Annotated in this window: 47 protein-coding genes (1 of these 47 only partly in view); 13 read left to right on the top strand and 34 right to left on the bottom strand. The window is 72.8% G+C overall.

All coding sequences use genetic code 11. The features are described 5' to 3' along the window. Positions 1-15 precede the first annotated feature (15 nt). From ACF3NS_RS15220 to ACF3NS_RS15250, 7 genes are all read right to left on the bottom strand, one after another. On the bottom strand, positions 16-582 hold the full coding sequence (locus ACF3NS_RS15220; protein ID WP_392467110.1) for a hypothetical protein: 567 nt from the start codon (positions 580-582) through the stop codon (positions 16-18). Positions 583-756: 174 nt separating this feature from the next. After that, positions 757-1362, bottom strand: coding sequence for a hypothetical protein (locus ACF3NS_RS15225; RefSeq protein WP_392467112.1), 606 nt, complete (start codon positions 1360-1362; stop codon positions 757-759). A 290-nt stretch (positions 1363-1652) separates the two neighbouring features. Next, on the bottom strand, positions 1653-2504 hold the full coding sequence (locus tag ACF3NS_RS15230) for a hypothetical protein (protein ID WP_392467114.1): 852 nt from the start codon (positions 2502-2504) through the stop codon (positions 1653-1655). 16 nt (positions 2505-2520) lie between these two features. After that, positions 2521-2778, bottom strand: coding sequence for a hypothetical protein (locus ACF3NS_RS15235; RefSeq protein WP_392467115.1), 258 nt, complete (start codon positions 2776-2778; stop codon positions 2521-2523). A gap of 181 nt (positions 2779-2959) precedes the next feature. After that, positions 2960-3286 (bottom strand): hypothetical protein, encoded by a 327-nt coding sequence (locus ACF3NS_RS15240; RefSeq protein WP_392467117.1) that lies wholly within the window; start codon positions 3284-3286, stop codon positions 2960-2962. A 412-nt stretch (positions 3287-3698) separates the two neighbouring features. Next, positions 3699-5705 (bottom strand): AAA family ATPase, encoded by a 2007-nt coding sequence (locus tag ACF3NS_RS15245; RefSeq protein ID WP_392467119.1) that lies wholly within the window; start codon positions 5703-5705, stop codon positions 3699-3701. A 624-nt stretch (positions 5706-6329) separates the two neighbouring features. Next, positions 6330-6887, bottom strand: a complete 558-nt coding sequence (locus tag ACF3NS_RS15250; protein ID WP_392467121.1) for an ATPase, T2SS/T4P/T4SS family — start codon at positions 6885-6887, stop codon at positions 6330-6332. Between the two features lie 244 nt (positions 6888-7131). On the opposite strand from ACF3NS_RS15250, the gene ACF3NS_RS15255 reads away from it, so the two are divergent. From ACF3NS_RS15255 to ACF3NS_RS15265, 3 genes are read left to right on the top strand one after another with little or no spacing between them, the layout of a single operon-like run. Next, positions 7132-11325, top strand: a complete 4194-nt coding sequence (locus ACF3NS_RS15255; RefSeq protein ID WP_392467123.1) for an FtsK/SpoIIIE domain-containing protein — start codon at positions 7132-7134, stop codon at positions 11323-11325. Continuing rightward, entirely contained in the window at positions 11322-11867 is a 546-nt protein-coding gene (locus ACF3NS_RS15260) for a fluoride efflux transporter FluC (protein WP_392467125.1), read from the top strand. Before ACF3NS_RS15255 ends, ACF3NS_RS15260 begins: the two co-directional genes overlap by 4 nt. Further along, positions 11864-12244, top strand: coding sequence for a fluoride efflux transporter FluC (locus tag ACF3NS_RS15265; RefSeq protein WP_392467127.1), 381 nt, complete (start codon positions 11864-11866; stop codon positions 12242-12244). The genes ACF3NS_RS15260 and ACF3NS_RS15265 overlap by 4 nt, the downstream gene beginning before the upstream one ends. 43 nt (positions 12245-12287) lie before the next feature. Here ACF3NS_RS15265 and ACF3NS_RS15270 read toward each other — a convergent pair whose 3' ends face one another. Continuing rightward, complete coding sequence (locus ACF3NS_RS15270; protein WP_154594565.1) at positions 12288-12692, bottom strand: hypothetical protein; 405 nt, start codon at positions 12690-12692, stop codon at positions 12288-12290. 348 nt (positions 12693-13040) lie between these two features. Between ACF3NS_RS15270 and ACF3NS_RS15275 the strand changes: the two genes are divergently transcribed. After that, entirely contained in the window at positions 13041-13289 is a 249-nt protein-coding gene (locus ACF3NS_RS15275; protein WP_154594595.1) for a WhiB family transcriptional regulator, read from the top strand. Positions 13290-13373: 84 nt separating this feature from the next. On the opposite strand, the gene ACF3NS_RS15280 is transcribed toward ACF3NS_RS15275, so the two are convergent. Together ACF3NS_RS15280 and ACF3NS_RS15285 are read right to left on the bottom strand one after the other, a co-directional pair. Continuing rightward, a complete protein-coding gene (locus ACF3NS_RS15280; RefSeq protein ID WP_392467129.1) occupies positions 13374-14885 on the bottom strand; it encodes a sensor histidine kinase in 1512 nt (503 codons plus the stop codon). Between the two features lie 85 nt (positions 14886-14970). Beyond that, entirely contained in the window at positions 14971-19848 is a 4878-nt protein-coding gene (locus ACF3NS_RS15285; RefSeq protein WP_392467131.1) for an NAD-glutamate dehydrogenase, read from the bottom strand. 252 nt (positions 19849-20100) lie between these two features. Here ACF3NS_RS15285 and ACF3NS_RS15290 point away from each other — a divergent pair, with 252 nt between their 5' ends. Both ACF3NS_RS15290 and ACF3NS_RS15295 read left to right on the top strand, forming a co-directional pair. Further along, complete coding sequence (locus ACF3NS_RS15290; protein ID WP_154594563.1) at positions 20101-20310, top strand: hypothetical protein; 210 nt, start codon at positions 20101-20103, stop codon at positions 20308-20310. Further along, positions 20307-20645 carry a hypothetical protein gene (locus ACF3NS_RS15295; protein WP_154594562.1) on the top strand — a complete coding sequence of 113 codons (339 nt, stop codon included), beginning with the start codon at positions 20307-20309 and terminating at the stop codon, positions 20643-20645. The genes ACF3NS_RS15290 and ACF3NS_RS15295 overlap by 4 nt, the downstream gene beginning before the upstream one ends. 39 nt (positions 20646-20684) lie before the next feature. On the opposite strand, the gene ACF3NS_RS15300 is transcribed toward ACF3NS_RS15295, so the two are convergent. From ACF3NS_RS15300 to ACF3NS_RS15320, 5 genes are all read right to left on the bottom strand, one after another. Then, positions 20685-21101, bottom strand: coding sequence for a DUF6912 family protein (locus tag ACF3NS_RS15300; RefSeq protein WP_154594561.1), 417 nt, complete (start codon positions 21099-21101; stop codon positions 20685-20687). A gap of 55 nt (positions 21102-21156) precedes the next feature. Continuing rightward, positions 21157-22557 carry a wax ester/triacylglycerol synthase family O-acyltransferase gene (locus ACF3NS_RS15305; RefSeq protein ID WP_392467133.1) on the bottom strand — a complete coding sequence of 467 codons (1401 nt, stop codon included), beginning with the start codon at positions 22555-22557 and terminating at the stop codon, positions 21157-21159. 111 nt (positions 22558-22668) lie between these two features. Continuing rightward, positions 22669-24249: a sugar transferase gene (locus tag ACF3NS_RS15310; RefSeq protein ID WP_392467135.1), complete on the bottom strand. Its 1581-nt coding sequence runs from the start codon at positions 24247-24249 to the stop codon at positions 22669-22671. Between the two features lie 181 nt (positions 24250-24430). Continuing rightward, positions 24431-25636 (bottom strand): CpaE family protein, encoded by a 1206-nt coding sequence (locus tag ACF3NS_RS15315; protein WP_392467137.1) that lies wholly within the window; start codon positions 25634-25636, stop codon positions 24431-24433. Continuing rightward, entirely contained in the window at positions 25633-26319 is a 687-nt protein-coding gene (locus ACF3NS_RS15320; RefSeq protein WP_195849255.1) for an SAF domain-containing protein, read from the bottom strand. The genes ACF3NS_RS15315 and ACF3NS_RS15320 overlap by 4 nt, the downstream gene beginning before the upstream one ends. Positions 26320-26547: 228 nt before the next feature. Here ACF3NS_RS15320 and ACF3NS_RS15325 point away from each other — a divergent pair, with 228 nt between their 5' ends. Continuing rightward, positions 26548-26796, top strand: coding sequence for a helix-turn-helix domain-containing protein (locus tag ACF3NS_RS15325; RefSeq protein ID WP_154594558.1), 249 nt, complete (start codon positions 26548-26550; stop codon positions 26794-26796). On the opposite strand, the gene ACF3NS_RS15330 is transcribed toward ACF3NS_RS15325, so the two are convergent. Further along, a complete protein-coding gene (locus ACF3NS_RS15330; protein WP_288798339.1) occupies positions 26787-27329 on the bottom strand; it encodes a hypothetical protein in 543 nt (180 codons plus the stop codon). The genes ACF3NS_RS15325 and ACF3NS_RS15330 overlap by 10 nt on opposite strands. A gap of 158 nt (positions 27330-27487) precedes the next feature. On the opposite strand from ACF3NS_RS15330, the gene ACF3NS_RS15335 reads away from it, so the two are divergent. After that, complete coding sequence (locus ACF3NS_RS15335) at positions 27488-28318, top strand: LysM peptidoglycan-binding domain-containing protein (RefSeq protein WP_392467139.1); 831 nt, start codon at positions 27488-27490, stop codon at positions 28316-28318. Next, positions 28315-28830: an Rv3235 family protein gene (locus ACF3NS_RS15340; protein ID WP_154594555.1), complete on the top strand. Its 516-nt coding sequence runs from the start codon at positions 28315-28317 to the stop codon at positions 28828-28830. Before ACF3NS_RS15335 ends, ACF3NS_RS15340 begins: the two co-directional genes overlap by 4 nt. Positions 28831-28897: 67 nt before the next feature. Here the strand turns inward: ACF3NS_RS15340 and secA are convergent, their stop codons facing one another. The 13 genes from secA to ACF3NS_RS15405 form a co-directional block, all read right to left on the bottom strand. Next, positions 28898-31642 carry a preprotein translocase subunit SecA gene (secA, locus tag ACF3NS_RS15345; protein ID WP_288798336.1) on the bottom strand — a complete coding sequence of 915 codons (2745 nt, stop codon included), beginning with the start codon at positions 31640-31642 and terminating at the stop codon, positions 28898-28900. Between the two features lie 102 nt (positions 31643-31744). Beyond that, the gene (locus ACF3NS_RS15350; RefSeq protein ID WP_154594554.1) at positions 31745-33019 is read right to left on the bottom strand and encodes a winged helix-turn-helix domain-containing protein; all 1275 of its coding nucleotides are present in this window, start codon (positions 33017-33019) and stop codon (positions 31745-31747) included. After that, a complete protein-coding gene (locus ACF3NS_RS15355; protein ID WP_154594553.1) occupies positions 33016-33738 on the bottom strand; it encodes a response regulator transcription factor in 723 nt (240 codons plus the stop codon). The genes ACF3NS_RS15350 and ACF3NS_RS15355 overlap by 4 nt, the downstream gene beginning before the upstream one ends. A 118-nt stretch (positions 33739-33856) precedes the next feature. Further along, positions 33857-34531 (bottom strand): ribosome hibernation-promoting factor, HPF/YfiA family, encoded by a 675-nt coding sequence (gene hpf, locus ACF3NS_RS15360; protein WP_154594552.1) that lies wholly within the window; start codon positions 34529-34531, stop codon positions 33857-33859. Positions 34532-34654: 123 nt separating this feature from the next. Beyond that, the gene (locus ACF3NS_RS15365; protein WP_154594551.1) at positions 34655-35362 is read right to left on the bottom strand and encodes a phosphoribosyltransferase family protein; all 708 of its coding nucleotides are present in this window, start codon (positions 35360-35362) and stop codon (positions 34655-34657) included. A 156-nt stretch (positions 35363-35518) separates the two neighbouring features. Beyond that, on the bottom strand, positions 35519-37321 hold the full coding sequence (locus tag ACF3NS_RS15370; protein ID WP_154594550.1) for a GerMN domain-containing protein: 1803 nt from the start codon (positions 37319-37321) through the stop codon (positions 35519-35521). Next, a complete protein-coding gene (mtrB, locus tag ACF3NS_RS15375; RefSeq protein ID WP_283809828.1) occupies positions 37318-39111 on the bottom strand; it encodes an MtrAB system histidine kinase MtrB in 1794 nt (597 codons plus the stop codon). The genes ACF3NS_RS15370 and mtrB overlap by 4 nt, the downstream gene beginning before the upstream one ends. A gap of 3 nt (positions 39112-39114) precedes the next feature. Next, positions 39115-39795 (bottom strand): MtrAB system response regulator MtrA, encoded by a 681-nt coding sequence (gene mtrA / locus ACF3NS_RS15380; protein ID WP_288797664.1) that lies wholly within the window; start codon positions 39793-39795, stop codon positions 39115-39117. 206 nt (positions 39796-40001) lie between these two features. Continuing rightward, positions 40002-41474: an adenosylhomocysteinase gene (gene ahcY / locus ACF3NS_RS15385; protein WP_288797665.1), complete on the bottom strand. Its 1473-nt coding sequence runs from the start codon at positions 41472-41474 to the stop codon at positions 40002-40004. A gap of 107 nt (positions 41475-41581) precedes the next feature. Continuing rightward, entirely contained in the window at positions 41582-42760 is a 1179-nt protein-coding gene (locus tag ACF3NS_RS15390) for an SIS domain-containing protein (RefSeq protein ID WP_154594549.1), read from the bottom strand. 38 nt (positions 42761-42798) lie between these two features. Continuing rightward, positions 42799-42993 (bottom strand): Trm112 family protein, encoded by a 195-nt coding sequence (locus ACF3NS_RS15395; RefSeq protein WP_154594588.1) that lies wholly within the window; start codon positions 42991-42993, stop codon positions 42799-42801. A 5-nt stretch (positions 42994-42998) separates the two neighbouring features. Next, a complete protein-coding gene (locus ACF3NS_RS15400; RefSeq protein WP_288797666.1) occupies positions 42999-44447 on the bottom strand; it encodes a phosphomannomutase/phosphoglucomutase in 1449 nt (482 codons plus the stop codon). Positions 44448-44488: 41 nt separating this feature from the next. Beyond that, on the bottom strand, positions 44489-45019 hold the full coding sequence (locus ACF3NS_RS15405; RefSeq protein ID WP_288797667.1) for a DUF3499 domain-containing protein: 531 nt from the start codon (positions 45017-45019) through the stop codon (positions 44489-44491). A gap of 61 nt (positions 45020-45080) precedes the next feature. On the opposite strand from ACF3NS_RS15405, the gene ACF3NS_RS15410 reads away from it, so the two are divergent. After that, on the top strand, positions 45081-45539 hold the full coding sequence (locus ACF3NS_RS15410) for a metallopeptidase family protein (RefSeq protein ID WP_288797668.1): 459 nt from the start codon (positions 45081-45083) through the stop codon (positions 45537-45539). A gap of 18 nt (positions 45540-45557) precedes the next feature. Here the strand turns inward: ACF3NS_RS15410 and ACF3NS_RS15415 are convergent, their stop codons facing one another. The 3 genes from ACF3NS_RS15415 to ACF3NS_RS15425 form a co-directional block, all read right to left on the bottom strand. Further along, the gene (locus tag ACF3NS_RS15415; protein WP_154594546.1) at positions 45558-47057 is read right to left on the bottom strand and encodes a DUF5719 family protein; all 1500 of its coding nucleotides are present in this window, start codon (positions 47055-47057) and stop codon (positions 45558-45560) included. Further along, positions 47054-50437 (bottom strand): glycosyltransferase, encoded by a 3384-nt coding sequence (locus ACF3NS_RS15420; RefSeq protein ID WP_195849254.1) that lies wholly within the window; start codon positions 50435-50437, stop codon positions 47054-47056. Before ACF3NS_RS15420 ends, ACF3NS_RS15415 begins: the two co-directional genes overlap by 4 nt. A 137-nt stretch (positions 50438-50574) precedes the next feature. After that, the gene (locus tag ACF3NS_RS15425) at positions 50575-50841 is read right to left on the bottom strand and encodes a WhiB family transcriptional regulator (RefSeq protein WP_288797670.1); all 267 of its coding nucleotides are present in this window, start codon (positions 50839-50841) and stop codon (positions 50575-50577) included. A 333-nt stretch (positions 50842-51174) separates the two neighbouring features. On the opposite strand from ACF3NS_RS15425, the gene cofD reads away from it, so the two are divergent. Continuing rightward, complete coding sequence (cofD, locus tag ACF3NS_RS15430; protein WP_154594544.1) at positions 51175-52197, top strand: 2-phospho-L-lactate transferase; 1023 nt, start codon at positions 51175-51177, stop codon at positions 52195-52197. 50 nt (positions 52198-52247) lie between these two features. Next, positions 52248-53312: a coenzyme F420-0:L-glutamate ligase gene (locus ACF3NS_RS15435; protein WP_289032983.1), complete on the top strand. Its 1065-nt coding sequence runs from the start codon at positions 52248-52250 to the stop codon at positions 53310-53312. Between the two features lie 54 nt (positions 53313-53366). Here the strand turns inward: ACF3NS_RS15435 and ACF3NS_RS15440 are convergent, their stop codons facing one another. Then, positions 53367-54473: a hemolysin family protein gene (locus ACF3NS_RS15440; protein ID WP_288797672.1), complete on the bottom strand. Its 1107-nt coding sequence runs from the start codon at positions 54471-54473 to the stop codon at positions 53367-53369. Next, entirely contained in the window at positions 54470-55879 is a 1410-nt protein-coding gene (locus ACF3NS_RS15445) for a hemolysin family protein (protein WP_154594542.1), read from the bottom strand. Before ACF3NS_RS15445 ends, ACF3NS_RS15440 begins: the two co-directional genes overlap by 4 nt. 139 nt (positions 55880-56018) lie before the next feature. On the opposite strand from ACF3NS_RS15445, the gene ACF3NS_RS15450 reads away from it, so the two are divergent. Then, on the top strand, positions 56019-57671 hold the beginning of the coding sequence (locus ACF3NS_RS15450) for a multifunctional oxoglutarate decarboxylase/oxoglutarate dehydrogenase thiamine pyrophosphate-binding subunit/dihydrolipoyllysine-residue succinyltransferase subunit (protein WP_392467147.1). It continues 2268 nt past the right edge of the window; 1653 of the gene's 3921 nt are visible here — the first part of the coding sequence; the start codon lies at positions 56019-56021; its stop codon lies beyond the right edge, outside the window.

Here is a 57671-nt window from a genome sequence, read left to right on the forward strand (position 1 = left end):
CGTTCGCGGCAGGCGCTAGCCCACGGGGCGGGTGCTGGGGAGGTAGGCGTCCTCGTCGGCGGGGGCGAGCTTCCCATTGGGCCACCGCTCCCAGGTGCGGCCCTGGGCGTCCCGAAACACCACGGAAAACGCCGGAGGGGTGTCCTCGTGGCCGGTCCTGGGCTGCGGCCAGGGTTGTGCCCGATCCAGGACCGACGCGTGCTCGCCGGGGGAAATCCGCTCTATCGGCTCCCACCGCCAGGCCGTGGACCCAGACTGTGGGTGGGTGTTGCTCAGGCTCCAGGCACCGAGGCGGACGTTGTAGACCGGGTCCGGACTCAGGTTGTATGCCTCGACGTCAACGAGTCGCTTCTCTAGGTCCAACACGCCGGGGTACTTCTCGGGGTGGTGGACCCGCCGCTCGACGTGCACGTGGCTGGCCTGTCGCTCGCGGCGCTCCTTCTCCTGGACGTCGAGCGTCTCCCGCCCCACGTCGGCGGCGCGCTTAGCGTGCAGACCCGCCCATCCAGCGACAAGGCCGACCAACACTGCGACCCCGACCGCCGCCCACGCGGCCCACGCCGCCGACCACTCCGCACTCACTCCGAGCTCCTCTCCGGCAGCCCAGGGGCGGGCCGTCCAGCGGCTCCGACGAGTCGAACCTGTGTGCGGTTCCCTCTCCGTCCCTCTAAGAGGCGATCGCGCCGTGGCCGGGCGGCTACACCCGACACACCCCGAAAGTCCGGGAGAAGCGCAGAGAGAAGGCTCTCGGGCCTCCTACTCAGGCTGAGCAAGGTACTTGTGCTTGTCCTTGGACTCCAACCGGCCAGTTGACCACCTCACCCACGTCCTGCCAACAGCGTCGTTGAAGATGACCGAGATGGGTGGATGGGGCTGGGGGTCGCGTCCCTGCACGTGCCGAGAGGGCAGGAGCGCGAGCTCCGTCTTGGCGGGCACCCGAGTCGGTTTACAGGATGCTCGGTGGCCGTCCCCCTCGAAGTTGAACCCCCCGAAGGGCCAGGAGTCCAGCACGGCGTGGTAGACGGGGTCGTCGCTGCGGTTGTCGAGACACACCATGTAGCGGGTCTTCTCACCCGGCGCTAGGGGGCGCTGCCCGTCGTCGGACGACAGCACCTCAAGTCTGCTGATAACGACGTGCACGTGCGACGCCTGCTCCCGCTCGCGCTCGGTCTGTTGGGCCTTAAACGTCTCCCATGCCGCCGTGGCGGCCGACCGGGCCTCGATCAGCGCCAGGGATGCCACCACCACCGCAAGGCCCGTGGCGAGCGCCGACCACCAGTCAGCGTCGTGCCCGACCAGCCAGCCCCAGGCGCTTACGAAGCTTCCACACAGGGCCGACAGGAAGTCCCTGAGCCAGTCCATGAGCCCCCTCATCAGTCAGTCGTTCGGGACAGGATACGAGGGCGTCCCGCGCGCTCAAACCGGACGGTTTCCACCCCTGTTTCCGGGGGGTTTCTCGGGGGTTCCCTACGGGGTGGGCTCTGACGGCGGTTTCTCTGTCTACCTTTTGAGCTGGCACGGGGATAGCCAGCGAGCGCAGGGTGCCACTGGGTAACCTCCCCTGGGTCGGGTTGCGGTGCGGGACAGGGGTTTACGTGCCGCGACCCCGACCAGTAGCAGCCAGGTCGGGGTCGCGGTGGGGCGGGGTGGCGTCAGCGCGCGTAGGGCACGGTGCGGCGGGCGGTAGCGGCGGCGGTCTTGGCCTGCTGGCGGGCGGTATTGGCGGCCTGGTAGGTGGTCAGGGCCTCGCCGTAGGTCACGAGCCGCACGGTGTGGCCGTCGCGAGCCACGCGCGCCCAGTGCAGCAGGTTAGGCACCGTACCGTCCATGGTGGTGGGCAGGGGGTTGCCCTCGTCGGCCATCTCCCAGTGCGCCTCGGGCACCAGCCCCAGCCCAGGCATAGCGTGGCTGCTAGCGAACGGCGCGCCCTGCAGCCCGTAGGCCACCCGCACCAGCTCCCCCAGGTCGCCCCAGGCCTCAGCCATGTCCTCCACCTGGCGGTACCTCTCCTTGCCGAGGGCAGCCAGCGCAGCGCGGTCCGTGTCGGCCTCGGGCAGCGAGGGGGCCCACTCGGCGATCTGCGACCACATGTCGGCCAGCACAGGCGCCAGGTCCCCCACCACGCGCGCCTCGGCGGCGTGGGCGGCGGCGGCACCCGCCCGCACGACCCAGGCCTCGTAGGCGGTCTTGCCGCGGGAGTAGATGGTGTTGGCGGCCTCGGCGACGGTGCAGGCCTCCAGCGTGGGCAGCGCGGCCGGGTCCGTCAGGTCGGGGAAGGTGGTGCGGGCCTGCACCTGGTCCAGCCAGGCCACCCATCGGGCGTTCCCGTCCAGGAACGCCGCCACGGTGGGGTCAGCGGGCAGGTCCACCTGCAGCAGTTGCGGGTGCGTGAGCGCGGCGGACAGCTTGGTGGCGGCGGCGGACTCCCAGCTAGCCAGGTTCAGGGGCTTGTAGTGGCGCAGGTCGGGAGCGGCGGCGGGGGTGGGGGTCTTCTTGGTAGGCATAAGGATTCGTCCTTTGTCAGTCGTTGTCGGAGTAGTAGTTGCCAATGCCCTGCAGCAACTCGTGCAGGGCGCGGTTGGGGTTGCGGGGCGCGGCCACGGGGCGACCCTCGGACGGGACGTACAGTCCCGGTGGGGGCGGCGGCGCGGCGGGGTCGGGGGCGGTTACCGTGCCGCCGAACACCGCCCGCGCCAGCGACGCGTCGGCGGGCGGGGGTGCTACCTCTACGCGCTCGCCGTCCTGGGAGCCGAACACGCGCTGCGGCAAGCTGCTCATGGTCGGGCTCCTCGGGGAATGGAGGGGGTGGACCGCAGGCCCACTCGGCGGCGCGTGTCGGGGTTGGCCACGCACACAAAGCACAGCCGGTCGGCGTTGAGCGGGGGCTCGCACACTCGGACGCCGCAGCTAGCGCAGTGCGCGTCGCGGTTCACGGGCACGGACGGGCGGGTGCGGCGGCTCACGGCTGCACACCTACGGCGGCGGCGGTGCGCACCAGCCGGTCCAGGTCGTCGCCCACCAGGTCTGGTCCGCCGACCGGCACGCAGCGCCGCACGGTGGCCCGCGTCCACGCGCCCACCAGGTGCACCGGCCCCAGCGACACGTCGGGTCCTTGCACGTGGACGGGGCGGAACGGCGTCAGCCGGACGCGGGCGTCGCGCTGGGGAATGGCCACGGCGGGCACGTCGGACCCGTCGGTGGCGGAGTAGAAGCCCACCACGGCCTCGCGGAAGCGCCGCTGCACGCGGTAGGTGGAGGGGTCGTCCTCGCGCACCAGCACCACCACGGACTCGCACTCCAGTCCGGTAGGGCCAGGCGGCAGGTACGGGCCGCTTCTAATCGTCGGCCCGGGGCTCGTAATCGTCATGTGTCCTCGCTTTCTCTGCATGTGTGTCGCCCGTTAACAACAATGAGTATAGCGTTTCTACTAGACCGCGCTATACTGATGTTGCTCTCCTTCGAGAGGAGTGGCCCTGGGGTTGTAGCCGGGGCCGCTCCAAGCACAAGAAAGGCCCCACTCCTGCAGGGGGGGGCCTTTCTTGCGTCTAACGGGGCGATAGCCTTAGCGCCAGGGAGTCAACCCCTAATAGCCGGAAACTCCCTCGTAATTCCGCGACGAGGGAGTTTCCGGCTATTTTGAGGTACTTAGTGGGTGATTAGTGCACGGGGGCGAAGCCTGACCCAGGGCCACCGGGGCGCTAGATGAGGTCGTCGAAGTCGGCGGCGGCCTGGGCGGCGCGCTTCTTCCGCTCGGCCACGGCAAGCCTCACGTCCGACTGGGTGGGGAGTCGCTTGTCAGCCTTGGAGCAGAACTCCTTGATAGCCTCCCAGGACTTGTTGACCCCCGTCGTGGCGTCGGGCACGGCCTGCTCGAGGATGCTCAGTGCCGTCTCCACGTGACGCGTCGTGCGACCGCCCGCTTCGAATTGCAGCCGACCGTCCGCCGACGACTGCTTCACGGTGACCTGCTCGATGCCGCGTACGCGGACCTTCTGCGGCGCCAGCGTCAGGTCGCCTGAGGTCTTGTCGCGGGTCATCAGCAGCTCGATGTCGACGTCGTCGCGCTTGCTGCTGCTTCCGCGGGCGGACTTGCTGGTGTCCTTTCCGGTGTTGTCCGTGCGAATCACGGTGATGCCCTGGGCCTTCAGCCGCATAGCCGTGTGCCGGTAGAAGGCCCGCCAGGTGTCGGCGTCGTTCTCCGCACCAGCCACCACCCGCTGGGCCGAGTCCAGAACCACCAGGTCGCCCTTCTGCAGCCCGTAGCAGGCGCACGCCTGGAGCAGCTGCTCGCCACCGGCGGCGGTGTCTAGCGTGTCCATGTTCGGCATGGGGACGTAGGTCAAGTGGCCCAGGCCGGCACTCGACTCCACGCCCATGTCGGCCATGCGCTCGGCCACGTCGTCGTCAGTGTTCTCCATGTCGATGTAGAGGACGCGGCGCTGGCGGGGGACGGGGAGCGTGGCCCACGCGTCCTGCCCTCGGGCGACCGCCAGGCACAGGGACAGCAGCAGCAACGACTTGCCGGTGCCTGCCGGGGCGATGAGCGACACCGACGCGCCAGCGGGCACCAGCCCGTCCACCACCCAGTCCCGCTCCTGACGGTTCGGGCCGAGTAGCGCGTCCAGGTCCAGCGGCGGGAACAGCTCCCGAATCCGGTCTCTCGGTCCGTCTCCCGGCGTCTGCAGGGTGTCCCCGGCCGAGTCAGCCACCACAGGGCCGAAGTCCTCCGAGGGGGACGGAGAGGACGTTTCCGGCGGTGCTGGGCGGCCACCGTACCCCACTTTCCGCTCGGCACTCTCCCACTTGGCCCGGTGCTCGCGCACGCCCCAGGTCCCGTCTGCGGGTGCATGCTCCAGGAGGTCGTCCAGGGCCTGCTCGTGGGAGTATCCAGCCCACCCGGAGTTGGCGAATTCCAGTAGGTTGCAGGCCACTGCGAATGTGGTGTTGTCCCACTGAGCGTTCGGCTCCCAGGGGTACTTCAGCGAGTCCAGGCGGGCCAGCTCCTGCTGGATTGCCTTAGCCGCGTAGGGGTGCACGCCGAGGGCGGGGTCACGGTCCGGGCCGTCGTAGACGTAGCGTCCCGTCCGGACCTCTCCAGGAGGAAGATCCGCCAGGGTGGCCCCGTCCACCCGCAGCGCCTTCGACGGCGCGAGAGACCCGTCGAGGACGCGGAGGCCCGCCATGTAGGCGGCGCGATCCTGGGTGGCTGGCCACCACATGAACTGCTCGGGGTAGGCGCTGCGCCGGTCGAACAGATGCGCACCGCCCAGCCGGTCCATCAGCCCGGCGACGATGTCCCCGTACTCCACGCTCGGCACGGCTCGATCCAGGGGGAGGAGCACGCGGTAGCGGGGGGCGGCGGGAGTGTGGCGCCAGGTGGGGTGAAGGATGGCCGAGTAGCCGAGCCCGGCCACCCGGTCGGGGAAGCCCTCGTCGGCGTAGTCCACGTCCAGCGTTACGAGCCAACGGGACTCGACGTGCTCACGGTCGCGGACGTAGCCGCAGGCCTGGCAGTCCTTGTTTCCACGCCTGTCGCATGCAGGAGTGTGGCCCAGGGTCAGCGTGCCCCCGATGAAGCCGCCGCACTCCTTGCGCCCAGCGGGGTTCTTCGCCTTAGCGACGACCTGGTCCCAGGTGAAGGTCTCCGGAGTCCATAGACCGGCGTCGGCGCGCGGCGCGGTGTAGATGGTCTGCGCGGTAGTCATGCGGCACCTCCGTTCCGGCGGGGTGCCTTGTGTCCGTACTTGTCGTGGTGCGGGCGGCGGCGCTTGGCTGCCTTAGCCAGCTTGCGCTCCATGCGGCTCTGCTGACCCGGAGTCAGCCCGCCAGGGGGCCTCACTTGCGGCCGCCAGTCGACAGGAGAGCGGCAAGGCGCTCCCGGTCCGCCGGGAGCAACGGGGGCTCCCCCGCCAGCGTCTCCCGAATGGCGCGCTCCAGCTTGGCCGCAGCGAGGTCGCGGCGAGCCTGAGCCACCTGGGCCGGATCGCCGGAGCCGCCGCCACGGGCGCTACGCATTGCAACCCCCAGCCGGGCACGAGCGGCCAGCACGGGGTCGGTCTTTACTTGTGACATGTTGCACTCCGTCTTGTGACGAAGCGTCCTGGCCCGACCGGGGTTGCTGGGCCGTTGGTAAGTCGGCCCTGCAGTGCCACGGGATAACGCGCCCCCCGCAGGGGGCTGCTCCTTAGCGCATGGCCTCCTTGCGGAGACCTCGAATCAGCACGCTATGGGATAGGACGTGCTGAAGTATAGGTTGGTTCTGCCGGAATACCTAACCGACTCGTACACCCGTCGAGAAGTCGGTGGGGTAGGCTCAGCCAACGTACTTGTTACGTTGCGGCTTGCGTCCCCCCGCTCACCAGCACGTTGAGCCCGGAGGCGACCGCCGCGGAGAGGAACTCGGCGGCGTGGTCGGTCAGCGTGCCGAGCCGGACGAGATCGTCCAGGTGGGTCGCCTTGGCGACGAACCGACGGACGTTGACCTGCCAGTGCTCGCGCGACACGTCGGGGATCACGACGTGCAGGCGCGACCCGTCGGGCAGCGAGGCGTCGACGAAGGGCGAGGAGAGATCCACGCGGCGACCCGAGGTCTTGAGCATGCGCTCGACGAGGTCGCGGACGCCGTCGGCGGTGAGGATGGTCGGCGTCAGCTCGCTGACGCCGTCCCTGGCCACGAACACCTTGCCCGGTTCGTTGATCCAGATCTCCTCGACCAGGGGGTCGTCGAAGTAGGGCTGAAGCGGACCGAAGCCGGCCACCTCGTCGACGAGGCGCTTGGCGGTGACGTCGACGTCCTCCAGCGGCGGCAGACCGGCCGCGACCGCGCGCTCCTCGTAGTCGTCGATGGCCCGGTCCACTAGGGCACGGACGCGGGCACGGTCTGCCACGGGATCGACGCCGTCGCGTCTGATCGCCTCTCTGACCTCTGCCTCGAGGGCCGCGCTCATCTGCACCATCACTCCTTGCTCCGGGTCCCTCGAATGTAGGGAGATTCGGGCGGCCACCCGGGGTGTCCATCTGAATGGCTGTGGATGTCACGCAGCGTGTGCCCTTCAACCGCCGGGCCTGTGGATGACGGGGGCGGTCTGTCGGTGGCGGCCTGCACAGTGGTCCCGAGCTGAGGAGGTCGACGTGCGAGTGGAGCTGACGGTGGAGTCGGCCGGTGGCCGGTCGGTGGTGGCGGTCACGGCCCCGGCCGGCACACCCTGGTCCGTGGCGCGGCCCCTGGTCGAGCAGACCGTGGGCACGACGTCTCAGGCCGTATGGCGTCTCGGCCCCGCCGTCATCCCGGACGGCGCCACGCTGGGCCGACCACCCCTCGTCCGCGGCGCCCACATCCACGACGGCGGCGAGGCTGGGGACGCCGTCCCGCCCGACGGCCCGGCGTCGGCCCTGCACCTCGCGACCATCGGTGGACCGGACGCGGGGCGCGTGCTGCCGCTGCGCCCCGGTCGACATGTCGTCGGTCGTGATCCGGGGTGCGACATCGTCATACGAGATCCCGAGCTGTCGCGCCACCATGGCCTCCTGATGGTGGACGACGACGGAGTGGTGCTCGCCGACACCGGCTCGACCAACGGGACCCGTGCCGACGGCCACCCCGTCGAGGGACCGGCCCGCCTGGCCGTCGGCACCCGGGTCCGGCTGGGAGGCACCGTCGTGGCCGTCCGCCGCAGCGGGCGCCGGCAACGGGTCGACCCCGACGGCGAGGGGCACCTCGTGGTCCACCCGCACCCGGTCGGAGCCCCCCGTGCCGAGGACGTCCTGCTCGACCGACCGCGCGAGCCGACCCCACCCGACCCCAGAGCCTTCCCGTGGCTCACCCTGCTGCTGCCACTCCTGGCCTCGGCCGTGCTGGCCTGGGTGATGCACTCGCCCTACCTGCTGCTGTTCGGCCTCCTGGGACCGGTGATGGTGCTCGCCAGCCACCTGTCCGACCGCTCGGCCCGGGGGCGTCGTGCGAGGGAGGTCCACGCGTCCCACCTGGCCGCGGTGGCCGACGTCGACCGGCGCCTCGCGGAGGCCCTGGCAGACGAACGCGCCCGTCGGGAACGGGCCTCCCGGGACCCGGCGACCGTGCTGCAGGTCGCCCGGCTGGAGGAGCCTGGGCTGTGGTCGCGCGTCCCGGACCGGACGCGGCCCCTCACGGTGCGGCTCGGCCGGGCCCGACTCGCTGCTCGTGCCGGCGTCCGTGACCCGGACGGTGTCGTGCACCGGCCGCTCCTCGACGACGTGCCGGTCGACGTGGATCTGGCCGAGGCGCGACTCCTCGGACTCGCCGGTCCCGGCGCGACGGAGGTCGCACGGGCGGTCGTCGCTGCTCTCGCCGTCGAGTGCCCCCCGGGCGAGCTCACCGTCGACGTCATCGTGGGCTCGGCTCGGCAGGCCCGTGCCTGGGAGTGGACGCGGTGGCTGCCCCACCGGTCCCGGCCGGCTGCCTCGCCGCTGCCCGTGGCGGGGAGCGGTGCCGCGGCCCAGGTGATCGATGACCTCCGTGCGGACGGCGGCGGCCCGGCCGAGAGCCGGGCGAGGACCGACGGAGCGCACCCACCCTGGCGGCTGGCGGTGGTGGCGGGGCTGGACGCGCTCGGGGCGACCGAGCAGCTCGGCGGTCTGCTGTCGCACGGGGACCAGGGAACCGTCCTGGTCGTGACCGTCGCCGAGGAGCCCGACCGGGTGCCGGTGTCCGCCGGTGCCTGGCTGCGCATCGCCCCCGGGGGGCGAGCCACGGCCGGTATGCCGGAGGGCGAGCTGGTCACCGACGTCGTCCCCGACGCCGTGGGACCTGACGTCGCGGAGCAGGTGGCATGCGCGCTCGCACCGCTGCGTGCCCCTGCCGGGCAGGGGGTGGGCGTGACCCCCGACCTGGTCACCCTCGCCGACGTGAGTCCGGTCCACCTGGACAGCCCCGCCGACGTGGCCGCCGGGTGGGCACGACCGACGCGCGGTCCGTCGGCGCCCCTCGGGCTCTCAGCGGCCGGTCCCGTCACCGTGGACCTGGTCGCCGACGGACCGCACGTGCTGGTGGGAGGCACGACGGGCGCCGGCAAGTCCGAGCTGCTGCAGACCCTGGTCGCCGGGCTGGCGCTGGCGCTGCCGCCGGATGAGCTGACCTTCGTCCTCGTGGACTACAAGGGCGGGGCGGCGTTCGCGGAATGCGCCTCCCTGCCGCACTCCGCGGGAGTCGTCACCGACCTCGATCCCCACCTCGCACGGCGGGTCCTGAGGTCGCTGCGAGCAGAGCTGACGCGGCGCGAGCGAGCCCTGCGCACGGTGGGCGCCCCCGACCTGGACGCCTACGGCAGGCTGCGGCGCCCCGGTGACCCGCTGGTGCCGCGGCTGGTGATCGTCGTGGACGAGTTCCGCGTCCTGGCGCAGGAGCTCCCCGACTTCGTGCCGGGGCTGCTCACGGTGGCCACGATCGGTCGTTCCCTCGGCGTGCACCTGGTGCTGGCGACGCAGCGGCCCGCCGGGGTCGTCACGCCCGACATCCGCGCCAACGTCAACGCCCGTGTCGCGCTGCGCATGCGGGACCGCGCCGACTCCGAGGACGTCATCGAGGCACCCGACGCGGCCCGGATCAGCGACCGGCTCCCCGGTCGCGCGCTGTGGCGGACCGGCGAGGGCAACCTTCACTCCTTCCAGACCGCCTGGGCCGGCGCGCCGGCGCAGGTCACCCCCGGCGAGGTGACGGTGGAGCTCGCCGACGGTCGACGCGTGTCGTCGGCGCGGACGGGGCCGGACACCCAGCTCGCGTCTCTCGTCCGCGCCACGCGGGAGGCGGCTGCCGGTCGCCCCCTACCCGCCAGCCCCTGGCTCCCGCCCCTGCCGGACCTCCTGCGGCCCGCGGAGCTGGCAGACCCCGATCTGGCAGGCACCGAGCCGATGAGCACCGAGCTGCTCCTCGGCCTGGTCGACCTGCCGGATGCGCAGGTCCGGCTGCCCCTGCGCCACGACCTCGCCGCGGGACGGCACCTCGCTGTGGTGGGCACCCATCGGACCGGTCGCACGAGCGCGCTGCGTGCCCTTGCGGCCGCCGCTGCGGCCCGGCACGACCCCGACTCTCTGCACCTGCACGTCGTCGACGGCGACGGCGGGCTCGGCGACCTGGAGACCCTGCCGCACTGCGGCACCCGGGTCACCCGCGCCGACCCCGCACGTGTCCTGCGCCTCCTCGAGCTCCTCGCCGCGGGGACGGCTCATGCGCGGCCGACAGGGACGACGGGTCCGACAGTCCTCGTGCTCGTCGACCGGTGGGACGCGGTCGTCGCGGGCGCCGACCCCGTGACGGCCGCGGCCCTGCAGGACGCGCTCACCGGGCTCCTGCGCGACGGCCCTGGCGCCGGCCTCGTCATGGCCCTCGCCGGGGACCGCTCCCTGCTCACGTCGTCCATCGCGACGCACCTCGGCGAGCGCCTGCTGCTGCGCCTGGCCGACGCGACGGACCTGGCCCTGTGCGGCGTCCCCGCGTCGGCCCGCCCGGAGCACCAACCGGCCGGACGTGCACTGCGGGCCTCGGACCACGCCGAGATCCAGCTGGTCCTCGTCGAGCCCGAGGACGTCCTCCGTGTCGCCGACGACGCACCATCGGCACGACGGCGACCGCCGCTGACCCTGCGCCCCCTCCCGTCGTCCGTCACCAGCGACGCGGTCCGGCACGCGGACCCGCGCGCCTTCGGCGTCGGCGGCGATCAGGCCGGCCCGGTGTCGCTGGACCTCGCGGCCCGCCCCGTGGTGACGGTGTGCGGGCCGCCTGGCAGCGGACGCAGCACCGCCCTGGTCGCCCTCGCGCAGGCGTGCGGGCGCCCGGCCGACCGGGTGGTCGTGGTCGCGGCAGGCCCTTCGCCCGCGGCCGCGTGGGCCGACGCGCGCAGCAGGACGAGGATCGCGGCGCCGGGGCCCGTCGTGCCGGTGCTCGGCCCGACCGATGACGAGGCCCTGCGCTGGCACCTCGACGAGCACCCCGACGCCGTGGTCCTGGTCGACGACCTCGAACACCTGCTGGACAGCCCCGTCGAGCAGGTCCTCGTCGCGCTGGCCCGGCACGCCGTCACGCATCCCGGGGGTCCCGTCCTCGTGGCTTCCGGCACGACCCAGCACCTGGCGGCGACCTATCGAGGGCTCGCGACCGAGCTGCGCCGCGCCGCCACCGGCCTGGTCCTGCAGCCGCGGCACGCCTCGGAGGGCGACCTGCTCGGGGTCGCGCTCCCCCGGCTGCACGCACCCCCACCGGGCCGCGGCGTCCTCGTCGACCGTGGCCGCACCCTCGTCGTGCAGGTCGCCCTCCCCCGCGCACCAGCGGATCGGGGCACAATCGTCGGGTGACCTCGCCCCTCAGTCCCACCACGCGCTTCGCCGTGGTCGCCGTGGGAGGGATCGGCGGGGCTCTGCTGCGCGCCGGCATCAGCGAGCTCGTACCCTATGACGCGGGACACTTCCCCACCTCGCTCCTGCTGACCCAGGCGATCGGCTGCGGGCTGGCGGGCTTCCTCACGCCCTACCTCCTGCGCCGCGGCCCCCTGTGGTCCTTGGCCTTCCTCACCGGGGCGCTCGCCTCCTTCACCACCTTCGGCCTGTTCACCGGGCAGGTCGTCCTGCTGGCCCCGGGGCGGCTCGCCACCGCCGTGGTCTACCTGCTCGCCACCGTCCTGGTCGGCGTCGCCGCGGCCGTCGGCGGGCTGCACCTCGCGATGAGGCTCATCGAGCGCCCCGACCGTCCCGACCGCCCACGCGGTCCCGGCGGTCAGGACGGTCAACGGTCGGCCGTCCGCCGCCAGGCCTCGACCGGAGTCACCCCCGTCCAGTCCCGCGACCCGCGCGAGCACACCTCCCCCGTCCGCACGGCCCGGACCCGGTGGCGTCGATGAGGCTGGTCGACACCCTCTGCCTCGCGGTCGGCGCCGGGCTCGGCTCGATGGTCCGGTATGCCGTGGCGCTGCGGGCGCCCTCCCGCGAGGACCTCCCTCGGGGGGCCGTCGCGACGACCGCCGTCAACGTCACGGCCTCACTGCTGATCGGCATGATGCTGCACTGGTTCGTCACCGGAGGCCTCGCCCAGCCCCTCTATGCCCTCGTCGGGATGGGCTTCGCCGGGAGCCTCGGCAGCTGGTCACCGCTGGCCGTCGGGTGCGCCGAGCTGGTGCACCGCCGCCATTGGACGCTGCTGGCTACCTACCTCGGCGGCAACGTCCTCGGTGGCGTGCTCGCGGCGACTCTGGGCTGGGCCGTCGCCGGCGCGGCCTGAGCGCACTCCCGCCCCCGCCGACTGGTCAGATGCCGCCGACTGGTCAGACATCGCCGCCGGGGCCGTCAGGGCGAGAGAGCACGACGCCGGCGATAGCAACCGTCACGCCAAGCAGGACGAGGGCCGCTGGCACCAGCTCGCCGCTCTGCCACAGGCTCACGCCCACGGGGACCAGCAGAACGTGCCACAGCACCGTCGGGGTGCGCGGCCACTGGGCGCCGCGATGCAGCCCCCGGGCCAGCGCGACGAAGCCCGCCGCCGCGAGCAGGAAGAGCACAAGCTCCACCACGCTCCGCGCCACCTCGTCGGTGCGACCCGAGACGATCTGCACCAACCAGTAGCCCGCCGCCGCCACGGCCACGACGGTCTGCGCCACCAGGACCGCCACGGGCCAGAGCGCGCCCCGGGCAGGGGTCGACGATCCGCGGGCGCGCTTGTTGCTACTCAAGGTGATAGATCCTCATTTGTCGTGACCACCTGTCGGATCCCATCGCACGTTCGGCCCTGGTCGTGCCCAGCCTCTAGTCAAGCGGGACGCTTCTTACTAGGATGGTGACTTGGCGTGCGACGAGCTTTGCTCGATCAAACGGTACCCACAAGCGTAGGCAACGGCTCCTGACGCCCACCCCTTGTGCCGCGGAAGCGGCGGATGTGATGGTGGACCGGAGCGGTCCTCGGAACACGCTGGGCACGTCCGACGTTGGACCCAACATCTCCCACACCCCAACAAGGGTACGGAACCCTGGATGCCCTCACGCACCCAGGCCGCATCGTCTATGCAAGGAGCATGATCAAGATGGACTGGCGCGACAGCGCGGCCTGCCTTGAGGAGGACCCTGAGCTCTTCTTCCCGATCGGCAACACGGGCCCGGCAATCATGCAGATCGAGGAGGCCAAGGCCGTGTGCCGGCGCTGCCCGGTCATGGACACCTGCCTCAAGTGGGCCATCGAGTCCGGTCAGGATGCCGGCGTGTGGGGCGGCATGTCCGAGGACGAGCGACGCGCTCTCAAGCGCCGCAACGCCCGGGCCCGCCGCGCGAGCTGACTCCGCAGGCACGACGACACGAGCGACGGCGTCGCCACCTCGAGGGTGGCGACGCCGTCGGCGTGCCTCAGGAGCGCCCGGCGCTCAATCGTCGTCGTCACCGGTCGCGCCCACGGCGCGCAGCTTGGCGGTGAACGTCACGACGGTGCCGCGGGGCTCGCGACGTTCCCATCGGATGTGGCCCCGCAGGTCCTGCACCAGGCTCGACACGATCTGCGTACCCAGGCTGTCACCATGCGGCGTGAATCCTTCCGGCAGCCCGACCCCGTCGTCGGACACGGTCACCGTCAGCAGCTCCCCCGCCTCGCCCGTGGGGTCCTGGGGGTCCGGGCCGCGGCGAGCCTCGATCACGAGCTCCCCGCCGTTCGACGCCAGCCCGTGCTCGACGGCGTTGGAGACGAGCTCGGCCATGACCATCGACAGCGAGGTGGCGTCCTCGGCCCGCAGCCTGCCGAAGGACCCGACCAGCCGCGAGCGCACCGGCTCCTCGGTGCGAGCCACCTCGACGACCGCGCTGTTGGAGCGCTTGACGATGTCGTCGAAGTCCACCGTCTCGTCCAACGCCTGGCTGAGGGTCTGGTGCACGAGCGCGATCGTGCCCACACGCCGCACGGCCTCCTGCAGCGCGACGCGAGCGTCCTCGGACGGCATACGACGGGCCTGCAGGCGCAGCACCGCGGCCACAGTCTGCAGGTTGTTCTTGACCCGGTGGTGGATCTCGCGGATCGTCGCGTCCTTGGTCATGAGCTCACGCTCGCGACGGCGCAGCTCGCTGACGTCGCGCATGATGATGACCGCCCCCACCCGCTGCTCCCGCTCGACCAGGGGGATGGCGCGCATCGTCACGTGACCGGCGCGGGTCTCGACCTCGGTGCTCCAGGGCGCTCGCCCGGTCACGACCAGGGCGAGCGTCTCGTCGACCGGGGCGTGGTCGCGCAACACGCCGGTGGTGATCTCGGCGAGGGTCACCCCGAGCACGGCCCCCACGTGCCCGATGCGGTGCAGGCCCGAGATGGCGTTGGGGCTGGCGTAGGTGATGACACCGTCGACGTCCAGCCGCACGATGCCGTCGCCGACGCGCGGGGCGCCGCGTCGCTGCCCCGTCGGCACCTCGGTGCTCGGGAACGCGCCCGAGGCGATCATCCGGCACAGGGCGTCGCCGGTGGACATGTAGGTCAGCTCGAGGCGGCTCGGCACGCGCAGGTAGGCCGGGTTGGTGCAGCGGCTCATCACCGCGAGCGCCCGACCGTCGCGCACCACCGGGACGGCGTCCTGCCGGATCCCGTCGTCGTCGATCCAGCCCGGGTCCTGGTCGCGCACGGTGCGCCTCGAGGCATAGGACTCGTTGAGCAGCGGGCGGCGGCTGCGGGGCGTCCGCGTGCCCACGATGTCCTCGGCAAAGACCATGCGACCCGTCGTCGGTCGGGCGTGCGCCACGACCAGCCACTCCCCCGACCGCGTCGGCACCCACAGCACCAGGTCGGCAAAGGTCAGGTCGGAGATGATCTGCCAGTCGCCCACCAGCAGGCGGAGCCAGTTGAGGTCCCCGTCGACCAGGTCGGTCTCGGCGCGCAGGATGTCGGTGAGGGTCGCCACCTCATCACCCTAGGTGACGAGCGTGGGCCCCGGCGCACGACCCTTCCGAGCCGTATGCCGAGGCCCGCCGCGAGCGGGGTCGACGTCAGTCCGCCGCCGCTCCGCTGCGGACCACGCTGCGCAGCGTCCGCAGGGCGACCGACAGCGGCGCGATCCCCGGACGCTCGATCCGGGCGATCCCCGTCAGCGCCGTCTGGGCGCGGCCCAGCTGGTCGGCGTTGAGCTGCTCCCAGCGCCCGATCTGCTCGCCGGGATCCTGCAGCTCACCGGCCGATCCCAGCACCGCCATGGTGAGGGCGCCGAGGGCGGCATACAAGTCGTCGCGCATGGAGCCGCGGGCGAGGGCGTCCCAGCGGTCCTCGCGAGGCAGCGCCGACACCCGCGTCAGCAGGGCGTCCACGCCGAAGTGCTCCGACAGCTGGAAGTAGAGCCGTGCCACGTCGTCGCCGGGCCGCTCCGTCTCGCGGGCGATCTCGACGATGTCCAGGACGGAGTAGAGGTCGAGCAGCCCGGCGGCCCGCACCGCCAGCTCCTCCGGGACCCCCTGCTCGACCAGCGCGTCGGCCTGCTCGCGCAGCCGGTCGTGCTCGCCGCCCTTGAGCATGTCCGCGACCTGGGGCTGCACCCGACGCACCGTGTCGGCGAACCGCTCGATCTCGGCCTCCACGTCCAGGCTGGACGGGCGGTTCTGCAGGAACCACCGGGTGGCGCGGTCGAGCAGGCGACGGAACTCGAGGTACATCCAGGTCTGGGTGTCCGTGGGGACCTGGTTGTCCAGCGCCTCGACCTGCTGGACGAAGTCCCGCAGGTCGAAGACCTCGCGCGCCACCACGAAGGCCTTGGCGATCTGCTCGGGGCTGGCGGCCGTCTCCTCCATCGCCCGGAAGGCGAACGTGATCCCACCGCGGTTGACAAGGGAGTTGACCACCGCGTTGACGATGATCTCGCGGCGCAGCGGGTGGCGCTGCAGCTCCTCGGCGTAGCGCTCGCGCACCGGATCGGGGAAGTACTCCGCGAGGGTTCGGGCGAAGAAGGGCTCGTCCGGCAGGCCGCTCGCCTGCAGGTCCGCCTTGAGCGCCAGCTTGGCGTAGGCCATCAGCACGGAGGCCTCCGGCGAGGTCAGGCCGTGGCCCGCCTCGGCGCGCTCGTCCAGCTCGGCGTCACCGGGGAGGAACTCCAGGGGTCGGTCGAGCTCGCCCCGCTCCTCGAGCCAGGTGATGAGCCGGCGGTGCGTCGGGAGCATCTCGTGCTCCTGGTAGCGCGCGTTGCCGAGCAGGACGTTCTGCTCGTAGTTGTCGCGCAGCACCTGGTAGGCGACCTCGTCGGTCATCGAGGCCAGCAGCTCGTTGCGCTGCTTGAGGGTGAGGTCGCCGTCCTTCATCAGCCCCGTGAGCAGGATCTTGATGTTGACCTCGTGGTCCGAGGTGTCCACGCCCGCCGAGTTGTCGACGGCGTCGGTGTTGACGTGGATCCCGGCCTTGGCCGCCTCGATGCGCCCGAGCTGGGTCGCCCCGAGGTTGCCGCCCTCGCCCACGACCCGGCACCGCAGGTCGCGGCCGTCGACGCGGATGGCGTCGTTGGCCCGGTCGCCGACCTGGGCGTGGACCTCGGTCGAGGCCTTGATGTAGGTGCCGATGCCGCCGTTCCACACGAGGTCGACCGGGGCCTGCAGGATCGCCCGCATCAGCTCGGCCGGCGTCATCGTCGCCGGCGCATCGGCGATCCCCAGCGCCTCGCCCATCTGCGGCGAGACGGGCACCGACTTGGCGGAGCGGGCAAAGACGCCCCCGCCCTCGCTGATCAGCGAGGCGTCGTAGTCCGCCCACGAGGATCGCGGCAGGTCGAACAGGCGCCGGCGCTCGGCATACGAGCTGTCGGCCACCGGCGAGGGGTCGACGAAGATGTGACGGTGGTCGAAGGCCGCGACCAGGCGGATGTGCTCGGACAGCAGCATGCCGTTGCCGAAGACGTCGCCGCTCATGTCGCCGACGCCCACCACCGTGAAGTCCTCGGTCTGGGTGTCCAGCCCGAGCTCACGGAAGTGACGCTTGACCGACTCCCACGCGCCGCGGGCGGTGATGCCCATGCCCTTGTGGTCGTAGCCCGCGGAGCCGCCGGACGCGAACGCGTCGTCGAGCCAGAAGCCGTAGGACTGCGCCACGCCGTTGGCGATGTCGCTGAACTTGGCCGTGCCCTTGTCGGCCGCGACGACCAGGTAGGGGTCGTCGGGGTCGTGCCGCACGACGTCGTGCGGCGGCACGATGTCCTGACCGACGCGGTTGTCGGTCAGGTCGAGCAGCCCGGAGATGAAGAGCTGGTAGGCCTCGACGCCCTCCGCCAGCCACGCGTCCCGGTCCACGGCCGGGTCCGGCAGCTGCTTGGCGAAGAAACCGCCCTTGGACCCGGTGGGCACGATGACGGCATTCTTCACCATCTGCGCCTTGACCAGGCCGAGGATCTCCGTGCGGAAGTCCTCTCGCCGGTCGCTCCAGCGCAGGCCGCCGCGGGCGACATTGCCGAACCGCAGGTGCACGCCCTCGACGCGGGGGCTGTAGACCCAGACCTCGAACTTGGGCTTGGGGGCCGGGAGGCCGGGGACGGCGTGCGGGTCGAGCTTCATCGACAGGTAGGGCTTGGGCGCGCCGTCGTCCTGGTGCTGGTAGAAGTTCGTGCGCAGGACGGCCCGGACGGTGCCGAGGAAGGACCGCAGGATCCGGTCAGCGTCCAGGGACGCCACCTCCTCCAGGGCATCGGTGATCCGGTCGACGACGGCCTGCTCGGCGGCGTGCCTTTCCTGCATCCCCCGCTCGTCGTCGGCGTAGGTGCCGACGCCGAACCGCGCCTCGAACAGCTCGACGAGCATCCGGCTGATCATCGGGTTGCCGGTGAGCACGGACTCGATGTAGCCCGCCGTGAAGGTCGTGCCGGCCTGGCGGAGGTACTTGGCGATCGAGCGCAGGATGACGACCTGTCGGGACGTGAGCCCCGCCCGCAGGACCAGGGAGTTGAGCGAGTCGGACTCGATCTCCCCGGACCATGCCTGGGCAAAGGCCTGCTGGACATCCCGACGGACGTCGCCGCCGTGGTCCTCCCAGACGTCTGCGGAGTCCGCCTTGAGCCCGAAGTCGTAGAGGTAGGCGGGGGCGCGGCCCGCGCGGTCGACGGTGTAGGGCCGCTCGTCGGTGACCTCGACCCCCAGGTGCGTGAAGATCGGCAGCAGCCGCGACAGCGACAGCTCGTGCTCGGTGTAGACCTTCATCCGCCGCTCGTCGCCGGGGGCACCGAGGGAGTGGTAGAGGTTGAGCCCCAGCCCGTCGGCGGGCACCGCGTCGAGGTGCTCGAGGTCCACGACCGCGACGCGCGCCGAGAAGTCCTCCTTGTAAGACTCCGAGAAGGCCCGGCCGTAGGACTTGAGGATCCGGGCGGCGTCCTCCTCGCCGTGCTCTTGCGTGACGGCCTCGGCGAGGTCGTCGCCCCAGGCACGGGTGATCTCCATCATCTTGCGCTCCAAGGCTTCGCGGTCGATGTCCGGGAGGGACACGCCTCGCGGCACCCGCACGACGAAGTGCAGTCGGGCCAGCGTGGACTCGTTGACGCGGGTGGTGTAGTCGATCTGGTCGCTGCCGAAGGTGTCGCGCAGCAGGGCCTCGATCCGCAGCCGCGCCGTCGTGTTGTAGCGGTCGCGCGGGAGGTAGACCAGACAGGAGGTGAAGCGGCCGTAGACGTCCTGCCGCAGGAAGACGCGCAGCTGGCGGCGCACCTTGGCGTGGATGATGGACTTCGCCGTCTCGGCGAGCTCGCCCGGCTCGGACTGAAAGATCTCGTCGCGGGGGAAGGTCTGCAGCACGCTCACGAGGTCGCGGCCGTCGTGACTCTCCGGGGAGTAGCCGGACAGGCGCAGCGCCTCCCGCACCTTGTCGCTCGCGATGGGCACCCGCAGCACGGACTCGGTGTAGGCCCCGGAGGTGAACAGGCCGAGGAAGCGGCGCTCCCCCGTCACGACGCCGTCGGCGTCGAAGGTCTTGACCCCGATGTAGTCGAGGTAGCCGGCCCGGTGCACGGTGGAGCGCGAGTTGGCCTTGGTGAGGATCAGCAGGTGCGGCTCGCGGGCCTTGTCGCGCACGGCACCGACGAGGTGCGGGACCGACGCCTGCCGCTCGTCGTAGCGCAGGATGCCGAGCCCGGTGCCGGGCACCGCGTGCAGCGAGAGGTCGTCCCCGTCCTCGTGGAGGGCATAGTCGCGGCAGCCCACGAAGGTGAAGTTGTCCGCGGCCAGCCAGTCGAGCAGCCGCACCGCCTGGTCGACCTCGGCCTCGGAGACCGGGCCGGGTGGGTCCTCGCGCAGCGCGTCGGCGGTCTGCCGAGCCCGGTCACGCATCTTGGACCAGTCCTCGACCGCCTCCCGCACGTCACCCAGCACCTGCTCCAGGCGTTCCTGGACCTCGCGCAGGTCGGGGGCATCGGACTCACGATCGATCTCGACGTGCATCCACGACTCGACGTGGACCCCGAACTCCCCCGTGGGGGCGTCCTCCGGGTCGACGTCGAGGACCTCGACCAGCTCGCCCACGGCGTCTCGGCGCACGACGAGCTGGGGGTGGACCACGTGGTGGATCGTGCGCCCGTCCGCCATGATCGCGGCGGTGACGGAGTCGACGAGGAAGGGCATGTCGTCGGTGACGGTCTGCACGACCGTGTGCCCGCAGGACCACTTGTTCTCCGCGACGGTGGGGGTGAAGACCCGCACCGACGCTCGTCCGGGCGCTCGGCGTCTGGCCAGCTCCCGGTGCGACAGCGCCGCGCCGAGCAGGTCCTCGGGCGCGCGTGCCCGCAGGTCCTCGTCGGCGGTGTGCCGGTAGTAGCGGTGCAGGAGCTGGGCGGTTGTGCCGTCCCGGGAGCGGCCTGCCACCTCCGCGGCTGCGGTCAGCAGCTCTGCGCGGGTCTGGTCGAAGGATGCAGACATGGCCTGTGTGTACCTCATCGATCTCGACGTCTTGCACGACAGCGTGCACCTCCCCGAGACTAGCTCCCCGGCGACGTGCCCGCAGGCGGCCCCCGCACCTCGCGACCCGCCCCGCCGCATGATGTGGCTCCACGGATCCCCTGGACGCCGGATCCTCCCGCCCGCATCGGTGGTCACGGACGGTCTTGCGATCGCGACAGGGGCCTGTGGACGCCCTCCTCGGCGCCCGCCGGGACCGCTAGAGTCGAGTCCGTGCCCGCCACCCGCCCGACCTGCCCCAGCGCCGCCGAGCCGACCCTGCGACGCCTCGCGCAGGTGCTGGACGAGGCGGTCGAGGAGCTGGCCTGGTCCGGCGCACAGCCCGCGCCCGAGCTGCAGGAGGCCCTGACGGCCGTCCTCGCGCGGCTCAGCTGCCGCCTCGAGGCCCTCCACGACCGTTCGACGGAACTGGTCCGGTCATGAGCCCGTATGCCGCGCCCACCGGGGACGCGTCGTCCTGCTCGGCGCTGGCCGCCGCCCTGCACCGCCACCGCGGGCGGGTCGCCGACGCCCTCGCGGCAGCCCGCGCGGCCGCCGGGACCGCAGCCACGGACGAGGAGCAGGGCCTGCTGGAGGCGATGGACCGCCTCGCCGCGGGGCTCCAGGCCCACGCGGTCCACCTCGCCGAACTGCGGGGGGAGGCCATGGGCAGCCCGGACGAGCATGCCCTGGCCGCCGCGCGGCACCGGGCGGAGGTCGCCCGGATGCGCCGGGTCCTCGCCGCGGTCGACGCTCGCCTGCGGGACCAGCCGGCCTGACCGGGTTTGGTGAGGACACGCCGGTCCGAGCGCGTGCGGTCAGTCGCTCTCGACCAGAGCGATCACCTGGTCGAGCTCGGTGACGTCGTGCCACAGCAGGTCCGTGTCGTCGTGCTCGGTGGTTTCGTCGACGTGCAAGGACACCAAGCGCTCGCGGCGCACGGGTCCCACGACCGTCACGTCGGCGTAGCCGTCTGGCACGTCGTGCACCGAGGCGGCGGGCAGGTCCGCTGCCGCCACGACCCGCCGCGACGCACCCGCCCGCACCGACGCGGCGGCCGCGCACTCGAGCAGGGCGTCGTACTCCTGCTCCTCCTCGTCCTCCTCGGCGAGCTCACGGCGTACCGCCGCCGTCACGGCACGGGCGGGCCGATCGTCGACCCGCACGTCCTCGGCGCCGGCCAGCCGGCGCAGGTCGGAGGCATCGAGAGCGAGGTAGACGCGGCGCAGGGACATGGGGCTCCTCGGGCGGTGGGACGGCAGCGGGTGGCGGCTGGGCGAGGTCGGGCGGTCAGGCGTGATCCAGCAGCTCGTCGAGACTCTCGGTGATCGCGGCGGCGAGCACGTCGAGGTCCGGGACGAGGTCTCGGTCGGCATTGATGCCGTAGTGCACCCGGCCGTCGTAGGAAGTGACCCCGATCGCGAGGGCCTGCCCCTCGGCCACCGGCATCACCGGGTAGGTGTCGGTCATGGTCGCACGCCCGAGGAAACGCGGGGTCTGCGGGCCGGGCACGTTGGTCACCACGAGGTTGAACAGGCTGCGCGACGCGACCGCCCCCAGGCGGGAGCCGAGGGAGTGCAGGGTGGGAGAGGCGAACCCCGCCAGCCCCGCCAGGGTGGCGGCGCCGAGCGCGCGGCCCCGGTCGACCTGACGCCACATCGCGTAGGCGATCTGGTGCAGGCGGACCAGGGGGGTCGGCTCGCCGACGGGCAGGTCGATGATGCAGGCCGACAGGCGGTCGCCGTCGTCATGGCTCGCGTGGACGCTGACCGGGACCAGCACCCGCACGGATGTGCTCCGGGTCACGTGCTCGCCCCGCGACTCCAGCCAGGTCCGCAGTGCCCCCGTGATCACGGCGAGGATGACGTCGTTGACGCTGGGCTCGAGCCCGACGTCGCCGCGGTCGACGCCGCGACGCACCGCCCGGTAGTCCTCGAGGTCGGTGTCGACGCTGACGAAGCGGCGCGCGGACCCGGTCGGCCCGTTGAGCGGGCTGCGGGTCGTGCTCCGCGAGGTGCTGGCGAGCGCGGACACCACCTGGCTCACGCCGGCCGTGACGCGTTCTCCAGCGCTGCGCAGCTCGCTCGCACCGTTGCGCGCCACCTCGACCAGGCGGCCGGGGCGGCGCACGGCGCCCACGAGGGCACCGACCACGAGCGCGACGTCGCTGGGCTCCCGGCCCGGCGCCCAGGGGGCCTCCCGCGGCTCGTGCTCGACCGGCTCGTCGTCCAGCACCACCTCGGCGATGTCGACGGCCTCCACCCCGTCCACCAATGCCTGGTGGGTCTTGGTGACGAGCGCGAAGCCGCCGCTCTGCAGACCCTCGACGAGGTAGAGCTCCCAGAGCGGACGGGCCCGGTCGAGGGGTCGGGCCAGGACACGGGCGACGAACTCGTCGAGCTGTTGTCGGATGCCCGGCCGCGGCAGCGCCGACCGGCGTACGTGGTAGGTCACGTCGAACGCCTCGTCCGTCACCCAGACGGGGTTGGCGACGCCGCCGGGGACGGACCGCACCCGTTGGCGGTAGCGGGGCACCTGTGCGATCCGTCGGCTCACCCGCGCGAGCAGCTCCTCCTGGCCGGGGGCCGTCTGATCACCGTCGAAGACCAGGACCGCACCCACGTGCATGACGGCGTTGGGCCTCTCCAGGTAGAGGAAAGAGGCGTCCAGCGGGGTGAGGCGGGTGGTCATGGGCACCATACTCGCAGACCTCCCCTGCGGTCGCCCTCCCGGGGCGTGGACCAGGTCGGGGCTCGGCCGAGCTCGGGCTGCCCTGACCTGGCCAGGACCATCCAGACCTGGTCAGTAGGCGCCGTCGCCCTTGATCACCGCGCGGGCGGTCTTCCACAGGATCTGCATGTCCAGCCCGACCGACCAGTTGTCGACGTAGCGCAGGTCGAGGTTCACCGACTGGTCCCAGTCGAGGTCGGAGCGTCCGCTGACCTGCCACAGTCCGGTGAGCCCAGGCTTGACCCGCAGACGGCGGTTGTCCTTGTCGTGGTACTTCTCCGCCTCCTCGGCCAGCGGGGGCCGCGGGCCGATCAGTGCCATGTCGCCGCGCAGGACGTTGAACAGCTGGGGCAGCTCGTCGATGCTGTAGCGGCGGATCACCTTGCCGACCTTGGTGACGCGGGGGTCGTCGGCCATCTTGAAGAGCACCTTGTTGCCCTCGGAGGACGCGTGCTGCTGCTTGACCAGCTGGGCGCGCAGCTCGTCGGAGTCCACGACCATGCTGCGGAACTTGATCATGGTGAACGGCTCGGCGTCCTGGCCTAGCCGCTGCTGGGTGTAGAAGATCGGGCCCTTGCTGGTGAGCTTGATGGCCAGAGCGGTCGCGATCAGGATCGGTGAGACCGCCAGCAGCGCGAGGCACGCGATGGTGCGGTCCTGGACGTTCTTGACGAGACCGCGGCCGAGCTTGTCGGACGGCCGCTCCCAGTGCAGGAGCTGCAGACCCGACGTGGGCTGCATCGTCACCAGCGACGGCGTGGTGTCCACCATGCCGGGCGAGACGACCAGATCAGCTCCGGTGCGCTCGAGAGCCCACGAGAGACGCCGCAGCGAGGTGCCCGACAGCCCCCCGCCGGTCACGACGACGGTGTCGATGTCATGGTCCACGACCATCTGGGGGATCTCCGACAGGACGCCCCACACGGGCACCTGCGCCCCCCGCGTCATGGGGACGACGTCGAGGCTGGACAGCGCCATACCGACCACCTGCATGCCGTGGTCCTTGGTGCTCGCGAGCTCACGGGCGAAGGCGCCGGCCGTCAGGCCGTCGCCGGCCACGAGGGTGCGGAGCATCGCCTCGCCCGAGGTGCGGCGACGCTTGAGCGTGTGCCGGACGACGAGGCGGTGCACGATGGTCAGCAGCGCGATCGCCGGGACACCGACGAGGACGTACCGGCGCGGGAGCTCGACCTTGACGGCGTAGGACATGAAGCCGAGGACGGCCATCGCCCCGAAGGCCGCGCCGAGCACGGCCTGGACCGCGGCGGTACTCTCGCTCATGCGTCGCAGGTCGTAGCCGCGGCGGATGAGCAGCAGACCGCCCCACAGCACACCCGTCACGAGGGCCCCGGCGACAGACTCGCCCAGGGATCGCCAGTCGTTGATCATCAGGACGAAGGTGATGCCCACGGCGATGAGCACGTCACCGGAGACAGCTTGCAGCATCACAGGTCGTTCCCACCGAGCGCGGCGGGTGTGGGCGCGGGCGACCGGATCGAAGTCGTGGTCGACCACGCGACCCGCCTGCGTCTCCTCGACGGCGGCCGGCACGACGTACGGTCGCTCGGCTGCCCAGGAGACCCTGGTGCGGGTGGTGGGCTCGCGGCGGTCGTCCCCCTGCTCCTCGCCCATCCGATCGTGCTGGATCGTCATCTACCCCCCTACAAGGCCGGTGTCGTGCAGGCCATAGTTTCTCCATCACCCTACGGGGGCGCATCCCGGTCACGTGAGCCGATGCACCATCTCCGCACGACTGGTCCCTCCAATGAACGACGAGTGACATTTGATCACAGAGGGTGAAATCAAGTCACCGTGCCCCGGCAGGCAGGCCTCCTCAGCGGACGACGGTCGCCGCCACCGAGGCGATGGCCGAACGCACCGGAGAGTCCGGCGCGACGTCGTGCAGCACCGTCCCGGCGAGGAGGGCGGCGTCCACCCGCTCGACGTCCAGGGGCACGAGCACCGGGTCCTCCACGCCCCCGAAGCGCTCGAGCAGCGACTGGATGCGCGCCGTCGGCCTCGGCCCCACCGCGCTCGCCCGCAGGCGGTTGACCACGACGACGCCGGCCTCGACCTCCCGCCCGGCCAGCTCCTGTAGGCCGCGCACCAGTCGCTGCAGGCCCACCGGGTCACCCGCCCCCACCACGACGACCTGGTCGGCGACCTCCAGGGCCGTGAGCGCCGCCATGTTGCGCCGGGGCGCCACGGTGTCATAGCTCAGCTCGTCGTCGTCCTCGAGGCAGGAGGCGCAGTCGACCACGACCACATCGCAGTCGAGACGCGCGACGTCGAGCACCCGCTCCACCGCACCCGCCCGCAGCTCGGGCCAGCGGTCGGCGCTCGGCAGGCCGGTGAGGACCCGCAGCCGGGGCAGGACCTCGGGCGCCAGCCGCGCGAACGAGGTCACGTCGAGCGTGCCGTGCTCCGCGGCTCGACAGGCGGAGGCGATGCCCGGTGCCTCGTCGAGGATCGCGAGGTGCTGGGCGACGGAGGCAGCCTGCGTGTCGACGTCCACGAGGACCACCTCGCGGCCGTCGAGGGCCAGCTCGGCAGCCAGGTTGACCGCGACGGTCGTGCGACCCGGGGCGCCCGCCGGCCCCCAGACGACCACGACCCGCCCTCTCGGGGCGACCTCGTCGGGGGTGGCCTCCTCGGTCTCGTCGGACCCCTCGGTCGAGGACGGGACGGCAAGGGCTCCCACCACCGCGCCGTAGAGGTCGGGCGCGGGAGCGTCAGGGCCGACGAACGCCCGGATGCCGAGCTGGCGCAGCAGGGCCTCCCCCGCCTCGTCACCGGGGTCGACCACCCCGAGCACGCCGACCGAGCACAGACGCAGGTCGCGGATGGCGCTCAGGTCCAGCCCCCGCAACCGGGGGGAGACCAGCGCGACGTCCCCCAGCCGCGCGTGCGCGGCGGCGAGCAGGTCGGGCAGGTCCACGCACCGGCGACCGACGAGGACCCGGGACCCCAGCCGACCGACCACCGCGCCGTCCCAGACGTCCGGGAGCGCGGTGAGGACCGAGGGTCGCCGCGCGCTCACGAGTCCACCCGCAGCGCGGCGCCGGGCAGCGGCACCGCGGTGATCCGGTCGCGGGCGTCGACGGCGGCCAGCAGCTCAGGGACGACCGCGGCCGGCACCCACACCTGCAGGGTGACGGTCGAGCCGCCGCCCATCAGGCTCGCCCCCTCCTGCGGGTCCCGCGCGATGGTGGCCCCACCGACGACCTTGCGCGGAGCGGCATACACGTCGGTGCCTCCCACGGCGCTGCGCTTGCTCACCCACACCTCGACCGCCGTCCCGCGGACCAGGGCACCCACGGACCCGCTCGGGGCAGGGAGCGCCACCTGACGCTGCCCGACCTGCTCGCGCGTGCCGAGGGAGTCCGTCGGCACCAGCTCGCCGGCGCGCACCGCCTGCACCACGTGCAGGCCGGTGCGGGCCACGGCGCCCGGGGCGACGTACGCGCCCGTCAGGTCACCGAGCCGGACCTCGACGTCCCTCAGGTCGGACGGGGACACGGCCTCTCCCGGACTGAGGTCACGGGTCGCCACGAGGGCGTGGGTCGTCTCCTTGGCAGCGGCGACGACGCGGGCACCGAGCACCACCGACGCCAGGACGAGGAGCACCCCCACGACGAGTCGGGCGTCGCGCCAGGAGGGCTGGCGCAGCCGGCGGGCGGCGGGCCGAGCCTGGGTGGTGTCGGACGGACGAGAACGACGCATGGGACCTCCTGCTGGTGGACGGTCGCGCGCCGGCGCCGACCGTGCCACCATCGTCGCCAATCCGGCGAGGCGGCGTCGTTCGTCATCCACAGGGGTCGCACGCCGTCTCCCGTTGTCCACACCCCGGCAGCACGGTCACCCACGGCCGGCACGCCAGCCCTACACTCGACCAGGCCGGGCACCACGGGGCCCACCGCCCGACATCCGCCTCACGAGGAGCCGCACCCCATGGCCAAGCGCTTCATCCAGCTCGCCGACGTCGCCGAGATCCTCGACATCTCCTCGGCCCAGGCCTATGCGTTGGTGCGCTCGGGCGAGCTCCCGGCGATCAAGGTCGGCGGCCGGGGCCAGTGGCGCGTCGAGACCAGCGAGCTCGAGGACTACATCGAGCGGATGTACTCCGAGACCAAGGCGTTCGTGGCGGCCCACCCCTTCGGCTCGGCCGACCCCGACCCCGAGCCCGACGCTCAGAGCTGACGCACCACCGCCACGGCACCGAAGGGCACCGTCGCGCGGGACCGACGCTGCGAGGGCCGGGCTGGGAGGTCGGCGGGCAGGACGAGCAGGTCCAGGTGGTCCTGGCCGACCCGATCGATGACCCCCTCGTTGACCGTGCCGGTCACGTCGTGCAGCCGGACCGGTCGTCGGTCGCGCGCGAGGTCACGCACGGCGCGTCCCATCCCCGGTCGGCCCGCCACCGCCAGCTCTGCGGGCCGTTCGCCGAGCCGCTCCACCCGCACGACCGCGGCGAGCGGCACGACGCAGCGGCGCCCCTCGCGCGCCAGGACGACACAGTCGACCATGGCCTCGTCGACGTCACCGGCCACCTGCTCCCCACCCAGCACGTGCAGACGCACCGGGAGCCCGACGCTCCCCGCGAGCCGGGCCCCGAGCGTGACACCGGCACGGTCACGGCGCACCCGGTCGGCGAGCCCGGCCAGCTCGTCCGCGCGCCGCTGCTCCTCGACCCGACCCTCGAGGTCGTCGAAGAAGCCCTGCCACCGATCCATGTCGCCTCCTGCACTCAGGGTACGGCCAGTGGCCCTGCGTGACGGGTCTGGTCAACGCAGGACACGAACCGTCGAGAACGCCTCACTCTCTGTTCGCCAAACGACTCTTTCAGCATCAGCCATAGGCAAACGGAGGCAAACTACCTAGAGTCCCTGCCATGTCCCGCCGCCCCCTACCGGCCCCCGCACCCACCGTGCCGTCACGGCGCGCCGCCCTCGCCGTCGGCGTCACAGCCCTCGGGAGCGTGGCCTGCCTCGCGTCGGCCGTCGTCCTGGGCTCGCAGGTCGTCACCGCCGCCGCGACGGGCGTCGGTGGGGCACCGACCCTCCCGGACGTCTTGGTCGCCGCCGTCGAGACCTGTCTCGCCCTCGCGGTCGGCGCCTGGCTGGCCCGGACCGCTGGCGACGTCTGGCGGGCCTGGCGGACATCCAGGGCGGACGGGCCGAGCGGACGCAGCGGACCTGCGGCGGAGCACCTCCTCCCCGTCCGTCGCGCGCGGATCGTCGCGGTGCTGCTGGGCGTCAGCCTGGGCGGCACGACCCTCCAGGCCACTGCCGCGCCCCTCCCGCCAACCTCGTCGGTGACACCCGCTGCTCCGACCTCGTCGACAGCCTCCTCCGGTCAGCCGGACGGGCTCGCCGACCTCCCGGCCGGTCCGGTCCCACCCGAGCTCGTGCCCACCTCCACGGCGCCGCACCCGAGCACCGCGGGACGGGCGGCGCCGGTGGATCCCGAGCTGCGCCCCCTCCGCCAGGAGCGGGAGGTCCGCAGGACCGCCGAGGTCAGTCACGTGGTGATGCGCGGGGACACGCTGTGGACCATCGCGCAGCAGCACCTGCCCCCCGACGTCGACGCCGAGACCGTCGCGCAGACCTGCCGCGCCTGGCACGACCACAACAGGGACGTCATCGGCCCCGACCCCGACCTGATCCTGCCGGGCCAGGTCCTGACCGCTCCCGCCGCGACCCAGCTCCAGGGGAACCCATGACCGCCACCGTGACCCGTCTGCACCTGCGCCCCGCGCCCGTGATCGCCCCCGAGCCGCTGGACACCGTCGCCGGCGTCGTCGCCGTCCCCCTCACGGACGAGCCCGGCCTCGACCGCCAGCCCGAGCTGGCGCTCGACTTCCACGACCGGGACGCGTTCTTCGGGCCGCAGCCCACCGCGAGCGCCGACCTGCCCTCCCCGCGAGCGTGGGCGCAGCAGGTCAGCCAGGCCCTGGTCGAGGTGCTCGGGGCCCATCGGCCGGTCAGCCAGCTGGTGCGCTGGACCACCACCGACGTGTACGCCCGCCTGGCGCGCGGGTCGCAGGCCGTCGGCAACCGGCACGCCCGGCGCGGACGGCGTCCGGTGGTGCGCAGCGTGCACGTCGCCGAGGACCGGGACGGCCTCGCAGAGGTGGCCGCGGTGGTCGTGGTGGGCGAGCGGGTCCGCGCGCTGGCGTTCCGGATGGTCGGTCGGGACGGACGCTGGGTCATCGACGACCTCGTCGTGGGCTGACCCACCACACACACGAGCGCCCCCGCACCGGCCGGACCGGAGCGGGGGCGCTCGTCATACCTACTGGTCAGCGACCCTTGCGCTGGTTGCGCTTCGCGGCGCGACGTTCCTTGCGGGAGCCGCCGGACGCGGCGGCGCCCCCCTCGTCGTGCTCCTCCACGCCTCCGTCCTCCCCGGGCGCGCTGTAGTGCAGGCGCTCCTGGTGGCGGTCGGTCTCGAGGCCCTTGGCCTTGAACTGTGTCTTGTCCTGTGTCTTGGCCTGGGCCTTGGCCTCGGCGGCGTCCGACAGCCGCTGGGCCTCCTCCTCGCCGATCTCCACCTCGAGGTTGAACAGGTAGGCGACGGACTCCTCCTTGATGCCGTCCATCATCGCCTCGAAGAGCATGAACCCCTCGCGCTGGTACTCGACGAGTGGGTCGCGCTGCGCCATCGCACGCAGCCCGATCCCCTCCTGGAGGTAATCCATCTCGAAGAGGTGCTCCCGCCACTTGCGGTCGAGCACGGATAGCAGGACCCGACGCTCGACCTCGCGCATGACGTGCTCGCCGAGCTCCGCCTCGCGCCGGTCGTAGGCGTGCTGCGCGTCCGACTTGAGCTCCAGGGCGAGGTCCTCGCTCCGCAGCGCCGACCTGCCGCCGGCGTCCGCCTCGAGCTCCTGCCAGGTCACGGCCACCGGCCAGATCTGTCGCAGGGCCGTCCACAACCGGTCCAGGTCCCACTGCTCAGGGAAGGCCTCACCCGTCTCCGCCGTCACGTAGCCGTCGACGACGTCGTTGATGAACAGGCGGATCTGGTCCTGGAGGTTCTCCCCCTCCAGCACGCTCCGCCGCTCGTCGTAGATCACGGTGCGCTGGCGGTTGAGCACGTCGTCGTACTTGAGGACGTTCTTGCGGATCTCGAAGTTGCGACCCTCGACCTGGGTCTGGGCGCTCTGGATGGAACGCGAGACCATCTTGGACTCGATCGGGACCGACTCCTCGATGTTGGCCCGCGCCATGAAGCTCTCGACCATCTGGCCGTTGAACATCCGCATCAGGTCGTCCTGCAGCGACAGGTAGAACCGGCTCTCCCCCGGGTCTCCCTGACGACCGGAACGGCCCCGAAGCTGGTTATCGATGCGACGGGACTCGTGGCGCTCGGTGCCGAGGACGTAGAGCCCCCCGTAGCCGACGACCTCCTCATGGGCCGCGGCGGTGGCCCGCTCGGCGGCTGCGAGCGCCTCGTCCCACGCCGCTTCGTACTCCTCCGGCATCTCGTCGGGGTCCAACCCGCGCGCCTTGAGGTCGGCCATGGCGCGGAACTCGGGGTTGCCGCCCAGGATGATGTCGGTGCCTCGACCCGCCATGTTGGTGGCGACGGTGACCGCGCCCTTGCGGCCGGCCTCGGCCACGATCGCCGCCTCACGCTCGTGGTGCTTGGCGTTGAGGACCTCGTGCGGGACCCCGCGGCGCCGCAGCAGCTCGGAGAGGTACTCCGACTTCTCCACGGAGGTGGTGCCGACCAGGACCGGCTGCCCCTTGGCGTGGCGCTCCTGCAGGTCGTCCGCGACCGCCTCGAACTTCGCGACCTCCGTGCGATAGACGAGGTCGGGCTGGTCCTTGCGAATCATCGGGCGGTTGGTCGGGATGGGGACGACACCGACCTTGTAGATCTGGTGGAGCTCGGCGGCCTCGGTCTGGGCGGTGCCGGTCATGCCGGACAGGACCTTGTAGAGGCGGAAATAGTTCTGCAGGGTGATCGTGGCGAGCGTCTGGTTCTCGTTCTGGATCTCGACGCCTTCCTTGGCCTCGATCGCCTGGTGCATGCCCTCGTTGTAGCGGCGGCCCGGGAGCATGCGGCCGGTGTGCTCGTCGACGATGAGGACCTCGCCGTTCATCACGACGTAGTCCTTGTCCCGCTTGAACAGCTCCTTGGCCTTGATGGCGTTGTTGACGTACCCGATGAGCGGGGTGTTGACCGACTCGTAGAGGTTGTCGATGCCGAGGAAGTCCTCGACCTTGGCGATGCCCGCCTCGAGGATGCCGACGGTCCGCTTCTTCTCGTCGACCTCGTAGTCGCCACGTCCGTCCTCGCCGCGCTCGAGGCGCTGCACCAGACGTGCGAACTCGACATACCACTTGGTGGCCTGGTCGGCCGGGCCCGAGATGATCAGCGGGGTGCGCGCCTCGTCGATCAGGATCGAGTCGACCTCGTCGACGATGGCGAAGTTGTGCGGTCGCTGCACGAGCTCCTCGGTCGACCAGGCCATGTTGTCGCGCAGGTAGTCGAAGCCGAACTCGTTGTTGGTGCCGTAGGTGATGTCCTTGGCGTACTCGGCGCGCCGCTGCTCGGGCGTCATCGACGCGAGGATGCAACCCGTCTCCAGGCCCAGGAAGCGGTGGATGCGCCCCATCTGCTCGGCCTGGGTGGAGGCGAGGTAGTCGTTGACGGTGACGACGTGCACGCCCTTGCCCTCGAGGGCGTTGAGATAGGACGGCAGCGTGGCGACGAGCGTCTTGCCCTCACCGGTCTTCATCTCGGCGACGTTGCCCTGGTGGAGCGCGGCCCCGCCCATCAGCTGCACGTCGAAGTGTCGCTTGCCGAGCGTGCGCTTGCTCGCCTCGCGGACGACGGCGAAGGCCTCGGGCAGGATGTCGTCGAGCGTCTCGCCGTCCGCGAGCCGCGAGCGGAAGGTGTCGGTCTCGGCCCGCAGCTCGGCGTCGGTGAGGCGCTCGAAGTCCTCCTCGATCGCGTTGACCTGGGCTGCGATGCCCTGCAACCGGCGAAGGGTCTTGCCCTCACCGGCGCGCAGCAGACGCTCGATCACTGACACGTTGAGCTCCCTCGATGATGAATGGCGCGTGCGGACCGACCGGATCGGCGCACACCTGGCCCAGGGTAGTCCGTCGTGCGCGTGCCGTGGCCCAACCCCGCCTCAGCGGGCGGTCCGACCCGGGTGTACGCCCTCGTGCACAACGTCCGGCACGCCGAGCCAGTGCCCGAGGGTGGACAGCTCCCGCTGCACCGCCGCGAGGGCCTCCTCCGTCGCGGCCCCCTCCTCCCAGTGCAGCGCGCGGACCAGCAGCCGCCCCGTCGCCCGGTCCGCCTTGAGGTCCGCCCGCGCCACGAGCCGATCCCCGAGCAGGAACGGCAGCACGTAGTACCCGTGCACCCGCTGCGCCGCCGGCACGTAGATCTCGAGCCGGAAGTCGAAGCCGAACAGCGCCCGGGTCCGGTCCCGCTGCCACACCAGGGAGTCGAACGGGCTGAGCAGCGCGCTCGCCTGGACCCTCCGGGGCACCTTCGCGTCGCGATGCACGTATGCCGCCGCGCGCCACCCCTCGACGGTCACCGGCACGAGCGCGCCCTCCTCCACCAGGTCGGTGACCGCGGCGCCCACCTGCTGGGGCGTCAGGCGGAAGTAGTCGCGCAGGCAGCGGAGCGTGCCGACCCCCAGCGCGCGGGCGGACAGCTCGACCAGCCGGCGGACGTGGTCGGCGTCGCGCAGCGCGGTCTCGGCCCCCCGGTCGCGACCGGCCGCCGCCTCCTGCAGGACGCCCCGAGGCAGGACGCGCTCCAGGGCGGCATACCGCCGCTCGAAGCTCGACGTGCGCCCGGCGCTCGTGATCCGCCCGGCCCAGAACAGGTGCTCGAGGGCGTTCTTGACCAGCGACCAGTTCCAGCCCCAGCCGTCGCGCTCGCGCGGCAGGTCGTGAGCGAGGGCGCGCTCGACCTCTCGAGAGGTGAGCGGCCCGCGTGCGACGACCTCCGCCAGGACCGCGGACACGAGCTCGGGGTGCTCCTGGGCGACCCGGCGCATGCCGCCCCAGGACTCGTCCTCGGCCCGGCGCATCCGCACGTCGAGCAGCGGCCAGGTGCTGGGCGGGACGAGGCTGGCCTCGTGGGCCCAGTACTCGACCATGCGGCGGGGCGCACGGTCGCGGAGCCGGTCCAGCAGCGCCGGGTCGTACGCCCCCAGGCGTGAGTAGAACGGCAGGTAGTGGCTGCGCGTGAGCACGTTGACCGAGTCGATCTGCACGACCTGGACGGTCGCGAGGACGCGGACGAGGTCACGCGCCGTCACGGCCTCGGGGCGGGGGCGGGAGAAGCCCTGGGCCGCGAGCGCCATACGACGCGCCTGGGGCAGGGTGAGCCGCCGGGCCGGTGCCGGCCCGGCCACGCCCCCGAGATCGCCCCCACGCAGGGTCATTCGGGCAGGTCGAGCATCTTCTGGCGGACGGCGTACATCACGGCCTCCATCCGTGAGTGCAGCTGGAGCTTCTCCAGGATGTTGCGGACGTGGTTCTTGACGGTGTTCTCGGAGATGAACAGCTCGACAGCGATGTCCTTGTTGGCCATCCCGCGCGCCACCAGCCTGAGCACCTGCAACTCCCGGTCCGTGAGGCGCGGGACGGGCATCTGCTGCCCCTCCTCCTGGCGCCTCATCAGGAGGGCGAACTCCGCGAGCAGCTTGGAGGCCATCGGCGGAGAGATCAGCGACTGGCCGGCATGGGCCTGACGGATCCCCACAGCGATGTCCTCACCCGGCACGTCCTTGAGCAGGTAGCCCGTCGCGCCCGCCCGGACGGCGTTGTAGAGGTCCTGCTCCTCGTCGGAGATCGTCAGCATGATGACCTTGGTCGACGGGACGACCTCGCGCACCCGTGCCGTCGCCTCGGGCCCGGACAGCCGGGGCATGCGCACGTCCATCAGGACGACGTCGGGGATGAGCTCCTCGGCCTGCACGACGGCGTCGGCGCCGTCGCCGGCCTCCCCCACGATCTCGATGTCGGGCTCCTGCGCGAGGACCATCTCCAGACCCCGGCGATAGAGCACGTGGTCGTCAGCGACCAGGACACGGATGCGCTCGGGGTGCGCCCGGTCGCCGAAGGCCTGGGCGCGGGGGTGCATGTCCTGGATGCCCGTCATGCCCGCATGATGCCACGGGGGTCGACCGGCGCCGCGGGCGGCGTGCCGAGCGATCGCGACCGGCGCGCCGAGGGGCGACCCACCGGTGGCGGGCCGCCCCTCGGGCGCCGGCGCGAGATCAGGTCGAGCGACTCTCGAGGTCGGGCTCGACCTGCGTCTCCGTCTCGAGGTGCAGGACGCCGTAGGACCAGCCGCGGCGGCGGTAGAGCACGCTCGGCGCGCCGCAGTCGGCATCGGTGAACAGGAAGAAGTCGTGCCCCACCATCTCCATCTCGTACAACGCCTGCTCGATGTTCATCGGGGCCGAGCTGTGATGCTTGACGCGGACCTCGATCGGTGAGTCCGCGACCTCGACGACCTCCGGGCCGTCGTCCTGGGCCGCGCCGGCGTCGGCGGCGTCGGCGGCCGGCGGGGGCGCGGCGGCTGCACCGGGGACCGCGTCGACCAGCCGGGCAGGAGCGGGCACCTCCGTCGACGTCGTGACCTTGCGTCGCTTGCCGCGACGACGGTCGTTGGCCTTCTTGAGCCGGTCCAGGAGCTTGTCCGCCGCGATGTCGAAGGCGGCGTACTTGTCGTCCGACGTCGCCTCGGCCCGGATGACGGGACCCTTGACGCGGCACGTGATCTCGACGGTCATGGTGCCCACGCCGTTGGCGCTGCCGTGCCTGGAGACGACGATGTCCAGACGAGGATCGCGGTTGGCGAGGAGCTCGATCTTGTCGAGCTTCTCCTGCGCGTGCTCCCGGAACCGGTCGGAGACGGGGACGTGGCGGCCGGTGATCTGGATGTCCATGATTTCCCTCCTAGGGAGTGACCTGCTCGACGTACTCAGGCCCGTCGGGCCTGCGGAGAACTGTGTCGAACCACCCCCGTCCATCTGGGAGGACCACGCTCGTCATCGAGCCGTTGACCGACGTTAGCGCACCCGCCGGACAATGCCCAGCGCGTCGCGTGGCGGGTTGCGCCGGGTGGCCGCCACCACCACCGCACCCGCCACCACCACCCCCTCGGCCCGGAGCGCCCGGGCGGCCTCGAGGAGCGTGGCCCCGGTGGTCAGCAGGTCGTCCACGAGCAGGACCGGACGTCCACTCATGGCCTCGCCCCCGCCCGCGGCCACCCGCATCACGCCCTGCAGGTTGACCGCGCGCGCCTCCTGACCCAGGAGCGCCTGGTCGGCCGCGCGGCCGCCGACCGACAGGACGGAGCGGTAGGCCGCCCCGGGCACCGCCTCGGCCGCGGCCGCCACGAGCTGCTCGAGCGGGCGGTCGCCGCGCCTGCGTCGGGCAGCCGGCGACGTGGGGACCGGCACCACCACGACGCCCTCCCGCGGGGCGGGTCGTACCGCCCCCGCCGCCAGGGCGAGGGCCGGCACGAGCAGCTCGAGCAGCGTGTCGCGCAGGTCGCGTCGACCCTCGTCCTTGTAGGCGTGCAGCACGCGCCGGACCACGCCGTCGTTGACCGCGGTGGCCACCACGGGCGGCAGCCCCGGCGGGCAGGGGTCGGGAAGCACCGCGCGGGGGCCGCCGGGGTAGCACCACCCCCACAGCGCGGTGCGGCAGGGGCCGCAGACCCGCGCGCCAGGGTGGCCGCACGAGGCGCACCCCACAGGGAGCGCGAGATCCACGAGGGCCGAGACCAACCCTCGCGCCCCGTCAATGCCGGCACCCACCCCGCCACCCCCCGCCACGCCGCCCAGCGTCCCACGGGGTGGCGGCGGGCGGGCCGCACACGGCCGAGGCTGTGGACGGGGCCGATCGGCCGTCCACAGGTGGGCACGGCGTCAGTGGCCGGGGACCACGAAGTCGCTCGTGCTGGACACCAGCGGCACCAGGCCGTTGCCGGACCGGACCAGGGCGGCGCCCCGCCGCGTGGTGACGACGATGCTGCGGCTGCCGCCGAAGGTGGTGATGGAGGTGGGGTTGGGCACGGCGCCGAGCACCTGGCTGGGTCCGCTGATCGGAGCAATGACCACGCGCTGGTCGCTCTTGGCGTCGACGGCCCCGACCAGCCCGATGGTCTCCGCGTCCAGCCACGTCGCGTCGGTCACGTCCGTGGACCCGCCGCCGACCGTGATCGGCGTGGCCAGTCCGACGGGGCGACCGTCACGCCGCAGCACGCCGGCGACCCCCACGGTGGACGGCCCGCCGCCCGACGGCTCCGACACGACGAGGACGCGTTGCCCCTCGGGGGAGGGACGCAGCGCGATCACCTTGCGGTCGGACAGCCACGGCACGTTGATCGCCACCGGCGCACGCCCGCTCAGGTCCGAGGTCGGCTGCACGAGCACGCGGGTGCCGGCGTCGGTGCGCCCGGCCATCCACAGGTAGCCGCCCGGGTCGTAGGCCGGGCGCGTGAGGTCCCTGGCGAACCCTCGCACCCGCACCATCCGGCCCTCCCGCCAGCGAGCGAGCTCCTCGTCGTCGCCGTCGAGGCCGGCGATCTCGGTCCCGTCGGCGGACGATGCGAGGCGGTACCACTCGGGGCCGATGTCAGGCAGCGGCGGCCCGTCCGCGCGCGCCTCCTTGCGCGAGCGGCTCTCCGTGAGCTGACGGGGGTCGACCCGCTCCAGCCCCGCGCTGCTGCGCAGCAGGACCGGCCCCGTCGGCGGCTCGGCGTCGCGCAGGTCCACGTCCTGCGCCCCCAGGGCGCGGTCCGGCAACCCGGGCACGCTGAGCCGAGCACCGTCTGCCTCCAGCTGCACGGCCTCGACCCCGCCCACGGCCGTCAACGTGGCCGTCACCTGCTGCCACATGCGTCGCCGGTTGCGGTCGTCGGCGTTGAGTGCCCGGCTGCTGAGCACGACACGGGCCGTGCCCCCCTCGACCGACACCGAGCCGTGCGCCAGATCGGTGTACTCCGGCACGCCCGTCAGCACGGCGCCCTGCAGGTAGGTCGGCGGCGGCGCGAGCTGGGCCCGCGCCAGCCGCGTCACGAGTCCCGGGCCCTGCAGGAACCACCGGCGGTCCGTCACGGCGGTGTCGTCCGGCGTGACGTAGGTGATGGGGTAGCTGGCGTACAGACCGAAGTCCGCCCGGCTGATCCACACCGTGTGCTGGCCGTCGAGGCCCCCGTCGATGCGCCACTGATCACCGACCTTGACCAGGCGCAGCGTCAGCGAGCGCGTCTGGCCGGGCGGCAGCTCGGAGTAGTGGCCCTCCCGGTCGAGCTGCGCGCTGACCCGGCCGGTCACCACCACGGTGCCCGGCGCGGTGACCTTGACCGCGAGCGCCTCCGGCCCGTCGTAGATCCACCCCGAGCCGTCCGGCTGCCACTGGCTCGAGGCCCTAGGCGTGAGGTACTCGCGGGCGACGCTGCTGTCGTCGTCGGCCCCCAGACCCTGGCGCAAGAAGTCCGTCACGAGATCATCGGCGTCCGACCCGGCGACCGGGCCTCGCGGGATGATCCGCACCCCCGCGTCCTGCGCACCTGCGACGGCCTGCCCCTGGACCACGGGCGTCGACCTCGGCAGCCCGGCGCAGCCCGCCGCGAGGACCGCCGTGGCGAGCGCCACCACGCCGACCCGGGCCGTATGCCGACCCCGGGCCGCCCACCTGCCGCGGACCCTCGGGGGGGACGTCGTCACGGCTGGTTCACCCCGGTCGGGTCCTTGTGCGGCGGGGCCGCCGTGAGCTGGTCGGGCAGCAGCGCCAGCACGCCCGTCGTGCCGGCGTCGAGGGAGGTGCCCGGGACCGGGTCGAGGAGCTCGTCGGTGGTCTGCGCGGGCACGGGCGGGTTCACGCGCAACCCCAGCGGCTGCATCGGGAGGGGGGACTCGGTGACGTCCTCCCCGAAGGTCAGCGGCAGGGTGAGCCGGAAGCACGAGCCCACACCGGGCTGGCCCCAGGCCTCGAGCCACCCGTGGTGCAGGTGGGCGTCCTCCATCGAGATCGACAGCCCCAGGCCGGTGCCACCGGTGGTGCGCGCCCTCGCCGGGTCGGCCCGCCAGAACCTCGTGAACACCAAAGACGCCTCCCCCGGCCGCAGGCCGACCCCGCTGTCGCGGACCGCGACGGCGGCGGCCTCGGCGTTGCGGCCGATCTCGACGTAGATGGGTTCGCCCTCCCCGTGCTCGATCGCGTTGACGACGAGGTTGCGCAGGATGCGGGTGACGCGGCGCCGGTCCACCTCGGCGACCACCGGTTGCGGCGGCGCCACGATCGTGACGGGGCTGCCGCGGCGCGCGGCCAACGCGTCCGCGTCGTCGACGACCTCCTGCGCGAGCTGACGCAGGTCGACGGGCTGCGGCTCGATCGTCGCGGCCCCGGCGTCGATGCGGCTGATCTCGAGCAGGTCGGTCAGGAGGTTCTCGAACCTCTCCAGCTGGCCGGTGAGCAGCTCGGCGCTGCGGGCCGCGCCGGCGGAGAAGTCGCCCCGGGCGTCGTACAGCACGTCGGCGGCCATCCGCACCGTGGTGAGCGGCGTGCGCAGCTCGTGCGACACGTCCGAGACGAACTGCTGCTGCAGCCTGGACAGCCCCTCCAGCTGCACGATCTGCGTCTGCAGGCTGGACGCCATCCGGTTGAAGGACCGTCCGAGCACGGCGATGTCATCGGTGCCCTTGACCGCCATCCGCTGGTCCAGCCGCCCGGAGGCCAGCCGCTCGGCCACCTGGGCGGCCCGTCGCACGGGATCGACGACGAGCCGGGTGACGACGAACGCCACGCCGCCGATGAGCACGATCAGCAGGGACCCCGCGAGCAGCAGGTTGCGGGTCACGATGTCGAGGGCCTTGGCCTCGGCCCGCATCGGGTAGGCGTAGTAGAGGTCGTACCCGCCCACCCCCGGCGGCAGCTGGACGCGCGCGCCCACGACGACGGTCGGCAGCTCCCCGTCGTCGCGGGCCAGCGTCACCACCTGGATCTGCTGGTGGCCGCGGTCGGCCTGCACGCGGCCCTGCAGCGTCGCCGGGATCTCGCCGAGGGTGAGGTCGCCCGCGGCGACCGTCGGCAGCGGCTTGCGGGTGTTGTCCTGGGCAGGGGTGAAGATCACGTCCCTCGACAGGTCCGGGGCCTTGTCCTGCTGCACGATGTCGGTGGCCATCTGGCGCAGCGCCGCGTCGTCGGTCTTGTCGGCGTCGTCGAACCTCGCCTGCGCCGAGCGCAGCCGGGCAGCGGCGTCGTTGGAGGCGGTCCGGAGCTTCTCCTCGGTCAGCCCGTCGGCGACCCGACCGTGCAGGTAGGACCCGACGATCAGCAGCATGGCGGTCCCGAGGACCATGGTGCTGGCGACGGTCCGCAGCAGCAGGGACCGGCTCCACAGCTCGACCACGCGGTTGACCCCGTGCCGCATCCAGGAGCGTGCCAGGACCCCACCCCCGAGACGAGCGATCCGACCTCGCAGGGCCGCGAGGTCGGACTTGAGGGTGCGGGCCATGGCCTAGGCCGAGCCGCCGGCCTTGTAGCCCACCCCGCGCACCGTCAGCACGATCTCGGGGTGCTCGGGGTCGTGCTCGATCTTGGAGCGCAGGCGCTGCACGTGGACGTTGACCAGGCGGGTGTCGCCGGCGTGGCGGTAGCCCCACACCTGCTCGAGCAGGACCTCGCGCGTGAACACCTGCCAGGGCTTGCGCGCCAGCGCGACGAGCAGGTCGAACTCCAGCGGGGTGAGGGACAGCGTCTCGTCGCCGCGCTTGACGGCGTGGCCGGCGACGTCGATCGACAGGTCGCCGATGGTCAGGTGCTCCTGCTCGACCTCCTCGCCGCGCCGCAGCCGCACCCGCATCCGGGCGATCAGCTCGGCGGGCTTGAACGGCTTGACGATGTAGTCGTCGGCCCCGGACTCGAGCCCGACCACCACGTCGGTCGTGTCGGTGCGGGCGCTGAGCATGACGATGGGCACACCCGACTCGGCCCGGATGCGGCGGCACACCTCGACGCCGTCCAGGCCCGGCAGCATCACGTCGAGCAGCACGAGGTCCGGCTTGACCTCGCGGAAGGCAGGCACGGCTGCGCTGCCGGTCGCGACGTGCGTCACGTCGAAACCCTCGTTGGTCAGCACGATGCCCAGCATCTCGGCGAGCGCGAGGTCGTCGTCGACCACCAGGATCCGGGTCTTCACGGGGTGCTCCTTCGCTGCGGGACGTCCTGCGTCATCTTCACACACGGTGGGCCCGGGATAACGGTAGGGTCACGGACCTGCGGCGTGTCTCGGCCCGCCCGGCAGCCCCGTCGACCGGTGGGCCGGCGCACCGGTGACCAGGCCGTATGCCGCAGCGGGCCGACGCCCCCGGGGTGGAGGCGCGGGCCCGCGGCATACGACCGGTGTCAGTAGCGGTAGTGCTCCGGCTTGTAGGGGCCGGCGACGTCGACGCCGAGGTACTGCGCCTGCGGCTTCGACAGCTCCGTGAGCCGCACGCCCAGCGCGTCGAGGTGCAGCCGGGCGACCTTCTCGTCGAGGTGCTTGGGCAGGACGTAGACGTCGGTGGCGTACTCCCCCGGCTTGGTGAACAGCTCGATCTGGGCGATCGTCTGGTTGGCGAACGAGTTGGACATGACGAAGGACGGGTGCCCGGTGGCGTTGCCGAGGTTGAGCAGGCGTCCCTCGGACAGCACGATGATCGACCGGCCCGCGGGCTGACCGTCCTCCCCGGCCTCGGCGAAGGTCCACTCGTGCACCTGCGGCTTGATCTCCGTCTTGGTGATCCCCGGGACCTTGGCCAGCCCGGCCATGTCGATCTCGTTGTCGAAGTGGCCGATGTTGCCGACGATCGCCTTGTCCTTCATCGCGACCATGTGCTCGGTGCGGATGACGTCGTAGCACCCGGTGGTCGTGATGAAGATGTCCGCGGTCTGCACGACGTCCTCGAGCCTGGCGACCTGGTAACCCTCCATCGCGGCCTGCAGCGCGCAGATCGGGTCGATCTCGGTGACGACCACCCGTGCGCCCTGGCCGCGCAGCGAGTCCGCGCAGCCCTTGCCGACGTCGCCGTAGCCGCAGACCACGGCGACCTTGCCGCCGATCAGGGTGTCGGTGGCGCGGTTGAGCCCGTCGATCAGCGAGTGGCGGCAGCCGTACTTGTTGTCGAACTTGCTCTTGGTGACGGAGTCGTTGACGTTGATCGCCGGGAAGAGCAGCTCGCCGTCACGGGCCAGCTCGTAGAGGCGGTGGACGCCGGTGGTGGTCTCCTCCGTGACGCCCTTGATCTGCGCGGCCACTCGGGTCCACTTCTGCGGGTCCTCGGCCAGGGTGCGACGCACCAGGGCCTTGAAGACGCCGAACTCCTCGGAGTCCTCCTCGGTGGTGGGCGGCACCTGGCCGGCGGCCTCCCACTCCTTGCCCTTGTGGACCAGCATCGTGGCGTCGCCGCCGTCGTCGAGGATCATGTTGGCGTAGACCTGCTCGCCCGACGCGTCCTTCCCCCACGACAGGATCTGGTTGGTGCAGTCCCAGTACTCCTCGAGCGTCTCGCCCTTCCACGCGAAGACGGGGACGCCCTGGGGGTCCTCGGGGGTGCCCGCGCCGACGACGATCGCGGCGGCCGCCTCGTCCTGGGTGGAGTAGATGTTGCAGCTGGCCCACCGGACCTCGGCGCCGAGAGCGGTGAGGGTCTCGATCAGCACGGCGGTCTGCACCGTCATGTGGAGCGAGCCGGCTATGCGGGCGCCGGCGAGGGGCTGGGCCTCGGCATACTCCTCGCGCAGCGCCATGAGACCGGGCATCTCGTGCTCGGCAAGGCGGATCTGGTGGCGGCCCGCCTCGGCGAGCGAGAGGTCGCGGACCTGGTGGTCGAACGTCACGGTGGACAGTCCCTTCGGTTGGTATGACGACGGTCTGGGCCTGGCGCCGCCCCTCCGGGCTGCAGGGTCATCACCTGCGCCGACCGCCGGCAAGTCTAGGTGACGGGTCAGGGGTGGCCCGCCGCGCGCAGGTTGGCCACGTGGGGGTTGGTGGACGGGTCGAGCCCGAGCCCGAGGGCGGCGTAGGTGCTCAGGAAGTCGGTGAGCGCCATGACCTCGGCGAGCCGCACGGCCGGGTGCCTGGCCCCGCTCGTGATCTCCTGCACCCGGACGCCGACGTCGTGGGCCTCCTGCAGCACCGTCTCGGCCAACGAGGTCTGCTCGGGCGGTATGCCGCTGCCGCCCTCGCGCAGCATCAGCAGCCCCAGCGGCGGCTCCTCCGGGGCGTCGAGGAAGGGGTCGGCGAAGATGTCGCGCCCGCCGCGCGCGGCGGCGAGGCTGCCCGCGCCCTGCCCACCGGCCGCCGTGAAGGGACCGCCGAAGGTCGCCACGACCTGCGAGGCCCCGTCCGGCAGGCAGCCGTGCATCGCCGGGATGCGAGCCGTGCGGGCGAGCCCGGCCACGGCCCGGTGGGCGGCCACGCCCATCAGCGGGCCGTCACCCAGCACCACCGGGACCGTCTCGACCAGCGCCTGCGCCGCGATCTTGGCGGGGTTGACGAAGCACTCGGACGACGGCCGGCACGCCTCGGCCTGCGCGTCGAGACGGTCGGCGAGCTCGTCGAGGACCGGTGCCGGCAGGTCCACGACGCCGAGCGTGGCGCTCGCGAGCAGCACGGGCGTCAGCAGGGACCACAGGGACGTGCGCGAGGACACCAGCCCCCGCGGGACGGGGACGTGCAGGCCCCGCGCACGGGCGGTGACGTCGGCGAGGGGTGACTCGTCGGCGCCCACCGTCACCAGCTGGGCACCGCGTCGTCCGGCCTCGGCGGCGAGACCGAGGGGCCCGGGTGCACGCCCCGACAGCGAGACCGCGACGACCAGGTCCATCGGGCCGACCCAGGCCGGCAGCGGTCCCGCGGCGCGCTGGGACACCGGCACCGGGCTCTGCGCCTCCGCGAGGACGGTGAGGACCTCCCCCACCACCGCCGACCCGCCGAGGGCCGCCACGAGCACGGCGCGGGGGCGCTCCTCACGCTCGAGTCGGTCGATCCCGGCCTCGGCGGCGAGGTGCGCAGCCTCACGCACCTGCGCACCTGCGGTCGCGAGCGCCCGCAGGTGCCCCCGCGAGTCGAGGCGCTGCACCTCGTGCGGGTCGTCGACCAGTGCTTCGTCGAGCTGCGGCATCGCCGGCCCTCCTCGGGGAGTGGTGCGGTGCGGGTGGGTCAGAGGGTGCGGGCCTCGTCCAGGAGCAGCACGGGGATCCCGTCGACGATGGGGAAGGCCACGCCGAGCTCCTCGCAGCGCAGCTCGGGGCCGTCGGGCCCCTCGGCGTCGACGAGCCGATGCTTGCCGCCCGGGGACCGCAGGATCTCCCTCAGCCAGGGCTGGATCGTGCTGCTGGTGGTGGGCTCGCACATGTCGGTCACGCCTTTCCTCGGATGATCGTCAGGACCTCGTCGCGGACCCGCTCCATGGTGGCCCGGTCGGCTGCCTCGACGTTGAGTCGCAGCAGGGGCTCGGTGTTGCTCGGCCGCACGTTGACCCACCACAGCGGCTCGTCGCCGTCCGCCTCGTGGGTGGCCGTCAGGCCGTCCAGCTCGTCGACGTGCAGGCCACGCTCGTGCGCCCATGCGGTGACCTCGGCGCTGCGGGCGGCCTGGTCGTCGACGGTGGAGTTGATCTCGCCGCTCGCGGCATAGCGGTCGTAGCGGGTGACGAGCTCGCTGAGCGGTCCGTCCTGCTCGCCGAGCGCCGCCAGCACGTGCATCGCCGCGAGCATGCCGGTGTCGGCGTACCAGAAGTCCTTGAAGTAGTAGTGCGCCGAGTGCTCCCCACCGAAGACGGCGGCGTTGTCGGCCATCGTGGCCTTGATGTAGGAGTGCCCAACGCGGGTGCGCACCGCGCGGGCCCCCACCTCGGCCACGACCTCCGGGACGGCGCGCGAGGTGATGACGTTGTGCACGAACGTGAGGTCGGACGGGGAGGCGCCGGCCTGCGTCATACGAGCCGTCTCCCGCGCCACGATGAGCCCGGTGATCGCCGAGGGGCTCACCGCCTCGCCGCGCTCGTCGACCACGAAGCAACGGTCGGCGTCGCCGTCGAAGGCCAGGCCGAGGTCGGCCCCCTGCTCGACGACGGCCCGCTGCAGGTCGACGAGGTTGGCGGGCTCGAGCGGGTTCGCCTCGTGGTGGGGGAAGGTGCCGTCGAGCTCGAAGTAGAGCGGCACGACCTCGAGCGGCAGGGCAGGGAGACCGGCCGCGTCGCCGAGGACCGCGGGGACGGTCAGACCACCCATGCCGTTGCCCGCGTCGACGACCACCGTGATCGGGTCCGAGCGACGCGGCGACGAGAGGTCGACGAGGGAGCGCAGGAACCCGGCGTACTCACCGAGCAGGTCTCGCTCCACGACGGAGCCGGGCTCACCCTCGGCGGTCTCGGACGCGCCGTCGAGGATCTCCTGGGCCAGGTCCCGCACCTCGGCGAGGCCGGACTCCTGGCCCACCGGACGAGCGCCCGACCGGCACAGCTTGATGCCGTTGTAGGCCGCGGGGTTGTGGCTCGCGGTGAACATCGCTCCCGGCACGTCCAGGTGCCCGGCGGCGAAGTAGAGCCCGTCCGTCGAGCACAGGCCGATGAGGGTCACGTCCACGCCGTGCTGCATGGCCCCGTCCGCGAACGCCCGCGACAGCTCCGGCGACGACGGCCGCATGTCGTGACCGACGACCAGGCTGCGCGCACCCTCGGGCAGGATCACGGCTCGGGCGAAGGCCGAGCCCAGCGCTCGGGCCACGGCGGCGTCGAGCTGCTCGGGCACGAGCCCGCGGACGTCGTAGGCCTTGACGAAGGTGGACAGGTCGGTGCGTGAGGTCACGACGGGGAGCCTACCGGTCCGGTCCGACAGGGGGGCGTGGGTCAGCAGGACCGGGCCGGGGAGTTCCCCCCGGGCTCCGCGTCGTCGGCAGGGTCGGCCGCTTCGCCGAGGTCTCGCAGCACGCGCAGGTGTCCCCGACGACCCACCTCCACCGCGGAGACGGTGCCGGCCTGCCGGGCCACGCGGGCCGACACCTCCCTGGCCTGCTCGGACGTGCGGGGCGCCGCGACGAGCGTGCGGCGTTCGTCGGAGGTGCTCTCCTCCCCCGCGCCCGGTCCCGGCTCGGGCCCCGGGTCCGGCCTGCGGCGCGGGCGACGGACGGCGTCCGCAATGGCCACCAGCTCGTCTGGGGCGGGCTCCGGCTCGGCGAACTCCGGCACCAGGCGCACGAACTCCCACCCGCGGGGAGCAGTGAGTCGGCGGGCGTGGTCCGCGCACAGGTCGTACGAGTGCGGCTCGGCAAAGGTCGCGAGCGCCCCGAGGACGATCTGGGAGTCGGCGTAGACGTAGGTCAGCGTCGCGACTGCCGGTCGGCCGCAGGGGGTCTTGGAGCACGTTCGCTGCACGGTCACGGTGGGCAACCCTAGTCTCCGTTCTGCGGCATAGCCATTGGCGCGCCGTATCGTGATGGGCGTGAGCATCCCTGCCCCCGCACCCGACGACTCGTCGCCTCGACGGCTCGCGCGCGACCGTCGGGGCCGCGGCCGACGCGGGCCCCTCGCCTGGCCCCCGGTGCCCGAGATGACGTCCCGCGAGGACAGGTTCGACCAGCTGGTCCTCGACGCGGTCGAGCGCCTCGTGCCCCGCGCCGGTGGCCGCCTGGACGGCGTGGAGGTCGCGGTGGAGCTCGTGCCGGGCGGCGACGTCCTGGTGGCCGCGGAGCAGGAGGGCTCGATCCCGCTGGGTCACGCCCGCCCCGGGCACGGCCGGTCCGACGCCCGCATCGTCGTCTACCGCCGCCCCGTCGAGTCCCGCGTGCGCGACCGCACGGAGCTCGCCGAGCTCGTCGATGCCGTGGTGGTGGAGCAGGCCGCAGCCCTGCTCATGGTCGCCCCTGAGGACCTGGACCCGGACTACGACGGCCATCCATGAGGGCTGGCGCCCGGCCGGTCAGGGGGAGGGCGTCACGACATACGGCGTGGTCGTCTGGGGCCGTGCCACGAGGGGGGTGACGGTCACCAGACCGCCGTCGGCGCTGGTGGCGACGGCCGCCCGAAGCCCCTTGGCCGCGGTGACCCACACGCTCGAGGCGTCGCTGACGTCGACGGAGGCGGTCCCCCGGCCAGGGACGTCGATCCGGCGCGGAGCCGTCGTCCCGTCGGCCGCGACGACCGTCGCCGTCGTGGTCACGATGCCGTCGCCCGGGTTGGTGATCGCGAGCTGGTGCGTGAACCGCGTGCCGCCGGGCTGGCCGAGCGGGATCCCGGCCAGGTCGCCCAGCGCCGGGGTCGCCGGCACCCACCCGAAGTCGTGGACGGGCGCGGCGACCGAGCCGGCGCCCCTCGGCCGCGGCCCGTCGGCGCGACCCAGGTGGCCCGCGGCCGCCACGGGGCTGGTGGCGGACACGCGCACGCCGTAGGCACCGGTGGGCAGGCTGGGCAGGCCGATGTCCCGGCTCGCCCCGGTGGGGAGCCGCACCGGCGGCAGGGGGTCACCCACCGGTCCGCCCGGCCCGAGGACGGTCATCCGGACCTCGGCGTCGTGGTCACCGACGGCGACGACCCGCACGACGGCGGGGTCGTCCGGCCCGGCGACGACGAGGCCGGGGAGGACGAGCTCCTGCCCGGTGGCGCTCGGCCCCACGTCGTCGGCGCCCCTCGGGGTGATGCCGTCGAGCCAGCCGTCGTGCAGCGCCGCATGGACCGTGCCGCCGCGCACGTGGACCTGGGCCGTGGGGCTGGCCTGCGTGCCGTCCAGGGCGTCGAGGAGCACGACGGTGCGTCCGCGGGGCTCCACCACGACGTCGCGCCCCGCCACGCTGGCGATCGGTCCGTCCGCGCCGTGCATCGTCACGTCCACGGTGACCGGGGTCTCGTGGGGGTTCGTGAGGACGAGGTGCTCCTGGCGACCGGCCTGCCCGGCACCAGCGGGGAGCCAGGCGTCCGTCACCGGCACGTCGCAGGGCACCGACACCAGGGCGGCGCGCTCGCCGGTGGTGGCCAACGACCGCTGGACCGCCGTCAGCGCTGGCGCCAGGCGCTGGGAGGCGGACACGAGCCCGGACCTCGGCCCCGAGATCAGCGCGGTGACCGGGTTGCCGGGCGCCGTGACCCGTTGGGCATCCGGGTGGTCCGAGGGGCCCACCTGCAGGATCCCCGGTGGCAGCGCGCGTCCCTGCGCCGCGGCGACGGCATCGGGCGGGGCGACCGCCGTCAGGTCCACGGGGGGCGCCCCTGACTCCGCCGGCAGCCCGGGCACACCGACGGTCTCCTGACCGGGGCACACGAGGGTGCGGCTCGTGACGGGTCGAGCCGGCGGGGCGCTCGGGGGGATGGCGGCCCGGGGCGCTCCGGGCACCTCGAGACGGCCGTCGACGGCACCGGAGCCCGCGACCACCGCGGCCCCCACCACGACGACCCCGACCACGCGCAGCAGCCCTGCCCCCTTCACCGGACCACCTCTGCGTCCCGGCCCCGGCGCACGCCGAACGGCAGGGCCAGCAGCAGTACCAGCGCGAGGGCTCCGCCCTGGACGATCGACCAGGTCCTGTGGGCCGGCACCGTGCTGATGCGCACGTGGCGGGTGTCCGGGGGGAGGTCGTATGCCGCCAGCTCGCCGTCACGCGGCGTGAGGGCACGGCCGTCGGCGCGCACCTGCGCCGTGGCCGCCCAGCCCCGCTGCTGCGCGACGGCCAGGACGTGACCGGCGCCGCTCGTCGCCAGGTCGCTGTCGACCTCGGGACCGCTGCCCCGGACGGGCACGGTCGCGACGGGCGTGCCGTCCGACCGCTGGACCCGCACGGCAGAGACGGGGACGGCTGCCGCGGACGGCCCGGACCTCGGCGTCACGCGCCAGACGGGGTCGCCCTCGACGTCGGTGAGCCGCGACAGGCCGGCCGTCGTGTCCAGGCGGGCGGCGACCGCGGGGTCCACCGGCGCGAGGCCGACGAAGCCGACGCCCGCGTCGGCGAGCCGGTCGGCGACGGGGCGGCCGCCCGAGGGCTCGTCGGTGACCAGGGCGTGCGCCACCTCGCGCAGCCGTGCGCTGTCCTCGACCGCACCGGCATCCTTGGGCAGGTCCCGCACGACGTCCGACGGGTCCCCGGGCTCGAGGCGGTAGGTCATGGCCGTCCCCCGACGGTCCAGGGCCAGGTATCGCGCCGCCAGCGCGCTCTGGGCGCTGTCCTGCGCGACGGCCGGCACCTGGCTGGCGGGGACCGCCAGCGCGCGGTCGAGGCGCGTGAGCGTCAGCCACGCCGCCTGGGTGAGGACGGTGACGGTCACCAGCGTCGCCAGGACGCCGCCGGCGACGCGGAGGGCCTGCGCGGCACCCGGGCGAGACGCTCCAGGGCGGGTGGCGCCGGCCCTCCGGATCGCCTCGACCCCCTGCAGGGCCGCCGCGAGCAGGGCCAGGGTCAGCAGGAGCAGCCCGGCGCCGGCCCAGGGCGTGATCGGCACGGGGCGGCCAGCGGCGTCGGTGGCCTGACCCACGACGAGGTGCGGCGCGGCGGCGGCCCCGGCGACACCGAGCAGGGCCAGCACGGCCAGGACTCGGGACGCGCCGATGCGGCGCCCGTCCACCGCCAAGCCCCACACCCCGGCCAGGACGACGGGGGCGGCGAGCAACGGGAGCAGCAGCCGTGCGGACGCGGCCAGGGACGGATCGGCGAGCAGCCCGGTCTCCGTGGAGGTCACGGGCGCCGTCGGCCACAGGAGCGCGAAGTGCCAGGGGCGAGGCTGGCCGCCCCAGGACGCCAGGCCGGGTCCGGTCAGCACCGACCCGGGGGTGTGCCACCAGCTGGCGATCGCCGGTCCGATCAGGACGACCGGCGCGGTCGCCACCAGCACCCCCGCGACCCGCCCGCGCCCGTGGTTGCGAGCCGCGAGGACGAGGCCGAGCACGAGGACGACCGCCAGCAGCGCGGGAGCCACGGCCGCGGCGGCGGTGGCCGCCAGCACGGTGCCTCCCACGGCCGGCCACCAGGGCCGACGCTGGCCGCAGCCGGCCAGCCCGGCGAGGAGCGGTGGGAGGACGACCCCGAGCACGGCGGCGCCGACGCGTCCCTCACCCAGTCCCACGAGGAGCGCGGGAGACAGCGCCCAGGCGAGGGCGGCGAGAGCCCGTGGCCAGGGGCGGCGAGTGGCGGCCCGGCCGGCGAGGTACGCGCTGGTCGTCGCCGCAGGGATGGCGCCGAGCAGCAGCAGGGCCGCGGCGACGCCCAGGGCAGAGCTCGGCGCGCGGCCGGGGAGGTGCTCGACGACCCAGGCCGGCGCGGCCAGCAGGGGGAGCCAGGTGGGTGCGTCCGAGGCGGATCCCAGCCCCGAGGGGTCCCACCCGGTCAGGTAGCGGGTCCACGCCGCCGCCGACCCGCCCGTCCCTGGCCGCAGCTCCCCTCCGGCCATTCCCCGGTCCAGCAGCGCCCCACCCCTGCCCCGCACCACCGGCCACCACGCCGTGACGGCGAGCGCGGCAGCCACCAGGACGGCGAGCAGGCCAGGGTGCCGGGCGGCGCGGGCCCCGAGGTCATCCGCATCGAGGTCGGTCGCCTCGTCGCTGACCGGACCTGGTTCGGCGACCGTGACGGAGGGTCCGAGTCCCTCCGGGCGCCCCCCACCGCGCCCCTCCGACGCGCCGCCCTCGGGTGCGAGGACCGACGGCAGGTGCGGCAGGCCCGTGTAGACCTCGTCCCGTACACCGGCCAGCGCGCGGGAGTGCGGGGCCAGCAAGGCACCCAGACCGGCACCCCCGACGACGGTCGTGTGCCGGGCCCGCCGGCGCGAGCCGTGGCTGCGCCAGGACGTGAGCACGGCGCCCGCGTCGGACAGCTCGGCGAAGGCCGCCCGGGGCCGCTTGAGCAGCAGGAGCGCCGCCGTCAGCAGCAACGCCCCCAGCAGGATGCGCACGGCATACCAGGGGACCAGCCGGCCGGGGCAGCGGGCCAGCGCGATCCGTCGCACGGCCCGACGGTCACGTCGGTAGGCCCGGTCGACGGCGCCGCGGCGCTCGCGCTCCCAGGCCCGACGCTCGCGCAGGACGTGGTCGCGGGAGAACCGTTCGTCGATGTCGTCGAGCCCCAGGCCCGCGAACGGCATCCGGTCGCGCGACCGCAGCCCCTGGGTGGTCGCCCGGGCGTCGAGGGCCACGGCCTCCGGCACCACGACGACCCTCAGGCCGGCCTGGTGGGCCCGCCAGCACAGGTCGAGGTCCGCCGCCACGGGAAACACCCGGTCGAGGGCGCCGAGGTGCAGGAGGGCATCCGCCCGCGCCAGCATCGCGCCGGTGCCCACGGCAAGGACGTCGCTGCGGTGGTCGTGCTGCCCCTGGTCCAGCTCGCCGTGCCGCGGCGAGGCGACCCGTCGTCCGGTCGGGGAGACCGTCTGCCCCACCTCCACCAGCCGAGCGGGGTCGCCCGCGTCGACATACTTCGGGCCCGCGATGGCCACGGTGGCGGACAAGGTCGCCTCGCGCAGGAGTGCGTGGAGGCAGTCGGGCTCGGGGAAGCAGTCGTCCTCGAGGAGCCAGACCCACCGCGACGCGGCGTCGAGCTCGGCCTCGGGGTCGGCGCCGGCACGTTCCGCAGGATCGGGCAGGGCGCCGCGGGCCTGCAGGTCGGCGAGACCCGCCAGCACGGCCTTCGGGTGGCGAGCGCCGCGGGCCTCGACGACGTGCACCCGGATGCCCGCGTCGGCGAGCCGCCGCCCCGCATCCTCGGGCAGGGCATCCTCCCGGCCGGTCAGCACGACGGCCAGATGGCGCAGGGAAAGGGTCTGGGCAGCGATGGCGTCCAGGCTGCGCACCAGCCAGGGAGCGCCGTCATGGACGACGAGCACGCCGTCGACCGCGCGAACCCCGGGAAGGGAAGCGGTGCCGGGACGCCGAGGGGTGGGAGCGGGCACCGGGCCTCCGGACGTGGACAGGGCGGGTGGGTGCAGCGGGTGGACCTCGACGGCGCGAGTGCCGTCCTTGGTCAGACGGCGCGCTTCTTGAGCTTGCGTCGCTCTCGCTCGGACAGTCCGCCCCAGATGCCGAAGCGCTCGTCGTGGGCCAAGGCGTACTCGAGGCACTCTGCGCGCACCTCGCAGCCGGTGCAGACCTTCTTGGCCTCGCGGGTGGAGCCGCCCTTCTCGGGGAAGAACGCCTCGGGGTCGGTCTGGGCGCACAGAGCGCGCTCCTGCCAGGACAGCTCGCTGTCGTCGGCGGCGTCCAGCACTGGCACCAGCTGAAGTTCTTGCACGGCCCCTCCTCGACTCGTCGCGTCCCCCTCGTCATCCGCACGACCAGGATGCCTAAGGTAATGAATAGTCACACCCAGTAGCCATGCTCAGTCGTGGACTGATCACTGCGGGTGAATGCAACGATGAAATTACATGCGTGTCATATGCCCGCCGTCAAGCGGCTGAATGGTAGATGCACCCCGTCAGACGCACGTCTTGCGCAGGCAGCAGCCGCACGACCCGTTGTCAAATACCCACGTTGTCGCATGTCACAGCGGCGTGGCGGAATGCGCACCGGGTTGCGAGGAGCGACGAGGGTGTTACGCCGAAAGAGTGTATGAAAGAATCTTGTCATGCGGATCACCACCCTTGCCGGAGGTGTCGGCGGGGCGCGGTTCCTCCGCGGCCTCGTGCGCCACCTCGACGACGCCCTCCCCGCCGAGCCCCACGAGCCGGGGCAGGACCCTGCTCGACCGGAGATCACGGTCATCGGCAACACGGGTGACGACATCACGCTGTACGGGCTGCGCGTCTGCCCGGACCTCGACACGGTCATGTACACCCTCGGCGGCGGCATCCACGAGGGCCAGGGCTGGGGTCGGGACGGTGAGACGCACGTCGTCCAGGAGGAGCTCGCGGCGTACGGCGTCGAGCCCCAGTGGTTCGGGATGGGCGACCGCGACATCGCCACCCACGTCGCCCGCACCCGGTGGCTCGGCCAGGGGCTGAGCCTCTCGGAGGTGACCTCGCGGCTCGGTGACCGATGGGGCCTCCCCCGCCAGGGGGTGCGCCTGCTCCCCATGACGGACGACCCGGTCGAGACGCACGTCGTGGTCGAGGACCAGGATGCCGAGGGGGGCCAACGCGCGATGCACTTCCAGGAGTGGTGGGTCAGGCACCAGGCCGCCCTGCCGGCCGAGCGTTTCGTCGTCGCCGGGATGGATCGGGCTCGCCCCGCGCCCGGCGTCCTCGAGGCGATCCGCACCGCCGACCTGGTCATCCTTCCCCCGTCCAACCCCGTCGTGTCGATCGGCATCATCCTCACGGTCCCCGGAGTGCGGGACGCGCTGCGCGGCACGCGAGCCCCCGTGGTGGGTGTGTCCCCCGTCATCGGTGGACGACCGGTGCGCGGGCACGCGGACGCATGCCTGGCCGCGCTCGGGCTGCCCACCACCGCCGACGCGGTGGCCGGGCTGTATGCCGACTTCCTCGACGGCTGGCTGGTGGACGACGCGGACGAGGGCGCATCCGACCTGCTGCGCCGCCATCGGGGCCTCGTGGTCGAGCATCGGCCCCTGATGATGAGCGACGTCCCCACCGCCACCGTGATCGCCGGGGCGGCCCTGGACCTCGGGCGACGGCTGCAGCGCGCGTGAACGAGCCCGAGCGCGGCCGGCCAGCCGCGTCGACACCGTCCGCACCGGCCGTGACCATCACGGGCTTGCCCGGTATGCCGGAGGTCGTGACCGGCACCGACCTCGCCGCAGCGCTGCTCACGGCCGCTGACGCCGCAGGCACCCGGATCGTCGACGGGGACGTGCTGGCCGTGTCGAGCAAGCTGGTGTCCAAGTCGCTGGGGCTGCGCACGCCGTGGCACGGCGACCGTGCCGGCAAGGACGCGCTCGTCCGGTCCGGCACCCGGCGGGTCGTCGCGGAGCGTGCCACGCCGGACGGGGTGACGCGGGTCGTGGAGAGCGTCGCCGGACCCGTGATGGCGGCCGCGGGCGTCGACGCCTCCAACACGGGCCCAGGGGGCGGCCTCCTCTCCCTGCCCGCGGACCCCGACCAGGCGGCGAGCCGGCTGCGCGAGTCGCTCCTCGCGCAGCAGCCGGGCCTGACTCGGGTGGGTGTCGTGGTCACCGACACCGCGGGGCGCCCGTGGCGCCTGGGGCAGACCGACCTCGCCCTGGGCCTGTCGGGGATCCTGCCTGCCGACGACCTGCGCGGCGACCTCGACCACGACGGTCGTCCCCTGTCCGTCACCAGTCGGGCGCTGGTCGACGAGGTCGCCGCGGCGGCGGACCTCGTCAAGGGCAAGACCGACGGGGTGGGTGCTGCCCTGCTCCGAGGCCTGGACCACCTGGTGGTGGCCCCCGGGGCGTGGGACCTGCCGGGAGCGCGGTCGCTGGTGCGTGCGGGCGCGGGTGACTGGTTCGCGCTCGGGCACGTGGAGGCTCTTCGTTCGGCTCTCGGGGCACCCCCCGGCTCGGCGACGGCGGCGACCGTGGGGATCACGCCGGCCTCGCTGGACGGCGTGGCCGAACGAGCGGGTCGCGCGCTGCGGCTCGCCCTCCTGGGCTGCCCGTGGGTGTCCCCGGTCGACCTCAGGCTCCAGGACGACGTGGTGGTGGGGAGGCTGGACTGCCCCGACGACCTCGAGCTGGGGCGGAGCCTGGCCAGGCTGGAGGTGGCGGTCGTCTCGGAGGGCCTCGCCGTGACGTGGAGGCGCTCGGCGGGCGGGGCCGCCATCACCTTCGCCGAACCCACCTGAGCGGCCCGAGCCGGCCCGGTCACCGGTGGACTCTCCTCGACGGACGTCGGGGCCTCAGGCCCCGGTGCCCCCGTCTGTGCCTGCCGCCGGCAGAGCCGCCCTCGTCCTCGCGACCCGCTCGACGGCCCTCTGGGACTGGTCGCTGACCTCGCCGACCAGCTCCTCCAGGACGTCCTCGAGAAAGATGACGCCCGTGACCCGGTCGTCGTCGTCGAGGACCTGCGCGAGGTGCCGGCCGGTCAGCTGCATGGTGGCGAGGACGTCCTCGACCTCGTCGTCGGCGCGCACGGTCGCGAGCCGCCGGATGCGCTTCGCGGGGATGGGGTCGGCGAAGTCCTCGTCGCGGGCGTACAGGACGTCCTTGAGGTGGAGGTACCCCACGATGTCCCCCTCGGGATCGCGCACGAGGTAGCGCGAGAAGCCGTGCTTGGCCACGAGCCGCTCGAGGTCCTGCGGGGTCGACGTCTCGGGCAGCGAGACGACCTCCCCGAGGGGGACCGCCGCCTCTCCCGCGAGGCGGCCGCTGAACTCCAGCGCGCCCTGGACCAGCCCGTGCTGCTCGGCCTCGAGCAGCCCCTCCCGGTGGCTCTCGGCGACGATGTCACCGACCTCTTGCGCGGTGTAGGCCGAGGCGAGCTCGTCCTTGGGGTCGATGCCGGTGGCCCGGACGACGGCCTTGGCGACCCGCTCCATGACCAGGATGATCGGCCGCAGGACCCGCGTGATGGCCAGGAGAGCCGGCACCAGGACGAGCGCGGAGCGCTCCGGACCGGCGATGGCGAGGTTCTTGGGGATCATCTCCCCCACCACCACGTGGAGGTAGGCCACCAAGAGCAGGGCGAGCACCAGGGCGAGGGGGGTCGCCACGGCGGTCGACAGGTGAGCGGCCTCGAGCCACCCTTCGAACACGTGGTGCAGGGCGACCTCGGCCAACGCGCCCAGGCCCAGGGAGCACACGGTGATCCCCAGCTGGGCGCACACCAGCAGCGAGGCCACCTGCTCCAGGGCGTCGAGGCAGCGCCGAGCGGACGTCGACCCGCCCTCGGCCAGTGGCTCGAGCTGCGACCGGCGCGCCGCCATCAGGGCGAACTCCGCGCCGACGAAGAACGCGTTGCCGAGCAGGAGCAGCAGGGAGATCCACAGAGCGGTTGCGGTGCTCATCGTCTTGCCCCCGCCTGGCCGACGGAGCCCGGCCCCTCCTGGGCGGCCGACGGTATGCCGTCCGGCCCGCCCCCTCGCCCCCCGCCGCCGTCGTCGAGCGGATCCGAGCCCCGGTCGTCCGCGACCAGCCGGAGCCGGTCGACGCGGTGCCCGTCCATGCCCTCGACCGTGATCTGCCAGCCGTCGATGGCGACCTCGTCGCCGACCCTGGCGATCCGTCCGAGCCTCGCCATGACGAAACCGCCCAGCGTCTCGTAGGTGGCGGCCTCGGGGATGTCCGCACCGACCCGGTCCCGCACCTCGTCGGTGCGCCACAGGCCGGGGACGGTCCAGGTCCCGTCCCGGCGCTCGCGCGCCTGGGGGCCACGGCGGTCGTGCTCGTCGGCGACCTCCCCCACGATCTCCTCGATGACGTCCTCCAGGGTCACCACGCCCGAGGTCCCGCCGTACTCGTCGACCACGATCGCGAGCTGGAAGCTCGTGCGGCGCAGCAGGAGCAGGAGCGGGTCGAGGCGGATCGTCTCGGGGACGTGGAGGGCGTCGACCATCAGCGCGGAGACAGGCACGTCCTGGCGTCGTTCGTGGGGCACGGCCAGTGCCTTCTTGACGTGGACGACGCCGTCGACGTCGTCGAGGTCCTCCCCGATCACGGGGAACCGCGAGTGGCCGGTGCGACGCGCGAGGGTGAGCACGTCGGCCGCGCTGGCGGTACGCCCGACCGTGTCGCAGCGCACCCGGGGTGTCATGACGTCGTCGGCGGTCCGCTCGCCGAAGCCGAGCGATCTGGTCAGCAGCAGGGCGGTGTCCAGGTCCAAGGTGCCCGCCTCGGCCGACCGGCGGACGAGGGAGGACAGCTCCTGGGGGGTGCGGGCGGCCGACAGCTCCTCCTGCGGCTCGATCCCGACCCTGCGCAGGAAGGCGTTGGCCGATCCGTTGAGGACGACGATGAGCGGCTTGGCCACCAGCCCGAAGGCACGGACCGGGCCGGCGACGACCTTGGCCGTGCCCAGGGGGGCTGAGATGCCGAGGAACTGCGGCACCAGCTCACCGGCGATCATGGAGCCGACGGTGGCGACCACCATGGCGATCGTCGTCGAGACCGGCGCGACGGCCGCCTGCGGCACGCCGAGGGCGGCCAGCGGTCCACTCACCAGTCCGCCGATGGCCGGCTCGGCGAGGTAACCGGTGAGCAGGGTGGTCAGCGTGATGCCGACCTGGGCGGCGGAGAGCTGCGTGGACAGGCTGCGCAGGGCCACGAGGACGGGCTGCGCCCCCGCGTCCCCGGCGTCGACGGCGCGCTGGACGGTGGGCCGGTCGAGCGCGACGAGGGAGAACTCGGCCGCCACGAACACCGCCGCTGCGGCGGTGAGCGCCACCGCGGCCAGCAGCAGGAGCCATTCGGTCATAGTGCGGTCATCCTACGGTCGGGGTGAGACAGACCCTCGTCGGCGACGGCCGGGCAGGGCCGCGGGGTGCAAGATAGGGTGAAGGCCGATCAAGGTGCCGGTCAGAGTAGACGCGATCCAGAAAGAGGCGAGTACCGCCGTGACAACGCCCCCTAGCGGCCCGAGCTCCTCAGCCACCTTCGGAGCCAACCAATGGCTCGTCGACGAGCTGTACGAGCAGTACAAGCAGGACAAGCAGAGCGTGGACAAGGCGTGGTGGTCGTTCTTCCAGGACTACACCCCCACGGCGGGGCAGTCCTCCGACAAGGCGGCGGCCGGTGGGGGGACCGGCGGCGGCGGTCGGGGCGCCGACGCGGCATCGTCGCAGACGCTCGATCCAGGTGCGGCCACGGGCCGCCCGGCCCAGCGCCCCGCGTCTGGCTCCGCGCCTGAGACCGCGTCCGGCGAGCCACCTGCCGACGCCGCCGAGGCCAAGGCCGGGTCACGGCCGAAGGCAACGGCGAAGGCCTCTCAGGAGCCACCGGCGAGCGCGTCGCAGAAGGCGCCCGTCAAGGCACCCGTCAAGGAGGCGAGGTCGGCGACCAAGGACGGCAAGGACACGAAGCCGGGCGACAAGCAGGCCCAGCCGACGCCCCGCGACATCCCCGCCGTCAAGGACACCGGCCCCCAGGCCCAGGAGCAGGTCGTCCCGCTCAAGGGCCCGGCCGCCCGCGTGGTCGCCAACATGGCGACCTCGCTCGAGGTCCCGACCGCGACGAGCCTGCGGGCGGTGCCGGCCAAGGCCCTCATCGACAACCGCATCGTCATCAACAACCACCTGCGGCGCAGCCGCGGCGGCAAGGTCTCGTTCACCCACATCATCGGCTTCGCCCTCGTCAAGGCCCTGGCCTCGATGCCGGACATGAACAACTCCTTCGCCGAGCGGGACGGCAAGCCCACGCTGGTCAAGCCGGCTCACGTCAACCTCGGCATCGCCATCGACCTGCCCAAGCCCGACGGGACCAGGTCCCTCGTGGTGCCGAGCATCAAGTCGGCCGAGCAGATGGACTTCGTGCACTTCTGGACGGCCTACGAGGAGCTCGTCCGCAAGGCACGTGGCGGCAAGCTGTCGGTGGACGACTTCGTGGGCACGACGATCTCGCTGACCAACCCGGGCGGCATCGGCACGAACTCCTCCACCCCCCGCCTCATGCAGGGCCAGGGCGCGATCATCGGTGTGGGCTCGCTGGAGTACCCCGCGGAGTGGCAGGGTGCGGCGCAGGAGACGCTCAACCGGCACGCGGTCAGCAAGATCCTGACGCTGACCAGCACCTACGACCACCGCATCATCCAGGGCGCCGGGTCCGGAGAGTTCCTCAAGATCATCCACGAGCTGCTCCTCGGCAAGCACGACTTCTACGACGAGATCTTCGCGTCGCTGCGCATCCCCTACGAGCCGGTCCGCTGGGTGCAGGACATCTCGGTGGGGCACGAGGACGAGATCAACAAGACGGCCCGCGTCCAGCAGCTGATCCACGCCTACCGCGTGCGGGGTCACCTGATGGCCGACATCGACCCGCTGGAGTATCGGCAGCGCCGTCACCCCGACCTCGACATCGAGCAGCACGGCCTGACCTTGTGGGACCTCGAGCGCGAGTTCGCGACCGGCGGGTTCGGCGGGAAGCCGCTGATGCACCTGCGCGACATCCTGGGGACCCTGCGCGACTCCTACTGCCGGACCGTCGGCGTGGAGTACATGCACATGCAAGATCCCGAGCAGCGCGAGTGGATCCAGGAGCGCGTCGAGGCGCAC

It is taken from the genome of Arsenicicoccus cauae, from assembly GCF_043162025.1.
Classification (GTDB): Bacteria; Actinomycetota; Actinomycetes; order Actinomycetales; family Dermatophilaceae; genus Arsenicicoccus; species Arsenicicoccus cauae.

Bases quoted from the DNA above. Each gene is read 5' to 3' on its own strand.
- ACF3NS_RS15330 (WP_288798339.1), bottom strand. From the start codon at position 27,329: ATGGATCGGTGGCAGGGCTTCTTCGACGACCTCGAGGGTCGGGTCGAG.
- ACF3NS_RS15390 (WP_154594549.1), bottom strand. From the start codon at position 42,760: ATGCCGCAGCTCGACGAAGCACTGGTCGACGACCCGCACGAGGTGCAG.
- ACF3NS_RS15295 (WP_154594562.1), top strand. From the start codon at position 20,307: ATGAGCCCGTATGCCGCGCCCACCGGGGACGCGTCGTCCTGCTCGGCG.
- ACF3NS_RS15235 (WP_392467115.1), bottom strand. From the start codon at position 2,778: ATGAGCAGCTTGCCGCAGCGCGTGTTCGGCTCCCAGGACGGCGAGCGC.
- ACF3NS_RS15305 (WP_392467133.1), bottom strand. From the start codon at position 22,557: ATGACCACCCGCCTCACCCCGCTGGACGCCTCTTTCCTCTACCTGGAG.
- ACF3NS_RS15350 (WP_154594554.1), bottom strand. From the start codon at position 33,019: ATGACCCTGCGTGGGGGCGATCTCGGGGGCGTGGCCGGGCCGGCACCG.
- cofD (WP_154594544.1), top strand. From the start codon at position 51,175: ATGCGGATCACCACCCTTGCCGGAGGTGTCGGCGGGGCGCGGTTCCTC.
- ACF3NS_RS15325 (WP_154594558.1), top strand. From the start codon at position 26,548: ATGGCCAAGCGCTTCATCCAGCTCGCCGACGTCGCCGAGATCCTCGAC.
- ACF3NS_RS15300 (WP_154594561.1), bottom strand. From the start codon at position 21,101: ATGTCCCTGCGCCGCGTCTACCTCGCTCTCGATGCCTCCGACCTGCGC.
- ACF3NS_RS15355 (WP_154594553.1), bottom strand. From the start codon at position 33,738: ATGACGGGCATCCAGGACATGCACCCCCGCGCCCAGGCCTTCGGCGAC.
- ACF3NS_RS15335 (WP_392467139.1), top strand. From the start codon at position 27,488: ATGTCCCGCCGCCCCCTACCGGCCCCCGCACCCACCGTGCCGTCACGG.
- ACF3NS_RS15440 (WP_288797672.1), bottom strand. From the start codon at position 54,473: ATGAGCACCGCAACCGCTCTGTGGATCTCCCTGCTGCTCCTGCTCGGC.
- ACF3NS_RS15445 (WP_154594542.1), bottom strand. From the start codon at position 55,879: ATGACCGAATGGCTCCTGCTGCTGGCCGCGGTGGCGCTCACCGCCGCA.
- ACF3NS_RS15225 (WP_392467112.1), bottom strand. From the start codon at position 1,362: ATGGACTGGCTCAGGGACTTCCTGTCGGCCCTGTGTGGAAGCTTCGTA.
- mtrB (WP_283809828.1), bottom strand. From the start codon at position 39,111: ATGGCCCGCACCCTCAAGTCCGACCTCGCGGCCCTGCGAGGTCGGATC.
- ACF3NS_RS15320 (WP_195849255.1), bottom strand. From the start codon at position 26,319: ATGCGTCGTTCTCGTCCGTCCGACACCACCCAGGCTCGGCCCGCCGCC.
- ACF3NS_RS15285 (WP_392467131.1), bottom strand. From the start codon at position 19,848: ATGTCTGCATCCTTCGACCAGACCCGCGCAGAGCTGCTGACCGCAGCC.
- hpf (WP_154594552.1), bottom strand. From the start codon at position 34,531: ATGGACATCCAGATCACCGGCCGCCACGTCCCCGTCTCCGACCGGTTC.
- ACF3NS_RS15265 (WP_392467127.1), top strand. From the start codon at position 11,864: ATGAGGCTGGTCGACACCCTCTGCCTCGCGGTCGGCGCCGGGCTCGGC.
- ACF3NS_RS15245 (WP_392467119.1), bottom strand. From the start codon at position 5,705: ATGACTACCGCGCAGACCATCTACACCGCGCCGCGCGCCGACGCCGGT.
- ACF3NS_RS15275 (WP_154594595.1), top strand. From the start codon at position 13,041: ATGGACTGGCGCGACAGCGCGGCCTGCCTTGAGGAGGACCCTGAGCTC.
- ACF3NS_RS15230 (WP_392467114.1), bottom strand. From the start codon at position 2,504: ATGCCTACCAAGAAGACCCCCACCCCCGCCGCCGCTCCCGACCTGCGC.
- ACF3NS_RS15340 (WP_154594555.1), top strand. From the start codon at position 28,315: ATGACCGCCACCGTGACCCGTCTGCACCTGCGCCCCGCGCCCGTGATC.
- ACF3NS_RS15310 (WP_392467135.1), bottom strand. From the start codon at position 24,249: ATGACGATCCAGCACGATCGGATGGGCGAGGAGCAGGGGGACGACCGC.
- ACF3NS_RS15395 (WP_154594588.1), bottom strand. From the start codon at position 42,993: ATGTGCGAGCCCACCACCAGCAGCACGATCCAGCCCTGGCTGAGGGAG.